We start from the raw sequence: 56,972 nt of genomic DNA on the forward strand, positions 1-56,972 counted from the left end.
GCTAATAAAAATAAAAGCAAGGTCGTATTCCATGGAATTATTTCTGCATACTTTTGACGCCAATAGTCATACCAACTCTGAAAGTCCGCATTTTTCAGGCATCAACACCGCATCTTTCAGTTATGAGACTGAAGCAGAACTACTGCAGATTTTAGACCGTGTCATTGCCGAGGAACCTGCACATACGCTCAGAGATACCTGGGTGCTGGTGTCACAGGACAAGCAGGCCATGCATCCAATGGAGGCCTTGCAGGCCACCATGCCATTCAATACCTTTTATGCTAGGCATAAATACCCGTGGCTGCTGTCTGAGCTGACGCCACATGTGCAAATGCATTATCAACCGATTGTCGACTTTGGCCAGAGCGGCAAAGTCTTTGGCTTTGAAGCCTTGTGCAGACTGAAAACACCAGAAGGCAAGTGGCTCAACGGCATGGAGGCTTTCGCCCTTGCCGCCGAGGTTAAACGCAGCCACGAGTTAGACCTGGCCTGCCAACAGTTGGCGCTGATGGGCAAGTCACAATCAATTTCTGTGGACAAGCCCCTCTTTATCAATGTGCTGCCACAAACAATCATGAGTCCAGGCTGGCTCAATTTTATTTTAAACCTCTTGAACCAGCAGCAGATTGATCGACGGGATATCGTCATCGAAATTGTTGAGAGTGAAAAAACCAATCCCGAAGTGCTGGCGCGCTACTGCGATGAAATCCGTATGCATGGTCTGCGCATCGCACTGGATGACATGGGTTCCGGCTTTAACGGTTTGCGCATCCTGGCTGAGGTACGGGCTGACTTTATCAAGATAGACCGTGCCATTGTGCATGAAGCACAAGGCAGCCGTGTGAGGACAGTGTTACTTGAGGCGATTATTTCGATGGCGCAACGACTGGGATGCACCATTATCGCTGAAGGGCTGGAGCGCGTAGAGGATATTACCTATTGCCAGGATCTAGGCCTGCATTATGCCCAGGGCCATTATTTTGCCCAGCCACAAAGCACGCCGAGCGACAAGGTGGCGGCACTGCCCGTACGGGATGAAGCCCACCGTTCGCATATTCCTGATGATTTTCATATTGGTGAATATATTAGCCACGGCTTGACAATTGATGTCAGCTGCACGTTGGCAGAAGCCAGACGCTTGTTTCACGCGCATGCCGATATTGCAACAGCCGTGGTGCTGGACGGGCAAAAACCGCTGGGGGTATTGCGGCGGGGCAAAGTATTCTCCAAGAAACCCACTGGCCTGGGCGCTTGTTGCGACCCCTTGCCCAAGGTCATCAACCATAAACTACCCTCTTCTGTGCTTGCGCGCATTTTTTATCTGGAGCGTGGCAATATCGACATCTGGATCACCGTCAATGACGAAGGTGGCTATGTCGGTATCTTGCAGCCGATGGAAATCATGGCCCAGTTGATCAGCCGCAAAACTGCGACCGGCAATCTGCACCCCTTAAGCCATCTGACGACAGGCCCCACACTCAGACAAACCCTGGATAACAGCTTGCGTAACAACCCCAATACGCAACTGATCTACATAGATCTGGATCATTTCAAGGCCTATAACGACCGCTACGGTTTTATCCGTGGCGATGCCATGATACGACTCCTCTCCGAAATCATCCGACAGGAGTTTCAGGATAAAGCGGGCGTGATGGTAGGCCATATTGGTGGCGATGACTTTGTGCTGATCTATGATCATAAAGCGCCTACCCTTAATGACACTTTATTGCATATCATTAGCCAGTTTCAGGCCCTGGCCGTGCATCTGTATGACGCGACAGATCTAGAACGAGGATTTTTTACCACCGAAGACGGTAAGGATCACCCGGTCGCCAGTGTCTCGATTGCGGTGGTGAATGGCAAACAAGGCGAGCTCGAAAACAGCGTCATTGCCGCGGAACGCGCAGCGCTGCTTAAAAAGATAGGCAAGGCCAATATCGGCAGCATTGTGGTTGTAGAAGATACGCCGCCACAAACCATCCTGCCGAAAAAAGAATTTTATTCAGACTGGCAGCAAAAAGCACTGTCCGCCTTACAGTCGCTGCTACACACGCAACGTTCGACAGGCGCCCATGATTTGGATAGCTGCTTTGCCGAATTTCCCTTCTTTGAGGTGATCTTTGAGTTAGAGCCAAACGGTATGCAGCGCTATGCCAACTGGATAAATCCCAACATGTATGGAAAAATCAAGGCTGGCGGTGCAGGCATAGACCGGAGCCAACAAGCCTACTATCGTCGCGTGGCAGAAACACAGGCACCTTATATTTCAAGCATTTATCTGTCTACCGCTACCGAAGACTTTTGCCTCACGGTCTCCCTGCCTATCTTGGGCGAGGACGGCCAGTTGGCCAGTATTTTAGTTGCAGATATTAATATTGCGGCAATGGCGGTACTCAGCAGCAAGCGCAATTAGCTGAGCGGCAAGCGCAATGATAAATTGGCGCGGAATCTGCTCAGTTATAAATACGCCAGCAAGTCCTGGGGCTGCTGAATATAGCCATCCGCACCCCATGCCTCAGGCCGATCAATGTCTGACAGGTAGCCAAACAAAGCCACCAGCGTTGTCATGCCCGCTGCATTACCGGCCTGCACATCTCGCTCGGCATCGCCAACATACACCACTTGTTCAGGATCAAGCTGCATACGCTCACAGGCCAATAACAGTGTTTGGGGCGACGGCTTGGGCTGGGGCGCATCATCTCCGCTGATGACCGCACCCGCGCGGCTATCCAGCGCCATGTGTGCGATCATCGGCAAGGTAAACCGTCGTGGTTTATTGGTGACAATCCCCCAGCGCAGCCCCCGCTGCTCAATGCCCTCTAATACCTCTGCCATGCCGTCAAACAATTGTGGCTGACGAGTCATGACTTGCGTGTATAACTCCAGATATTCAGTGCGCATCTGTTCAAACTCAGCATGATCCGGTAACAGACCAAATCCGATTTCCAGCAGCCCTCGAGACCCATGCGAGGCATAGGGGCGAATCGTCGCTTCTGGTAAAAAGGGCAATCCATGCCGTTCACGCTGCAAATTAAGTGCATATGCCAAATCTGGAGCGGTATCTACCAACGTCCCATCCAGATCAAATAATACGGCTTGCATGTGCTCAACCCTCTTTGATCGCATGCAGCATGTAGTTAACGCTGGTATCTGTTGTCAATTTATATTGTTTACTGAAAGGGTCATAAGTGACGCCAGTCTGATGCTGTAACTCCAGTCCAGATTGACGTAACCAGCTCGCTAACTCAGACGGCTTGATAAACTTGCTGTAATCATGTGTGCCTTTGGGAAGCAGATTGAGGACATACTCAGCCCCGACCACCGCCATCAGGTATGCCTTGGCATTGCGATTAAGCGTGGAAAAAAACAATTGCCCCCCCGGCTTGACCAGTGCAGCGCAAGCACGCACCACGCTGGATGGGTCGGGAACATGCTCCAGCATTTCCATGCAGGTCACCACATCAAACTGCTCCGGCATTTCTGCAGCCAGCGCTTCCACGGCAATACAGCGATAAGAAACCTGTGCCCCTGCTTCAAGCGCATGTAATTGCGCCACCTGCAGCGACTTGTCTGCCATATCAATCCCCATCACGTGGGCACCACGTTGTGCCATGGACTCACTCAGAATACCGCCACCACAGCCGACATCGAGGACCTGTTTGCCCTTAAGCAACGCGCGACTGTCAATATAATTTAAACGTATTGGGTTCAACTGATGTAAAGGTTTGAAGACACCTTGCTGATCCCACCACTGGTGTGCCAGTTCAGCAAATTTGTTTACTTCTGCAATTTCGACATTGGCCATGATGTTTTCCTAAACAAAATTAATCTGCGGGCTGTTGCATCTTGAGCTGCCACTGCAAAGCGATAGACCGTAATGCCTCGGTCTCAATACCTGCAAATTGTGGCTGGCCATCTGGCAAGCGCTGATAACGTAATTGTCCATTGACCCAGGTATGGGTAACCTGCTCGCGGCTAGCCACATACACCAGATGAGAAATCGGGTCAAAACAAGGCAAGGTATTCAGCTCATCCAGACGAACCGCAATCAGATCAGCCTGCTTACCGACGCTAATGCTGCCAATCTGTGCTTGCAACCCCAGTGCCGTGGCTCCATTAATGGTTGCCATCTGTAGCGCCTGATAAGCTGGCACAGCCTCTGCCTGTTGCGCTGCCACCTTGGCAAGCAAGGCTGCTGTGCGCATTTCCTGCCACAAATCGAGCCGGTTATTACTGGCGGCACCATCAGTGCCTAAACCGATATTGATCCCCGAACGCAACGCAGATGCCACCGGCGCAATCCCACTCGCCAATTTCAGATTAGAACTTGGACAATGCGCGATATGCGCGCCTAACGTTGCTAGGGTCTCCTGTTCATACTTTTCAAGGTGTACTCCATGCGCCAATACGGTGCTGGGACCAATTACCCCCAGCGCTTGCAAACGCTGCAACGGCCGTACACCAAATTGCTCCTGACTTTGAGCGATTTCCGCCTGGGTTTCATGCAAATGCGTATGAATCCCCAGATTCAACTGTTCGGCAAGTGTGACAACGTCGGTAAAGGTTTGATCACTCACCGTATAGGGGGCATGCGGCGCAAAAGAAAAACTGATAGAGGACTCGGATTTATACTGATCGCGCACTTCTGTGCCCAAGCGGATATATTCACTGGCAGTTGCCGCATAATTACTGGGAAACTCCATGATAGTTAAGCCAATATGTGCGCGCATTCCTGTGCGTTTAGCAGCCTCTATGGTCGCTTGCGGAAAAAAATACATATCGTTAAATGTGGTGATTCCGCCTGCCAGCATTTCCGCACAAGCCAGCAAGCTGCCATCCTGTACGAAAGCGGGTGAGACCCATCTCTTTTCTGCTGGCCAGATATGCTCATTCAACCACGGCATCAACGCATAATCATCAGCATACCCCTTTAACAGGTTCATACTGCTATGAGTATGCAAATTGATCAGCCCTGGCATCACGACATGTTGTGAACAATCAACGACGGGCCAGTCAACCGCCCAATCCGGGATATCGGATTTGGGTACAATCGCCTTGATTTTTCCAGCATCCACAAGAATTGCATGCTGCTCCCGCACGTGTGGCCCTTCATCCATAGTAACGAGCCAGCGTGGTTTGATGATAAATTGGGATTCACTCATGCTTGGATTATAACTGAGGCAGGCTGGCAAATTGAAAGTCCGCCTGCGTGCAGCAACAAAAAAGCCACGCAATTGCGTGGCTTTTTAAACTCACAAGTCAGTGCTTATTGGCAACCTTCTTGTTTCGTACCTTCTGCACGGATTTCAACGCGGCGGTTAGGTTGCAGGCAAGAGATCAATTTCTTGCTTACTTTTTTACCTTCGCACTGAACCACTGGCTCAGATTTACCTTTACCTTCAGCAGTGATCAAGCTGCTGTCTACACCTTGAGCAACCAAGTAGTCCGCCACTTGTTTTGCACGGCGCTCAGACAACTTCTGGTTGTAAGCTTCAGAACCGATACGGTCTGTGTGACCAGTGACGATCACAGCTTTGATTTCAGGGTTTTCTTTAATCTTCGCGGCAACCGCATCCAATGTAACGCGGCCTTTTTCTTTCAGGTTTGCCTTGTCAAAACCAAACAACTCTTCAGCAGATACAGTCACAGTCTCATTCACTGGCTTGCAAACAGGTGCTGGTGCTGGAGCTGGAGCTGGTGCCGGAGCTGGTTCAGCCGCAGCAACAGGTGCTGGTGCTGGCTCTGGTGTTGGCTCTTCAACCACTGGTGCTGGTGCACCAAAGCGGAAGATACCACCCAAATTAACCAAGGTGTTGTTGATTGTACCATCGGCATCCACTGTGCCAGCAGCGTTACGCGCATCAGCACGGCTCCACTGGTGACGTACATCTGCCTGAACACCAAATTTGTCGTTAAACAAATATTGAGCACCCAAACCAACGTTTGCCATCCAAGAAGTGTTTGATTTGTCAGTCAAACCAACATTGCTGTAGTCAACGTTGTTGCGTGCTGCGCCAATCCCAGCCAGCAGGAATGGGCGGAATTTTTCGCGGCTAAACATGTACAATGCGTCCAAACCCAAAGTGGTTTGTTTGTACTTGCCACCTGCGCCAGCAATGCCTGTATCTTCATCAGCACGGTTATAACCCAGACGACCTTGAATGTCCCAGTGCTCGCTCAGCTCTTTACCAATGGACAAGAAACCACCACGGGCATTGTCAGCTTCGAGATCACTGTCAGTGTGCATGTAGCTGGCACCTGGAACAACATACCAAGCACCGCGGTACATGTCTTCAGCTTGCGCAGCTTGCGATGCAAAAACAAATGCAGAAGCAATTGCCAAGCCTAAAAAACTTTTTTTCATTCATTGACTCCTTTGTTATTGGGCATTTTCGCCACATCTTTGAAAATACTTACAAACCCAACTATACGCAAACAGTGCAAGAGGCGCAAGCCTAGAGAGCTACAAGCCCAAGTATTTATTGGTTTAGGCGCTCATTTTGCAACAGTTTCCTGACAGCTGCCTGACAACGCTCACAATCGATTCAGCCAACAGGTTTGATTGCCTTAACCCTTTTTCACATAAACCACTACGAAAACCCAAAAAGTCCGCCTCTAACGAACACAATTGCGCCAAATACGCCGGTCTGAGTCCGCCGGCCACCCCGACCATTAACTGCAAGCGTCTGGCCATCTCGGTAAATTTCTGAATATGCAATATAGAAACGCAGTCCAAGACTGAGCTAGACTTGTCTATCGTGTCGACCATAACCCCAACATACCCTTGTGTGGCGAGCTTGTTCAAGCGCAACTCAAGCGTAGATGCTTGCAATAAACTATCTGGGCAAAACACCGCAACCATCCGCGTGCCTGCCGCAAGCACTTGGCTAATCGCCGCTGCAAACAAAGGATGATCCCAAATGGCTTCCGGCAGCTTAATAATGTCCACGCCAATCTCGAGACGGGATTGGATCAACTCCAGCAATGCAGCCACGGATTCAGCAGTATCGCCCACGGTGGCACTGACCAGAATATCCGTATGGGCATGTTGCTTTTTGTAACTATTCACTGCCTGCATTATGGCAACCGACTGCGCGAGACTTAATGCAGAGAGCGCACCATGACTGGTGTCTTTCAAATCAATTAAGCTAACTCCAGCGGCCAGTACCAACTGCGCCTCGGCAACCGAATTTACACTGACTAATACGCGCATGGATATCCTTATGCCTGCTGCATGCCTGTTTGCTGTGCCTGGTGGTTATTCACGCAATCCACCAGCCATTGCCAGGCTTCAAGCTCGTTGGGGCCGGCTGTTTTATCAATCGCAATTTGTAAATACTGCATTTCTTGCGTAATTTTCTCAGCAGGCAACAGATGCAGCCTGCTGACAAGTACGGCCAATTCAACCACTGCCGCTTGGGCACGGTTAAAGCCCATAAATGGCGCATGTGTCTGACTTTCGACCACTTGCATCCATAATTTTGGTCGATTTTCATCCGGCTCGACTGTATCGAGGCTTAATACATGATGCGCCAGACAGTCAGTTAGCCGCACGCTGTGGCCATGCCCAACTGACAAGGTGGAAAATATTTTTTTTCTGGCAATAGCGGCAGCAAAAACACGAACATCATCAGTCAGATTTAAGACGGCCGACCGGGTCTGTAAAATATTCTGCAAGGTAGTTGAGGGCTGGTAAGGCATGATGAGCACTCGCCCTGCCTGCCATTGGATCCCAAACGGCGCAATGTGCACCTCACCTTCAGGAGAGCACGTGGTGATGATGGTTTCGTAAATCACTCTTTGTTTTCCGGGCTGGTTGAATTACCAACGGGCTTTTCCGCTGATGCGTGAGCCGTGGCACCACTGGCTTGATCAGGTTTAGTCGCTTCCTGACGCTCTTTGATGGAAGCCTCACGATGTGCAACCTTGGCCTGCTTGTTTTGGGCGACTGAGGCAACGCCCCACTCCAGCATTTCATCCTGCACATAGCGTTTTTTCAGTTGCCAAGCAATTTGCGCGCGAGCCAGCTCTACCCCCAAATAAAACGCATGCGAGGCATCGTCTTGCACCTGCAGATCTGGATAAAAAACATAGGGATCCGTTGCCAGCTGCAGACCATCCCGATTGTAGACATGTACACCCGCTTCGCTCACCATGATGCGAAAACTGGGGTCCTTGATTTGCCTGGCCATCTCAGCAATTTCCGCCGCACTGTAAGGAAACGGCTTGCGATCATGCAGGCCAAGCAAGCCCGCATCATAACCACGGGGCAACCGTTTGTCCTGTTTGGCACGGTACATGACACGGCGGGCAATATCTGCCTCAGCCACAGCCTCGCAGGCATGCGCGCTGACCGAGGTCGCCAGCACAGCGTTGATATTCAGCTCACTGATCATCCCGAACAGCATGGCGTTAATCCCGGTGGTGTCGGCATCTGTCAATTCGGTCAGATTGCCCACGCCCATCATGATCGCGATATCCGGATATTTTTTGCGTAGCTTGTGATACCGTACAATCGATTCGGTGAAACCAAAATGGATGGGATCCAAAATAGGATCGGCAATAAACGCAAGCTCCCGTTTAAGGCAGTGCTCGATGGCCCGTTGCAAGCTGGGCATGCTGCCGGGCTTGGCTGGAATCAACACCGGGGTAGAAGCGACTTCTTCTGCAATCCAGAGACTGTTTTCATGCAGACTTAAGAGGTAATCGGCACCGGCTTTACCCGCTGCCAGCAGATCGTCTTCACGCATGGAATCTACACTTACCTGAAAACCTGCTGACTTGAGCGCACGTACGCTCTCTGTCATATGCGCAAATGCTTTTCCCGGCAGGCAGCCGAGGTCGATGACATCCGCCCCCTGCTGTTTGAAATGCTGCGCTTTGGCGATAATTTGCTCAACCGTCAGATCTGGTGCATCGACGATTTCAGCAAAAATCAGCACACTATGCTGGCTTAAATCGGGCACTTTTCCTTGCTGACCAAAATATTGTGGTAAATCCTTCAAGTCTTTAGGTCCTCGCTCTACCGGCACACCCCACTGCGACTCCAGCAGGCCGAGATCGCCCTGACAGAGCCCAGGTAAAATGACTTTATCAATATTCTCGACTTTGGGTAAGCGGCGGGCGATCAGGGGCGGCGTCATCAATGCCGCAACAGACACCCCGATCTGTTTCACTTCATATTCAAACGGAGACTGCTTACTGTCGGCCTGTATCGCTTGTAATACCTGATGCAGACTGTGTTCTGCCAGTTTTCCGGTAAGGAACAGCAGTCGATTCATGGTGTTAGTCGTGAGTGTGCTCTACCTGTACGCCCTGGTGCAAATGCAAATCATGCACGGCTGCCAGACGCGCCATGATCGCATGCTGCAAACCAGCCATGTCTTCAACGACCGTGGTGTCCGCAAAGCGTTTTAACTGGGCCACATTATCCAGGTCGATCTGGCGTGGATAGACTTTGACCACATTGTCTCTAGGTGCTTCCGACTCCAACTCTGGCGCCGTATCACATGCAAACACAATGCTTTGGATCCGCGTTTTACCTGCTTGCGCAAAAAGGTTTGTGACCAGGCTATCCGAAAAGCCATATGCCATTTTGGCGATAGTATTAGACGTCGCAGGTGAAATCACCAGCGTGTGATATACGCCCTCATAAAAACGCTCGACCGGGACGCTGCTGGCTGTTTTGTCCTGATAGACCTTGTGGCCAGTGGCTTCCAGTGCAGCCTGAAAGCCATATTGCTGGATAATTTCGGCCGCTGCACGGCTCAGGTAAATATCGACCTCCTGCAAGGTTTGCAGAATGGTCAACGACTCCCGCAGATAATGGCCGGAACCGGTAATAGCCCATGCCAATCGTTGTGCACGCATGTCAAGTCACCTTACTCAGGCGAAAGGATGTTGCAACACGATGGTTTCATCCCGCTCCGGGCCAGTCGAGACAATGGCAATTGGCACGCCACAGACCGCTTCCAGTCGTTTGAGGTAATGCTGGGCATTTTTGGGTAATGCATCCCAGGTTTTGACACCGAAGGTGGTTTCGCTCCAGCCTGGCACGGTTTCATAAATCGGCTCGCAACGGGCGACGTCATCCGCACCGACCGGCAGCATATCAACCACTTTGCCATCCAGCTTGTAACCCGTGCAAATATCCAGTGACTCTATGCCATCCAGCACATCCAGCTTGGTGATGCACAAACCAGTCAAGCCATTGATTCGCGCAGAACGACGCAAGGCGGCAGCATCAAACCAGCCACAGCGGCGTTTACGTTTGGTCACAGTCCCGATTTCCTGTCCCTTGTGAGACATCTGGTAACCTGGTGCGCCTTCTGTTTCAATATCCAGTTCACTTGGGAAGGGGCCGCCACCCACACGCGTCGTGTAGGCTTTGGTAATACCAAGCACATAGTGCAGCATGTTGGCACCAACACCGGTCCCTGCTGAGGCTTGGCCAGCGATACAGTTGCTGGAAGTCACATAGGGGTAAGTCCCATGGTCCACATCCAGCAAGGTGCCTTGTGCGCCTTCAAACAGCAAGTGTTCGCCACGGGCATTGGCTTCATATAACGCCGCAGAAATATCAGCCACCATCGGCTTCAACGTCACAGCGTGCTGCATGCTGGCATCGTATTGCTGCTGGAAATCTACCGCAGCAGCCCCCAGGTAATTGGTTAATACAAAATTGTGATAATCCATGACTTCGCGCAGCTTTTCGGCGAAGCGCTCAGGGTGGAACAAATCATAGACACGCAAGGCGCGGCGTGCGACCTTGTCTTCATAGGCAGGGCCAATGCCCTTGCCTGTAGTGCCAATTTTTTTCTCGGTGCTGCGCTTGGCTTCACGTGCCAAATCAACCGCAACGTGATGAGACAAAATCAATGGACAGCCAGGACTGACTTTGAGACGGTTTTTAACATCCAGCCCGCCTTGTTCCAGCGTGGAAATCTCATGCAGCAAATGGGTGGTATCCAGCACCACGCCATTGCCGATATAGCAATTGACGCCATCGCGCACAATACCAGAAGGCACCAGGTTTAACTTGTAGACTTTTTGCGCATCCCCTTGGCCGACGACCAGGGTGTGACCCGCATTGTGACCACCCTGAAAACGCACCACGCCTTGCGCATGGTCGGTCAGCCAGTCAACAATTTTACCTTTACCTTCGTCGCCCCATTGGGTGCCTATCACAACGACGTTCTTTGCTTGCTTAAATTGTGTCATGTTCAATCAATATCTTGTCTATACAAATTAAAGAGGCGGCGTATTACACAGCCACCACTTGCCAGCGACCATCCACCTTTTGCAACAGACGGTCACAGGCCAATTCAGAATAATCCACCTGCGCATCAGGCAAGGCTTCAACCACCACCTGACCTTGCGCGCGTAAGGTCTCTATCAGGGCTAACAAGTCAGCATCCTGCGTTGCAGGCGCCAAAATCCCTTTGTCCATGCTCGCAGGGCCCAAGGCGAGTAAGGCACCACGCAGATCCAGGCTAAAGCCTGTCGCCGGACGTGCCCGGCCAAAGGCAGCCCCCACCTCATCATAGCGGCCACCCAGTGCAATGGGGCCAGCATAGCCTTTGGCATAGGCCGCGAAGACGATGCCACTATGGTAGTGATATCCACGCAACTCACTTAAATCAATGGTCACCGTCACATTACGATCACCCAGCGCTTTCGCGACTGCCTCCAACTCAAGCAAAGCCTGTTCGATCTCTTCCGAATCAGGCAATACTTCACGCGCCTGATCCAAAACCTCAATGCCGCCATTGAGTTGGGCCAGGGCAATAAAAGCTTGCCTGGATTTTTCGGGCAAATTCACCACCAGTTGCTCTACCAATGAAATGTCTTTGGCTTGCAAAGCCGCTTGCAGGGCTTGTTCTTGCGGCAGGCCTAATTGCGCGGTATGCGACAGGCTGGCGAAAATCGCTGCATGACTCAGGTCCACAAACAAGGTTTGCATGCCTAACAACTGCAAGGCTTTGACCATCAGCCGCTGCACTTCAATATCGCTGGCAATGCCGGCATGACCATACAATTCTGCCCCGAGTTGCAAAGGCTCACGGGTGCGCGCCAGGCCATCCGGCTTGGTTCTCAAAACGGTCCCGGCATAACACAAGCGCGAGACACCGGCATGATTGAGCATATGCGCATCAATGCGCGCCGCCTGTGGCGTCGTATCAGCACGCAAGCCCATCAAGCGCCCGGTCAGTTGATCCACCACTTTAAAGGTAGCGATATCCAGATCGTGACCGGTCCCGGTGAGCAGGGATTCAACATATTCCATCATGGGCGGCATCACATACTGGTAGCCATGGACACGGAACAAATCCAGCAGTTGCCGACGGTAGGACTCAAGCCGTGCTGCTTCAGCAGGCAGCACATCTTCAATATATTCAGGGAGTAACCAATTATGCATCCCGCCATTATACCTGCAAACCCCTGCCTAAAGCACGGCTTTAGCAACCTGCCAGCAAGTCGCGTCAGCCTTGCACTCCGTTAAAATCCAAACAAAAAAGCACACCCAAGGTGTGCTTTTTTTAAAACGCTTAACCATATCAGCTTGGTGGCATTCACTCGTTAACGATTTAACCAGAGAATGAACAAACCAAACAGCATGGAAATAAAACCAATAAAGCGAATTTGACCATCCCGCAGTTGCAGCATTCGTTCAAAAGTATTGCGCCAGGCTTTGGTCAATAACAGCGGCATCAAGCCTTCAATCAGCAACACACCACCCAGCACACTCCACCACCAGTTCATGGTGCAAGCATTACTTTTTACCGCTGCTACGCATGTATTTAAAGAAGTCTGAACTCTGGTCAATCACCATCACGTCAGACTTGCTCTTGAAGCTGTTTTTGTAAGCTTCCTGGCTGCGGTAGAAGGCATAAAACTCAGGGTTTTTACCAAACGCCTGTGCATAAACTTCTGAGGCCTTGGCATCGCCCTCGCCTTTAATTTTCTGCGCATCGCGATAGGCTTCGGCAATAATCACTTCACGCTGCTTGTCAGCATCGGCACGAATTTTTTCTGCCGCCGCTGCACCTTGTGAGCGCAACTCATTGGCCACCGATTTACGCTCGGCCTCCATGCGTTGATACACGGATTCGCTGACTTCTTTCGGCAGATCTACACGACGCAACCGCACATCCATAATCTGGATGCCCATTTGGCGGCTTTCCTTGTCTGCACGCTGACGCAGGATTTCCATGATCTGCGAACGCTCGCCAGAGACGACATCGTGGATGGTGTGTTTACCAAATTCGGCACGCAAGCCGTCATTGACCATCTGCGACAAACGACGCTCGGCCTGCACTTCATCGCCACGCACAGAAACGTAGTATTTGGCTGGGTCGATAATGCGCCATTTCACAAACGAATCCACCAATACGTTTTTCTTTTCACTGGTGATAAAGCGGTCTGGTTCTTCCCAGTTCAGCGTCAAAATACGCTTGTCGTAATAGCGGATGTTCTCCACCATAGGCATCTTGAAGTAAAGACCAGGGTCTTTTTTCACCGAGACAATTTCGCCCAGACGGAAGACCAGCGCATATTCACGCTGATCAACCGTATATGCTGATGATGTCACCAAGACCAGCAAGACAAACACCCCAATTAACAAACTTCCAATATTTCTCATCATGTATTTTCCTTGAGGGGCAGACTAGCGATATTCGCGATCACGACTACGCATGGCATCCCTGGAGCGGTCTAGCACACTCGCGTCAGCCGGTGGCTCGATGGCTGGCTTATCCGCCGGGACGGCAGAGCCAGCTGCGGCATTACTGCCTGCACCACTCATGCTCATGAGTTTATCCAGTGGCAAATACAGCATGCTGTTGCCATTTTTCTGATCAACCAGCACTTTGCTGGTATTGGCCAAAATATGTTCCTGCGTATCGAGATACAAACGCTGGCGGGTCACTTCAGGCGCTTTGTTGTACTGCGCCAGAATCTGCTCGAAACGGTCTGCATTACCCTTGGCTTCGTTCTCCACCCGCAGCTTGTAACCCGCGGCCTCTTCGGCCAACCGCGACGCTGTACCACGTGCTTTAGGAATCACATCATTGGCATAGGCCTGACCTTCATTTTTCTGGCGTTCCAGATCCTGCTTGGCCTTGACTGCATCATCAAATGCCGCCTGTACCTGTTCTGGGGGCTGTGCATTCTGCATGGTGACGTTAACAATATTGACGCCGGATTGATATCTGTCCAGCATGTCCTGCATGAGTTTTTTCGCTTTGGCAGCCACATCATCCCGGCCTTCATACAGCACGAAGTCCATCTTGCTCTTGCCTACCACTTCGCGGATGGCTGTTTCTGCCACACCACGCACGCTTTCTTCGGTGGAGCGGTTGCTAAACTGATAATCTTCCACCGACTTCAGGTTGTATTGCACAGCCACCTGCAAATCAATAATGTTTTCATCATCGGTCAACATTAAAGACTCTTTCAGCTCTTTGCTACGGCCAGATTCGCCCTCATAAGAACGGTAGCCCATTTCAATGGTACGCACCTGCTCGAGGTTAACGTTTTCCACGGTCTCAATCGGAAATGGCAAATGCCAGCGCGGGCCAGGCATGGTGGTTTCCACATGCTTGCCAAAACGTAACACTACACCGCGAGAGCCCTGGTCAACAATATAAAAGCCAGAGCCCAGCCAGATCAGCGCTACCAACCCTAAAATCGGGGCCACTGGCAAGGATTGCGGCGCAGGTGCTGATCCACGCGGACTACCCTGCCCACCTTTATTGTTGCCAAATAACCGGTTCAGCTTTTGATTCAAATCCTTGAACACCTCGTCCAGATCGGGCGGGCCTTCATTGTTTTTATTCCAAAAGCCTGGAAATTTTTTCATGCGTGTACTCCGTATGTTTTGATCTTTTTAAACGTAAGCACTTTCTTCGGTGCTGAGTTTTTTCAGGTATTGCTGATGCTCTAACAGCGCCTGGCGTAAATCCTCTATGCCTATGCCATCTCTGGCTGACACACGAACAGTTCGGATATTACCATACTCGTCGCGGTCGACTCCGGGCGGCATGCCCATGCGGTCAATCTGGTTAAGCACCAGAATCTGTGGGACCCTGGCAGCACCAATCTCGTTCAATACGATATTGACTTGTTCGATTTGTGCATCGCGGTTCGGGCTGGCCACATCAACCACATGCAGTAATAAATCGGCCTGCGCGGCCTCTTCAAGCGTAGCACCAAAGGCTTCAATCAAAGTCGTAGGCAAATGCTTGATAAAGCCGACCGTATCTGACAACACCACCGGATAACCTTCCGGCAGGTGCATTTTACGAGAGGTGGTATCCAGTGTGGCAAACAGCTGGTCCGCCGCATAGACACCCGAGTGTGTCAGGCGATTAAACAAGGTAGATTTACCCGCGTTGGTATAGCCGACCAAAGACACGGTCATCAGGTTGGAGCGTTTGCGCGCACGGCGTTGCATGCCACGTTGCTGCTTGAGTTTATCCAGTTTTTCACGCAACTGCTTGACGCGCACGCGCAGCATGCGTCGGTCCAGCTCGAGCTGGGTTTCACCAGGGCCGCCTCGCACGCCAATCCCGCCCTTTTGTCGTTCAAGGTGGGTCCAGCCACGCACCAACCGCGTAGACAAATGCTCCAGTTGGGCAAGCTCGACTTGCAGCTTACCTTCGTGCGATTGCGCACGTTGGGCAAAGATATCCAGAATCAGGCCGGTGCGGTCTACCACACGTGCTTCAAGCAACTTTTCAAGGTTGCGCTGTTGCGAGGGGCTCAAGTCGTGATTGAAAGCCGCGACTTTGCTGTCATAGGCGGCCATCAAGGCCTTTAACTCATCTGCCTTGCCAGAGCCGATAAAGTATTTGGGATCAGGCGCATGACGCTTGCCTTCCAGCGTCGCTGAGATATTGAGGCCAGCAGTCCCGGCCAGGTGGCGGAGTTCTTGCAAACTTTCTGCGTAGTCAGCGTCACCAAAGTTGACGCTGACCAGAACGACGGCATCTCCGCCGCTTGGTCTATCAAACATGCATTAAGATTCTTGAGCGGCGTCGTGCGATCCGAGGCTGACTGGACGTGCAGGAACGATGGTGGAAATGGCGTGCTTGTACACCATTTGTGTCACGGTGTTTTTTAACAAAATGACATATTGATCAAAAGAATCGACCTGCCCTTGCAATTTAATGCCGTTTACCAGGTAAATGGATACTTGAACGTGCTCTTTTCTGAGTGCATTCAAAAACGGATCTTGCAGCATTTGGCCTTTATTATTCATGGAATTGCTCCTTGTTTGTTTTAATCGTATTGGAGTTTTATTATCTTGAACACCAATCCCTCATAGTGACTATGATTGTACTAATTTGTTCCTTTTTCAATCCCCGCGCTTTACTTTTTTGGAAATAAAGCGCGGATGCGCTGCAGACAAGCCTCTTTACCCAGAATTGACATCACCTGATCAATGCTAGGCGACTGTGCTATGCCGATCAAAGCCACCCGCAAAGGCATCGCCAGCTTGGGGAACTTGATCTGCTGCTCAGTGACCACCTGATTTAGCGCATCGTGAAGCATATCGGCAGTCCAGTCAGAATCTTGAGTTTTTTCTAAAAAAAGTTCGATATAGCCGGCGGTTTCCGGTAACACATGTTTGGTTTTATCCGCCTCATTGACCTCAGGCATCTGGTAGAAGAAGGCAATTTCCCTGGCCAGTTGATTGAGGTTATTGGCACGCTCACGGTATAAATTCAATACCGCCAGCAAATCTGGCGACTGTGTTTCTGTGACGCCTAATGCAGCCAAACGGGGTTTGACTTCATCGGCAATCCGCTCCAAGGGCAAGGTTTTAATGTAATGCGCATTGAGCCAGTTGAGCTTTTCAGTATTGAACTGTGCGGCGGACGGCGTGATATGGTCCAGATCAAACCACTCGCAGAACTGCGCCATACTGAACACTTCATCATCGCCATGCGACCAGCCCAGGCGCGCCAGATAGTTGAGTACCGCCTCACGCAAATAACCGTCTTCATGGTATTGCATGACGCTCACGGCACCATGGCGTTTGGACAGTTTCTGACCATCATCGCCCAAAATCATGGACAAGTGCGCATACTGCGGCACCTGTGCACCCAGTGCCTGGAGCATATTGATCTGGCGCGGAGTGTTGTTGACATGGTCATCGCCTCGAATCACCTGCGTGACGCCCATTTCCCAGTCATCCACCACCACACAGAAGTTATAGGTTGGCGTACCGTCAGCCCGCGCAATAATCAGGTCATCCAGCTCGGCATTGGCAATCTCAATGCGACCCTTGACCATATCCTCCCAGGCCACCACGCCTTCGGTCGGGTTTTTGAAACGCACGACCGGTGGCACATCCTTAGGCGGCTCAGGCAACACTTTACCGTGCTCAGGCCGCCAGCGGCCATCGTAGCGCGGCTTCAATCCCTGCTGCATCTGGCTTTCACGCAAGGCATCCAGCTCTTCTTTGCTGCAATAGCAATAATAAGCATGGCCAGCATCCAGCATCTGCTGGATCATTTTTTTGTAAGTCTCCATGCGCTGCATTTGGTAAAACGGGCCTTCGTCATGATCCAGCTGCAACCAGGCCATGCCATCCAGAATGGCCTGCACGGCTTCCGGCGTGGAGCGTGCAACATCCGTATCTTCAATACGCAAAATAAACTTGCCGCCATGGCGCTTGGCATACGCCCATGAGAACAAGGCGGTACGCGCACCGCCAATATGCAGATAACCGGTAGGACTGGGGGCAAAACGGGTTTTAACAGCTTGCATGATGACTCTTGAAATTAAAACAGGCGTGCATTTTAACATGCCGCCTGTCAACACCGTGTTTAGTCTGGTTAAGATTGAAGCCGTGGGCGCAGAGGACGCATTGAAGCTGGTTTAAAATCACGCTAAGATGCGCGTATGCAAACTGCGCCATTAGATACAAACTTGGAAATTCATGTAGGCGAGCTCTATGGCAAGCCAGACGCCGATGGCCACATTGCCGTCTTGTATCACGTGCTGGCTGTTCACAAACAGGGCATCACCTTGCAAAATATGGACAATCCACTCAGTCAGTTTGAGACCACAGCCGGCAAGCTGCTGCAATCCGGCTACATCCGCCTGAGTCAAACACCTTACGTCAACTTGCAACAGGCCAACAAACGCAAAAAAAATGCGGCCACCAAGCTCACACGCTGTCCGTTTACCACGGATATTTTTGCTGAACGCGCGGATAGCGAACGGCCACAGCTCGCCATTTAAAAAGACGATAGGCTAGGCCGTTGCCTGCCCAAGCTGAAACGCGTCAACCTTTTTCTCTCAACGCTGATTGACCACCATTAAAGCGATGCACTTAAAAACCTGTCTGATTTAAAGTGGCCTGAATTAACGCCTTGGCCTAGCAGCCCTAAAACTCCGGTGGCGCCCCGATCAAATCATGGCCTTGCGCATCGATAATCTGTACATCCACAAAATCACCCGGGTTCAAGCCATCTGCATCTTGTAGATAAACAATGCCATCAATTTCGGGCGCATCTGCCTTGGTACGGGCAATACCGATGATGTTTCCATCGTCATCTTCAGTGAGTTCATCCACTAGCACGGTTTGCAGGCTGCCGATTTTAGCCGCCACCTTGGCGGCACTAATGCGTTCCTGCACTTCCATAAAGCGGCTAAGGCGCTCTTGTTTGATTTCTTCAGCCACCGGATTAGGCAAATGGTTGGCCGTAGCCCCATCCACGGCCGAATAGGCAAAGCAGCCGACGCGGTCCAGCTGCGCTTCTTCCATAAAGTCGAGCAGCATTTTAAAGTCATCTTCAGTCTCGCCGGGGAAGCCGACAATAAAGGTGCTTCGGATAGCGATTTCCGGGCAAATCTCACGCCAGGCCTTGATCCGGGCCAGGTTGTTTTCACTGCTGGCCGGACGCTTCATGGCTTTGAGCACCGCCGGGCTGGCATGTTGGAACGGCACATCCAGGTACGGCAAAATCGCCCCTTCGGCCATCAATGGGATCACGTCATCAACATGTGGATAGGGATACACATAGTGCAAGCGCACCCAAACGCCCAGCTCGCCCAAGGCTTTACTGAGTTCGGTCATGTGCGTTCTAACTGGCCTGCCGTTCCAGAAGCCTTTGCGGAATTTCATGTCCACGCCATAGGCAGAGGTATCCTGCGAAATGACCAAAATTTCGGAGACACCAGCATTCACCAAGCTCTCAGCCTCATTGAGCACGTCACCAATCGGACGGCTGACCAAATCGCCGCGCATGCTGGGGATAATGCAGAAGCTGCAACGGTGGTTACAACCTTCTGAAATTTTAAGGTAAGCATAGTGCTTGGGCGTGAGACGGATGCCTTGCGGCGGCACTAGGTCGGTGTAGGGATCGTGCGGTTTGGGCAGGTGTGTATGTACATGCCCCATCACCTCTTCCAGGGCATGCGGGCCAGTCACGGCCAACACGTTGGGATGTGCGTCCGTGACCACGTCTTTTTTCGCGCCCAGGCAACCGGTCACAATCACCTTGCCATTTTTGTTGAGCGCCTCGCCAATCGCATCCAGTGACTCTTGCACCGCAGAGTCAATAAAACCACAGGTATTCACCACCACCAGGTCAGACTGCTCGTAACTGTTGCTGATTTCATAGCCTTCGGCCCGCAATTGGGTCAGGATACGCTCGGAATCGGAGCCTGCTTTGGGGCAACCCAATGAGACGAAACCAACTTTAGGTGAACTTTGCATGATGCTTCCCTCTTAACCTTCTACCAACCATTTGGTCAGGGCAACTGAAGCCACCCCCAACACAATTAACAATAACTGATTCATGGTATCGCGCAATGCAGTACGCTTGTGCAAGCCTGGAATCAGATCCGCCACCGCCACATAGAGCATGCTGGCTGCGGCAAGACTCAAGATATAGGGCACCCAGTGCTGCACCGCATGCAGCGCAAAATACGCAATGATACCGCCAAGCACGGTGGCCAGGCTGGAGCCAATATTGAACAAAAAGGCTTTTTGTTTACTGTAGCCGGAATGTAACAAAATCAGAAAGTCGCCGACTTCCTGCGGAATCTCATGGGCGATAATCGCCAGTGCAGTCACCACGCCCACCTGCATATCCACCATAAATGCCGCGCAGATCAGGATGCCATCAACAAAATTGTGAAAGGTATCGCCTACCATGATCATCAAACCACTGCGGCCACCATCATGGCCGTGCGCGTGACCATGTAAATGAGGATGCCCTATCATCTGGCTAGGCTGCGCCGCTGGCAATCTGAACTTGATTGCGCCTTGCGGCTTTTTGGTAACAGGCTGGCCTGGATGCAACTCGGGGCAATGGGCCTCGTCATGCATGGCATGTATTTCACAGTGCTCGCCATGACAATGCCGCCACAGCACCAGTTTTTCCAGCGTAAAAAACAGTAGCACACCAAACAGCATGGTACCGGTCATCGCCTCGATATTGGGGCTGCTTTCAATCGCGTGCGGCAAAATCTCAAGAAACACCGCGGCCAGCAAGGCGCCAATCGCATAACTCACCAGCAAAGGCACCCAATGCTTTTGAGCATTGAGCGCAAACAGGGCTGCGACACACACACTGAGCACGCCCCCTAGCAAACAGGCCAGCATCATGCCGGTAAAAGGCGAAATATCAGTCAACAAAGGGGTCAAAGCAAGCATGCCGAGTGATTAAAGGAAGCCGCGCATTATACGTGAGTTATCAAAAAAACAAAGCATAAACAATTAGTTAACGCGTGCAGATGCCAGGTCACCTGGCTCAAATAAACTGCGCAATAATGTAGCCAATCACAATGCCGATCAGCAAGGCCATGGTCAATCCGCGGTAGGTCAACACATCCCGTGAGTAACCACGTCGAATGGCAATGTAAGACATCAGGTAACCTACGGCATTGAGCAGCCAGATAAAGCCAAAGCTGAGCACCTTGACAATGATTGGGCCAATCAATGGCACCAGGCCGATCACGCCGATCAGCCACACCAGCAACCCTGACAACAGGCCGAACAACAGCGTGACCGCCGCCAGTACCCGCGTATCCCAATGGAAATGCTGCCCCAGTAAAAACAAGCAAAGCAAAGCCACCGCGAACAATACCATTTGTGGCCAGGCGCGCAATGTACTACGCGTAGCGCTCACCTCCCCTGGTGTATTTGCCGGGTGCCGTCTGGCGCGCAATCTTTTCATCATAAGACACTGTCCGCACATAGCCCGGCCACCAGGGCAGGCAAGTCAGGCACAGCGTCGCAGCACTGCCAATGCGGTTGACGCAAGGCCACATCGCCGGCATAGCCCCAGGTCACCAGCACGAAGTCCATCAGGTTGGCCTCGGCCGACTGGCCATCTTCAAGACGGTCACCGATATACAGGCAATCCTGGATTTTTAAATCATGCTCGGCGACCACGCGCCCTATCATCTGCGCTTTAGACTTCAATGCCGGGCTGAAATAATCCAGTGCATAGACGCCCGCAAAAAAGTCCTGCCAGCCCAGATAGGCCATGATTTTTTCAGTCGGATCAAAGCGTTTATTGGTCGCAATATACAGCCTATAGCCCTCTGCCTTGAGTTGCTGCAGCATGGCAGTAACACCATCAAACACCACCGACTGCTGATAACCCGTGCTGTCATAATGCTGCTTGAAAGCTGCGGCCAAGGCGTTCAACACAGCCGCATCTTCGCTGCCAGACAGCCGTTTAAGCGTTTCCATGAGCGGCGGGCCAATCACCTCATTGCCCAACGCCATCCTGAGTGGCGTATTGGTCGAACGGAAAGCCAACTCAAAACAATTCAGAATACTGGGTGCGGAATCGATGAGCGTGCCATCGAGGTCAAAAATCAGATGTTTTTTCATTATTTAAATAATATATTGGGTTGAGCCACAGAGCACTCAGAGATCAATCTCTATCAACCAGCTTGCAATAGCGCAATATTGACATACTCAAGCGTAGAATCCTCGTGAGGATCAAATACGTTCGTGCCTGACGCTGCATCCACTATGGCGAAATACACTACTCCAGCCAAATCAAGCTGGCCATACGCCCGGTATCGCCATCACGCCTAAAGCTGAAAAACGTCTCTGGCTCACGATAAGTACAGCGTCCACCGCCATAGACCTGCGTCACTCCTAGCCTGGAAAGCCGTTGTCGCGCAATCGTATACAAGTCTCCCAGCCATTTTTCACCATGCGCCTGAAATGCATGTTCTGCCTGCGCATCTTGCGCCATAAATTGCGCGCGCACTTCACTCCCCACTTCAAACGCTTGCGGGCCAATGGCCGGACCTAACCAGGCCATGAGCGTGGCGGGCTCAACCGGCATGGCTTTTACCGTCGCTTCTATCACCCCGTCACACAAACTGCGCCAACCAGCATGCACAGCCGCCACCATGCTCCCCGCCTGATCACAGAGTAATACTGGCAGGCAATCGGCGGTCATGGTGACGCAGACCACCTGTTTGCGGGTGCTAAAACTGGCATCTGCGCTTTCCAGACATGAAGATAACGCAGCATCAATTACGCGCACCCCATGCACCTGGTTAAGCCACACCGGCTCACTCGGCAAATAAGGACTCAGTAATTGTCTGTTGGCCGCCACATGCTGAGGCAAATCCTTCACATGATCCCCCAAGTTCAGACTGGCATAGCTGCCCTGACTAACACCGCCAAGACGTGTGGTTTGCAAGGCCTTCACGCAAGCAGGCGCGGGCCAATCAGGCAAAATAACAGGCAAATCAGCCATTATGCCTCATCCTCTTCGCCTTCTTCATCCCAGGCATCCTCATCCAGCTCAGCATCGAGATCTTCGTCAAAATCTTCATCGCCCCAATCTTCGTCATCTTCACCAATGAACAAGCCGTTTTCATCCACATTGAAATCGACAGGCGCCAGCGGCTCATCGGGCAAGTCGGTCGTGCGCATAGCGTCTAATAGTTCACGCATGTCATCAGCAAGCTCAATCTGCCATTCCATGGGCGCATTCGTCACCGGATGAATCAAGCCGAGCTTGATCGCATGCAAGGCCTGACGCTTGAAATTGCCGATGACCTCACGCAATTCCGGCGTCATCATCTTGTGCGGAATAATATTGCCTATGCCATACAGCGGATCACCGACCATAGGCGCTTTCAGATGCTGCAAATGCACGCGGATCTGGTGGGTACGGCCGGTTTCCAGGTTGCAGCGCAAATAGGTATTGGTGCCAAACCGCTCAAGGATCTCGTAGTGCGTGATGGCGGGTTTACCTCGTCGCACCACCGCCATTTTGGTTCTGTGGTGCGGATGGCGGCCTATCGGCTGATCCACCTTACCATTACGCCACAACTGGCCCCAGACGATGGCCCGGTACTCACGTTTAACCGTGCGCGCCTGCAACTGACGCACCAGGCTGGTCTGTGCTTCCAGCGTTTTGGCAACCACCAGCAAACCGCTGGTATCCTTGTCCAGCCGGTGCACAATACCGGCACGTGGCACCTCTTTGAGCGCTGGCCAGTGAAACAGCAAGGCATTGAGCAAGGTGCCGCTCCAGTTGCCGGCCGCCGGATGCACTACCAGACCAGCAGGCTTGTTAATAATGATCAGTGCATCGTCTTCGTATACAACATCCAGTGCAATGTCTTCTGGCTCAAACGCATTGTCCTGCGCATTTTTAGGGGGAGTCACCACCAGTCGCTCGCCCCCCCACACCTTGGTTTTGGCCGTGGGCGCCTTACCATCGAGCAAGACCAGACCTTCTTTTATCCAGGCCTGCAGGCGGCTGCGAGAATGGTCTGGCAACATCTGCTGCAAGGCCAGGTCCAGGCGCTGCCCGCCAAGGTTGCTGGGGACGACCAGCTGTAAGGAGGTGCTTTCTTTCATATTTTCAAACAGCATCAGTTATAATGCTTTGAGTTCCCTTGATAAAACAACATAAATCAACATGCTTCGCATTTTACCGCTTAACACCCTGTTCACGCGTGCTTTTATTTTGATTGGCGCGCTGGCCTTGAGTGCCTGTGCCATTTTCGGCAATCCGAATCCTCCTGACGAAACCAAAGGCTGGAGCGAACAACGCCTTTATGCCACGGGCCAGGAAAAAATGGTTGACCGTAACTATGACAAGGCGATTGAGTACTTCCAGAAGCTGGAGGCACGTTATCCACATGGTGCGTATGCGACACAGTCCCAACTCGAAGTTGCTTATGCCTACTACAAAAAATCAGAACCGATTCTTTGCCTGTCTGCGATAGACCGCTTTATCAAGCTCCACCCTAATCACCCCAACCTCGATTACGCTTACTATCTCAAGGGCTTGGCCACCTTTAACGAGCGTGGCGTTATTGAAAAATATACCAAGCAAGAAATTAACGACCGCGACCCCAAAACTCTGCGTATTTCGTTTAACGCCTTTAAAGAACTGGTTGAGCGTTTCCCTACCAGCCGCTATAAAAACGATGCCACCCAGCGCATGATTTACCTGGTCAATACACTGGCACTGCACGAAATGCATGTCGCGCGTTATTACATGCAACGCAAAGCCTATGTGGCCGCACTCAACCGTGCTCGCTATGTGCTTGAGACCTATCCCAATTCCAGCTCCATCGAAGATGCGCTGGTCATGGAGATCAGTGCTTACGATGCCATGGACATGACAGACCTGAAAAATGAAGCGCTGCGTGTTTTAAAAACCAACTATCCTGATAACCCTATGATTGCCGGTAAGGTTCAGGAAGAAGAAAAAGTCTGGTGGAAATTCTGGGAAAGCTTATATTAAGCGCCTTCCATCCAATAAAAAACGCCAGTCTGCTGGCGTTTTTTTATTGCCCATTCGTGATGACTGTCTGCTGCAAGCGCTTTAAGTGGCGGCATTCAGCGTCCACGGCAGCCTTTTCAAACGGATGATCGTGATAGACATGGCGTCCGCGTAACAGCTGCCAAAAACCAGCCAGCAAATAGGCCGGAATAAAAAACAGGCCCCAGCATTCAGCTTGCCGCACATGCGTATGCTCATGTACGCGCAACTGCTGCAAAGCATGTGCGGAATAGCCAAGCACCACGTGACCGAATGTTATCGCAGCAAAGCCGCTATACCGGGCCAAGCGGCTGGCCAGCCAACCGCCAGAGACTTCCAGCACGCCCGCCACTTGTCGCATTCGCGCGCCCGTCAGCATGAGCAGGCTGGCAAAGAGCAATCCAAGTATGGTATTAGGTGCGGCGCACAGATAGCGCAAACAATCCACGATAAATTTAGGCATAGGGCAGGAGATTGCGCAAAGAATGAAAATATACCGGGTTAAGGGAGCCGATTTAAGCGCGATTGCCGCCAGTACAGCAGCATGCCAACCAGCATATTCAGCGTACCCTGCCAAACGGGCAAAAACAGGAAAATCAGACCGCCCTGCGCATCGGGATACATGACCACGGTCTGGAAATATAGCCAGGCGACGACAGCCACTTCAATTACGCTAAAGCTCAACCATTGTTTTTGTATGCGCGGATGCTCAAAAAAATAATAGCCTGCATGCAGCGTCAGATAAGGGATTATCGTCCATAAAGTGATCAGCAAACCGCTCGCGCTTTCCAGAAAAGCAAATCCGCGCGCAGCATATAGCTCAAAGCCAAGTGCCAACAGGGCACCTATCATGGCCGTAATCATGAGCGCTGATTTGAACATGCGCTCACCTCACCATCCACTGCATAGCACCCACAATGTTTATAGCTCGTCACCGCTATCATTTTCGCCCCTCCTGGTTTCCCTGGTCCGTGCTATTTGGACTCAGGCGGCTCCTGCTCGGAAATCAGTAATTGATTGTGGTCGGTTTTAAGATAAAACGTCCCATTCTGGTCAATTTGGATGGCACGAATCCGGTATCCACTTAACACAGGTTCGGCATACACCAGGGTCGTGCCCTCTTTGCGCACGCGATACAGCGTAGTATTACCCATGCCAGCCACAAACAAATCATGGTCCCAAAAATCATTGCGGCCAGTGGCCGGATACTTCACTAGCGGGCCGATGCCGATGGAAGGCACAAACGTCATGGCCGGTTTTTCGTAGCCTTCGTGGCTATTAAACTTGTTGCCATAATAGCCACTCATACCGTCGCGCTCGTAAATAGTGCCATAACTGACAATCGGCCAGCCATAATTTTTGCCGCGTTTGATCAGGTTGATCTCGTCGCCGCCCCTGGGGCCGTGATCCGTCAACCATAACTCGTTACTGTCGCGGTCAAAATATAAGCCGCCAGAGGGGGAGCGGAAACCACTGGCATACACCTCTGCATTCAAGCGCTGCAAGTCTATACGAATCACTTTGCCAACCGAGGTGGTCTTGTCCTGCACACGGTCGGGTTTGGAAAAATCGCCTATGCTCAGGTACAAGGTCCGCTCGTTTTCGCCCAGCGCCAGTTTGCCACCCACCTGATGCCCGAGTATCGGCTCTTTCATCGCCGGCCGGCTAATATAAATTTCGCGGTTAAAACTGACTTCGCTGTTCTCTACGTCGACCTCAAATTCGCTGACAGCCAGCCGCACGCCGTTATTGGCCTGATCCCAGGCGGTATAAGCCACATACAGTGTCTTACCCACCAGCAATGAATCCTTAACACCTGACAGTTCACGGCAATACACCAGCGATTTACTGCTACTTTCATCGGCAGAAGTTTCTTCACCCGGAATAAACTTCGCCAGCGGCTTGCCCGGCTTCACCAGCTCCATGGTTTCATTCTGGCGAACAAAATAAACCTCGCCACACTTGCTGATAAACAGGAATAGTTTTTTATCCAGGCGCTCAAACGGGCCCGTCGGGTACTGATCCTCAAATGGTAATTTATACTCTTTGAGGGCTTGCGTTCCAAACACGGACACAATCTTTGGTGTCTCCGGCTCCTGCTTTGCCTCTTTGTCGGCTTGGGCAGCATCACTGCCAGAGAGCAATAACTTGGGCACTGTCGCATCGTCTGCCTGCACCTGGCCCAACCACCCGGACAACAGCAAAACAAAGACAACATGAATCAAAGATACGCGCGAGGCACGGCACGCGCTTGTGAGTGAATAATGCAATGAAGGCTCCCTATTAGTTTATTTTTTCGAGTAGCCTTTGCTAAAAAAGTTTAAAAATAAAATTAAAAGTTATTTTTAAACAATATATTATTTATTTTTATTAAAGTAATTTGTGATATAAATTTTAAGCAATAGTCCGGCGATCAGTACGCCCCAAGCGATCAAGGTGAGCTGAATAAAGGCGGCAAATGCGTCCTGCTGGCAAACCCCTTGCAAGGCGGCAAAAGACGCATCGCACCCAAATGCAACCACGGCAAAGGCAAAGCCTGGACCTAAATGCAAAATGGTTAACCCGTAAATTAAACCTCGCAACACAGCGTCACCCAATCCCAAATACTTAAAGCCAGCATTGTAAAGTGGACTACACGGATAGACTACTGCATGCCTTTAAAAATCTGGTAACTGCCGCCCGTATAATTGCCCTGAAACGAAGTCGCCCGCATGCCTGCCACTAACTCCATTTCCAGTGGGACATGTTCGTAGGAATAAAGCGCGTGCCCTTTTTGAATGCAGCGCGGGCAAGCAATATTGTCATAGCTGTATACGTCCACCTGCGCCTCATCCAGCCCGACGATACGTTGCGTGTGATAAGCCCCCAGGATGACTTTCTGAATCACCACGCCCGGCGCCAGCTGAATATGCCAGGTGACAGGCTCATAAGCCATCAGGCCCAGAATCATGGGTTTGCTATCGTCAGTGATATTTACAGTGACTGTGCGCTGATCACGACCCGCCAGTAAAAACGCATCGCATTCACCTGGCACAAGTGGCCCCAACTTGCCCGCTGCCGCCCTGGCTGCCTGACATTGCGCCCACCAGGGTCGCTGGTCTGCCTCTGGTGGCAATGTGCCTTGGTAAACGCCAATGACATGCAAAGCCACGCTAGATTCCGCGGCAGATTTGAGGGGGATAGGCTGGGTAATGCTGGTCGGCTTTGGCGTACAACATCCAGCCAGCCACAAGGCCAGGGTGACGGCAAAAGCACGGTAAAAGGACAGTGAAGATGGCATGCTGAATACTTTCAACGCTGGTTTGTTGGCTAGGCATCACGTCATCAAGCATAAAAAAGCTTCATTCGCCGTGATCACCGCATGCATTTATCAATAAATTCACAGCGCAAGCAATAGCCATTTGGGGCTATCAGCCCTGGGTAAAACTAACGCTTCAAGGCCAGCAGCAACACGCCTGCGGCAACCAGTGCCAAGCCCAACCACTCGCGCAAAGACAAGCGCTCACCCAAAAACAGACAGGCAAATAATGCAACCAGCACCAGACTGAATTTATCCACCGGTGCCACTTTCGACGCATCACCCAATTGCAGGGCACGGAAGTAACACAGCCAGGAAGCGCCCGTCGCCAGCGCTGACAAGCTCAAAAACAGCCAGGCACGTCCCGGCAAACTCAAGGGATTACTCCACTTACCTGCCAGCCAGACAAAGGGCGCCAGCACCAGCGTAATCAGCACGGTACGAATCAATGTTGCAAAGTCTGAGTCTATGCCCTGAATACCGACCTTGGCAAAAATCGCCGTTAAGGCGGCAAAACAGGCCGACAGCGCCGCCCAGAAAAACCAATCGCCCGTCATTTACACCCTCCCCGTCCTATATAAACTTAAAGCGACCTAATCCACATTCTGGCCGATGCGCCACAACACGCCGGAAGGATCTGTCAGACAAAAATCGCGCATCCCCCATGGCTGCAACTGAATCGGCCAGAGCTTGATGCCATATTTTTGTACGATGCCCGTTTGCTCAATCTGCTGCCACCAGGCATCCACATCCGGGACCAGCAAATGCATCATAAAGTTTTCTGCCAAGTTTTCTGCACAAAAATCCTGCAACAAAAAACTCACATGCTCAAAGTGAAAATAAGCAACCCCGCCACCCTCTGAGGCCATCTTGAAGCCTAAATCAAGATAAAACTGCTTGGATAACGCAAAGTCTTTGCTCGGCACAAACGCCTTAATTTCAGTGACCTGCAGAGTTGACATTTCAGCCCCTTTCGCTATCTAACCAGTAAATAGATCATCGCGATCGTTGTTGTCGCAGATAACCCCAACGACAAAAACAACATGGTCTTGTATGTCGCCACCTGTGTTCTAGCCTCCTCAGCGGCGTCTTCCAGAGCGAGGATCGCCTGCTGCATTTTTTCTGCCAGCAAATGGATAGACTCGGCATTCTGCACAGTCGCTGTCTGTAATTCCTCAATCTGCTTGGTCAATACAGGATCAACCTTTTCCGCCTCAGGCTTGGCGGTAAACGCCGGAATGGCCGCCGTTGCCACCTGTGCCAGATAAGGAGCGACGGCTTTAAGAATGGGTAAAAACTGAATGGCCACGTGTATCCTTTCTGCCTTAACGCAATACATTGATGCTCATGGTAAAGGCTATACTTGCACGCGTCCAGCAGGGATTTTGCGAACTCACGATCAAACCCGCGTAAGTTTCAAACTAAGGTTGCGGTTTAAATAACCAACCTTTGCGCATTAACAGCGCAATCACAAATGGCCAAAAGAGCGTATTGATCACATCATGCAAACTGGCATCCCAGCGCCAATATCCCAAGCTATGCAGGTCATCCCGCATATCTAACACCTCACCGCAGCAGGCGACGATAAACACAGCGAGCAAGGGCATAAAACGATGCCCCTGCCTGCGAAAAATGCGCATCGCAGCAAAAAATACCATCAACCCAACGTAAATATGCAATGCGTCTTTTGAAAGGCCCGTGACACTCACAATCGCCAACTTGATCGCTTGAACCGTTGAAATCGCCATAGGCCCCTTACTCAGATATTGCGACAAGATCAAACTGACTTGCAATTGCTTTTATGACCTCTACCGGCCCCCCAATGCGCCATTCATCACAGGGATCCCACTCGCATTTAAGCTTTATGCCAGCCCGTTTTAAGCGGATGCAGTCGTAATCAATGCCAGCATCAAAGCCACCGTAACGCGCATAAATTTTCCAGCCCATCTGCTCAAGCTGGGGCAAAACACAGTCAAACTCTTGAGGCCCGATATTGGCAATGGCTGAAAAATCTCTCCTCCGAAACGGCCACATTACCAACCGGCGCATCAAATTAACGAACAGCTTCATAGCGTTTTGGAAAGAAAGTCTGGACTCTAACGTGTACCCACGGCGCCCTTAGACAGGACCTAACCGGAGCGCTGCGACAAGCCAGCTATTTTTGATTAGAGCGCTCTTTTTCATACTCTTCATAGGTTTTCTTGTTCAAATTCTCTAAACAACGGTCAACCTCACTCGGGGGTTGATTGCGGCAATTGTTCTCAGCGCCACGCTTGACACCCTCATACCAAGACTGGGAAGTGCAGCCTGAAATTGCCATGATCCAAAAAGAAAATGAGACAAAGGCAATATATTGTTTTGTTTTTACGGGCAGATTCATATTTAGGTGCTCAATAATTGTTGTGTTGGTTTCACAAGTGATTGTAAGGGACTTTACTAATTTTTAATTAATAGAGCAAACGGGTAGCTGTTCAGAATCGCAGCTGAACTGCCAGGCCTTGATGTGTAGCGGGTTGAGCCCGCGCCGGGGAGCCTGATTAATTCTAGGGGAGCATGATAATTCCCGACTAACGAATGAGGCCCCGACGCGCGTCTTTCATCAGGGTTCGGGCCAATATTGCCCAATAAGACCGTGTAGTACGGCAGTCCTTCAGCCTCTCGCTTAACACTGGTTACAGCAAATGATATTTATGGGCTGAAAAATTCAAATACACAAAAATCTTGCAGATGACTATTGATAAAAATGGGGAAGCCCTTGTAGTTTGAATTAACGGGCGCGCTTTAGCGCGTCCCTGTTGAATGATGGGGTAGAGCTACGACGATCAATAACCCAACCGACGAAATATAAGAACAAGAATGTAGGAAGCCCCAAAAGAACATAAGCCCCAACCCATGAAAGGTTTTGTAATTGTGGCGATAGGCCAATTGCGTTAATGCCCGCCATTTGAAGTGCTAAGGGTAACTGTAAAGAACGTACTGTCCTTTGAAGTCACCGTCAGCTGAGTAAGCAACTGCAAAGCACCCAATAATTATTAATGCATAAATTAAGCAGAGAATTTTTCCGATGCGGCTCATGTTGGTTTAGCTCTAACGCCCGCGGTAAGCCGCGCCGGAGTGCGAAGCACGGAGGGCACCCACAAGCGGAGCTGGTGGGCGCCGGCTTGACCGACTGGTTAGGCTGATGACAGGTGCAAGACCACTCATGCGGACAAATCCTTTTCTGTATCGTCCAGACCCATGTTCTTCGTGCTTTGACTCTCCACGGCGCCTCGAGCGAACCGGGCAAGGAGACTCGTTCCTTCGTCAGTTAGAAGTTTTAAACATTCCATTAGTTCATCCTCTAGGTAGAAGAAGTCTCGAGCCTTTTCGTGAAGCGTATCCGTATTGAGATTGTTGCCAATGGTTACGAGCAGCGCCTGATGCGCAACATAGTTTCTCTCGGACTTAAGCTTGTTTAGGCGCTTTTGAAGCTCTTGATTTCCATTAAGTTTTCCAAAAACGCTGAGGAGTCGCTCCAATGGATAGTTTTCAACATCAGTAATGGAAAAATCATAATGGACGCGCCCTTCGACAAGATAGTTGATAAATTCGTAAGACTTGCCAATATAGATTTTTAGCGCCAACTCTAAGAGTTGAAAGTTCGCTAAGATCCTTAAGACTCTATCTTTGTAGATGCTTCTTGCATGCTCCATCTCTGCTCCTAGAGGCCTAACGCCCAAGGTAAGCGGCACCGCAGGTGCGTAGGGCACAAACAAAGGCCATGAAAATGCCGAAGGCATGGCCTTTGTTGGCGTCCGCTTGACCGACCAGTTAGGCGCGGCACGTTATTACTAGTATTTCTCGCAATAGGCTGCTGCATAGCCGTTCTCCCATTCGCATTTAGGGCAAAGCTCTGTATCCTCGTACTCAACATTCGAGTAGAAGTAGCCTGACTTGCATGATTTGCATTGCAGCACAGGCTCGCTGTGGCCGCACAGTACGCAAACCTCTGCCTCCATGTCGAATGTTTCATTGCCGCACATCGGGCATTCCATCGTAGGAATGCCGCTGCCGTTTAGCGCATCTAAAACGCGAGACTTTTCGATTTCATAGAACTCAGCATACTCATTGAGACGCTTCCACGCTGGATCTTCAATCCTGCGTCCGGCCCAATCGAGCCCTACTTCATCTGTGGCGAAGCGAAAGATAAACGCGAGCACGCTTCCAATGACGACTTTTGCCTCAGTTGCGTCGATCGAGAACTCGTAATGCTCAATTTCGTTTCTTTTCTCTCTGATGGTTTTTAATGCGCTTTGGTCTGCGTCAGTAAATTCAACCTCTCCAATCCTTTGGAGGCGGCGCAATGCATCCGCCGCAGTCACAGTGTGAGCCGTGGCCGCGGGGTACTTATCAACGTCAGACAGAATAAATGCGGGGTGAATCTGGCGTAGACGTTCTTTGAACAGAAGTTCAGCCACGTGCGAGAGGTCCAGGATGATACGCTTGAATGTTCCAGCTGTTGGTGCCTTAGGCATCGCGTTGAGATGCGAAATCGCATGCTCAAGGCTGTCGAGCGCGTTTTCTACCAGTGTGAGCTTCTGTGTTGCCATGGTTCTGAATTCAAGCGCCTAACGCTAATTAGACCCCAAAAACGAACATAATTTTTTATTTAGAACAGGGGCTATAAATTTAATAAAATGATTTATCATAATTAAATAAATACTTAGTTTCTTTTTATTACACCTTGAAAAAAGGATGCAGTATGGAAAACACATCTGAGGTAAAACCGGCCCCAAAGTTGTTTCCTTTAATTGTAGAGCGATTACGTTCACAAAATTACAGCAAGCGCACTGAAGAAGCTTATATACAGTGGATTAAACGCTTTATTTTGTTTCATGACAAGCGCCACCCCAGAGACATGGGCACGGCTGAAATTGAGGCGTTTTTGAACCATCTGGCGGTAGAGAAAAAGGTGGCGGCTAGCACTCAAAGTCAGGCGAAAAGCGCCCTGCTGTTTTTGTATGATGAGGTGTTGGAGCGGAATCTCCCAAAACTTGAAAACTTGACCAAGCTACCGGCAAAGAAAGACTTGCCTGTGGTATTGAGCAAGCAGGAGATACAGGCAGTGCTTTCTGGATTAGAGGGGACGATGTGGTTGATGGTGAGCTTGTTATACGGTAGCGGCTTGCGGGTGATGGAGTGCTTGCGCTTGCGGGTGGCGGATATTGATTTTGATCGGCAGGAAATTTTGGTTCGCGACCCGCAAGGTTATAAAAACCGTACGACATTATTACCAGGAACGTTGGTACATCCTTTAAAAACACATTTGGCGTCTATTGAGGCATTACATGCCGAGGACTTAAGTAAAGGTTTAGGGGAAGTCTGGATGCCTGAGGGATTGGCTAAACGCTACCCCAATACTGGTAAGGATTGGCAGTGGCAATATGTGTTCCCCTCCAGCCGCTTATCGGTTGCGCAGCAATCAGGCGGAGTTTACCGCCACCATGCGGATGAAAAACCAATACAGCGGGCGGTGAAAAATGTGGCCAAGCAATTAGGCATTAAAAAAGCCGTGACGCCGAATACACTGAGGCACAGCTTTGCCACACACTTGCTGGAAGGTGGCCATGACTTGCAGACCGTGCAGCGCTTGTTGGGTCATGCCAATGAGGCAAACACTAAAGTCTATGCGCAACTGGTCAACACTGGCGGACGGAGCGTGACCAGTCCACTTGATGTGATCAAACCAATTGTGTAATCAAGTCTCGCTAAGGTGTTTGCTTTATCATCGAGAGATTTTCACAGCCGATTAATTGGGAAAATTTATCAGCAGGCATGGGTTTGCCAAACAAATACCCCTGCCCTTCTTCGCATTGTTTGCTTTTAAGGTATTGATATTGCTCTGCCGTTTCTATGCCTTCGGCAATCGACTGTAAATCAAAGCCATGGGCGATATCGAGGGTAGCGCACACCACGGAGTCGTCTTCTTTGTGTTGCAGCATACCATTGACAAAGGTGCGGTCGATTTTAATGCGTGTGAGGGGATAAGTCTTGAGCAGGCTGAGCGAGGCGTAACCGGTCCCAAAATCGTCAAAGGCAATACCGACGCCGTGCTGCTTGAGTTTGCGTAGCGTGGCTAACACAATCTCATCTTGATCCAGCGCGATATTTTCGGTGATTTCGAGTTCCAGCGCTTGCGCGGGTAGGCCATGTTTTGCCAACACCAGCATCACCTCATCGACCAACTCGCCGGTATGAAACTGCGCGCTAAATAAATTCACCCCTACCCGCAAATGCCCGGCACCTTGGCGACGCCAAAAAGCCAACTGGCTAAAGGCTTCATCAAGTACCCAGCTGCCCACCGTGGCGGCCAGTGGTCCGCTCTCTAGTGCGGATAAAAAAGTAATAGGCGGCAGAAGGCCGCGTAGTGGATGGTTCCAGCGGATCAAGGCCTCGGCGCCAGTGATGAGGCCAGTTTGCAGGTTCACTTGAGGCTGGTAATACAACAAAAACTCGCCTTCATCGACAGCACGATGCAATTCAAGTGCATGTTGGCGGCGCGATACCGCGGCCTGGCGCAACTCAGGCACAAACAAACAAGCGCGGCCACGTCCTTGTGCCTTGGCCTTGAATAAAGCAAGGTCGGCATTGCTGACTAACTCTAAGGCTTCAAGCGTATGCAAGGGCGAAAGCGCAATCCCGCAACTGGCAATCACCCTCACAGACTGGCCTTGCATTTGCATCGGTTGCTCAATACCATCAATCAGTTGCTGCGCAAGCTGAGTGGCGTCAGTTGGCACTTGCAGGCCGGGCACGACGACCGCAAACTCATCCCCACCCATACGCGCCACCAGACCATGCGCAGGGACAATCCGTAATAACCGTTGCGCGATTTCTCTCAATACAGCATCGCCAACGGTCCCCCCCATGGTGTCATTGATATCTTTAAAACCATCCAGATCTATCATAAACACCGCGGCAGCATGTGGCTGGCTGAGTGTTTCTTCAACAAAGCGGTAAAAGCGGACCCGGTTATACAGGCCAGTGAGTGTATCGAGCAACGACTGCTTGCTTTCCGCTTGCAGCGCGACTGCAGTGGCTGGCACGGGCTTGAGCACGGCTTCGAATTGCAGCTGGCCTTCAGCTTGCCAGGAAAATAGCGATAGATTGACCAGAAAGCTCGTTCCCTCTTTATGAAGCCCAGTGAGCTCACACGAACTCGCCACACGGTCTAGTGACCGAGACTGCAAAATGGTGTCTATTTTCTCTTGTAAAAGCGCAGCATCCGAGCTGGAAAACAATGTTTGCAGTGGGTGGCCCTCACCCTCGATGAGACGGTAACCAAACATCTCGGCCGCGGCCTGATTCCAGGCAATGATCTGCTTGGCGGCATTAAACCAGACGATAGGAGTCGCAGCATGCGCCGCATATTCTTCAAAGTGTGGCCGGGTACGGCTGGCTGAAATTTCAATGCGGCGTAATTCAAGCCGGTCAGATACCATTTGCGCCAGCGCCCGCAATCTGGCCTGGTCTTCTAAAGAAAAGTCAAAATGAGGTTGGTGGTCGACAATACACAGGGCGCCTAAGGGGAGGCCTTCTGGTGAAAGCAACCTGACCCCGGCATAAAAACGAATATTCGCCTCACCCGTGACCAGTGGATTGTCATGAAAGCGCTCATCCAGCAAGGCATCTGGGACGACCATGACCTGGTTTTCGTTGATGGCATGGGCACAAAAAGAAACATCACGGCGCATATCCATTTCGCCAGCACCGACGGCGGCGGCGAAAAACACATGGTCGCTACCTATCATATTGACGGCCGCAATCGGCATGCGAAACATGCGTGCCGCAATGTCTACTACCGGCTCCAGATTGGCAATGACTTCTGGCTGATGCAGGCCATGGTCAAATAGCGCTTGCAACCTTTGCGGTTCATTAGCAAGTATTACTGGGCATTTCATCACACCCCCCTAGGCAAAGAGCATAGATGAATGACATGTCAATTTGCTTTTATGTCAATTCATAAAATTAAATTTTTTGTAACACTACTAAGTTTATGCCATCAGTGCAAGCGCGCTGATCAAAGGGTTATTGACTGTCGCCGATGTGATTTTGGCCGCGCAATCTGGCCAGCTTCACCTGCTTTTGACGCTCACGCAAAGACTCTTTCTTTTCTGCGGTCAATTTTTCGTAGCAATAAGGGCAAGAAATACCGGCTTCATATTGCTCACTTTGCATTTCTTCTGCGGTGAGTGGCATGCGGCAGGCATAACACTGGTCATGATCCCCTACTTCCAGGCCGTGCTTGACCGCTACGCGCTGGTCAAAGACAAAACACTCGCCTTCCCACAGGCTTTGCTCTTTGGGCACGGTTTCCAGATATTTAAGGATGCCGCCTTGCAGGTGATACACCTCTTCAAACCCTTGTTGCTTCATGAAAGAAGAGGCTTTTTCGCAGCGAATGCCACCGGTACAGAACATGGCGACTTTTTTGTGCTTGGTTTTATCCAGGTTTTCGGCAACATATTTGGGAAACTCGCGGAAGGTGGTGGTCTTCGGGTCCACCGCGCCTTTAAAGGTGCCAATATGTACTTCATAGTCATTGCGCGTATCCAGCACAATGACGTCCGGGTCTGAAATAATGGCGTTCCAGTCTTCGGGCTTAACATAGGTGCCCACGACCAGATTGGGATCCACCTCTGGCACGCCCATGGTGACGATTTCTTTTTTAAGTTTGACCTTCATGCGGTAAAACGGGTGAGAATCGGCCCAGGATTCTTTGTGCTCGAGATCGGCCAGTCGCGGATCTTGGCGCAAGTAGGTGAGCACGGCGCGGATATCTTCCGGCTTGCCGGCAATGGTGCCATTAATGCCTTCATGCGCCAACAGCAAGGTGCCTTTAATCTGGTGTTGCTGGCAGGTCTCTAAAATCGGTTGTTGCAGGTCTTTGTAATTATCCAGCGTGACAAATTTATAGAGGGCAGCGGTGAGATATTGGCTCATGAGAAATCTGGCTTGATTGCAAAAGCGCGATTTTACCACTCTAACCTACTGATGCAAAAAGAAAAACGGGCACGCGGCCCGTTTTCATACGCACACTGATTGGCTTTAAGGCTGAATCACCAGTATCTCAGCTTTACCGAGGCCACCCATATCCCCCATCCAGCGTTGTACGCGCTGACTGCTGATTAGCGCAAAGCGGCTATCCAGCAACTTAAATGATTTATACAGAATATTGAGGAAAGGCAGCTTGTGCAAACCACAGTCTATCCAGGTCGCCTGCGGCGCTGGCGATTGTGCCAATAATAAAGTCCCGCGTTTCATACCGTAACCAAGATAGACACCTGTGCTGCCCAGTACGCCCAGCGTCCCCGCCATCATGTCCGAGCCGCAATAGTCACCGGCATTGCCTTCAATCAACAGCATGCCGCGACGCATCCGGTCACCGGCACGTGCGCCAGCGTTGCCTTTACAAATCAGAATACCGTTTTGCAGTTGCGCCCCTAAAAAGTCACCCGCATCCCCCTCAACCAATAGCTGGCCAGCCGTCATGCCGAAGCCGATGTATTGGTGCGAAGAAGTTGTGTTTTTAAAAGTCAGCTTAGTTGCCTCTGTGGCTGCGTCCACGCTCACCTCAAACGCGTCGGCAACAGACAAATTGGCCGCCAGTTTGATGGCGCCGATCTCGGTCTCGGTTTTGCCTTGCAAAGCCAGCGGCAATAAGGCACGGCAATCGACCGTGCGCGAGATTGGCTTGGCGGTTAATACGATATGGCTCATGCGGTCACCTCCCCGCTTAAAATTGGACGCAGTTTAAAGTGATGCTGGCCCAGCTTGCCGCCGTAGTTACCGGCAGAAATACGCAAGATGCCATTGTCTTTACCCAGGCTACAGGCCGCTTCAATCCCAGCTTTCATCGAAACAGCAATATCTTCAAAAGTCAGGCCATTGACCACAATTTCCATCACGCTTTCCACCCGTGGATCGAGCTCGCTCTTAACCACGCCTTTAAGGGTTGGGCAGAATGCATCGTTGGTACTGGCAAACATTTTGGGGTACTTGCTGCCCACCTTGGAACCAGAGCGCACCACCCCGCCCGGGAAAGGCATAATGACATTGGGCAGTTTGCGCATGGCATCAATGGCAGCTTCACAGGCCGTCAGCACTTGTGCCTGGCTGGCCCCCAAGACCAGAAAGTTACCGCCACCAATGGCACGTACCATACCCGTGGTTTCTTCGGTTAAAAACTCGCCATCCATCACCGGAATACGCCAGTAGCGCTTAAGCTTGCCCGTGGCATCGGGGATTTGTTTGGACACCTGATAACCATCGCCAAAAAAGCGCAAATGTTTACCGAGACTAATCATGTCTTCTGACTCAATCCCGGCAAAGGCGGCCGCGGTTGGGCAAGTGAGAATACATTGGCCCATGCGCGTTTCGAGTTGTTGCATAAGCACTTTGCTGCCCATGGCAAACATGAGCACACTAACGCCCGGACGACCGTCCGGGGTTTCATCCTCGGACAACTCCCGCTCTATGCCCGCCTCGACGCCACAGCCAATCACACTGGTGGCAAAACCCGTCATGGCATTGGCGGCGTTATATGCCCAGCGCAAATTTTGCGCCGTAATCAGGATACGCGTGCCGCGCATATTAAATGCTTCAGCAAAGGTATCGTCTATGTCTACGCCATTTAACTGCATATTCACCCCTGGCTATGGTTAATGACATGGTTGCGGCCATCTTCCGCAATCTGGTCATCCGAAATTTTAAAGTTATGCATTTGCATGGTGTGGTAGCGGTCAAAATACTGCTTGATGTCTTTTTCCACACCCAGATCAAAGGCTGGTTTGGCGGTATGTGTTGCGCCCCACACCACCTTGACCACTTTGCCCTCTTTCACTACCAGCTCACCGTCTTTAAACACCAGGTCTGGCTTGGCGAACATGGCCTCCTTGTCAGCCTGATCGGTATAGACAGTAATATCAGCCGCAGCGCCCACACCCAAATGGCCACGGTCTTGCAGGCCAATCAACTTGGCCGGGGCTGAGCGGGTCATGGTGGCGATTTCATACAAGCTATATTCGCGTTCCAATGATTTCAGGTTACTCATGGCTTGCGCATCGAGGTTGAGCTTGTCAAACGCATCATTACGGAAGGTTTTATCCATGAGCAAACGGATCAAATGCGGATAGCTGGTGAACGGCGCACCGTTCGGGTGATCTGTAGTCAGGAAAATGCGCCAGGGGTCATCCACACTGAGGAATACCTCGAGGCCAATCGCCCATTGCAAGGCGTTGACATAGTTCTGGTCGCGGTATTTGAACGGCACCACGCCACAACCTGCGTCGCATTCAATGTCCATGATCACCGATTTTTTCGGATTGGCCACTTTGGCGTTTAAGTGCTGCATCATGTTGTCGCCAGACGCGGTCACGGTCTGGCCAAACAGGATCTGGCCAACATCGGCAGTGATATGCTTGTTGTTGTTGATCGCTTCGGCGATATTGGCGGCGGCAGAAGAAAATTTCTTGTCGCCCTCAGTGCCATAACTGTGAAACTGGATATGGGTCAAATGCATGGGGATGCCATCGCTGGCGCCCATGGTATCCAGCGTGGTCTGAAAGTTACCAGCCACGCCCAGGTTATTACAGTGCACATGCAAAGGTTTGGCAATACCTATCTCATTTACGGCACGGCTTAAGGCCTGCAAAATGCGGCGCGGCGTGATGTTGTAATAACTGTGCAGTTGATCCAGGTCCTGGCGGCGCTCATTGAATTTAAACGCGGAAATGCCGCCCGGATTGACCACTTTGATGCCTATGGTTTGCGTCGCATGCAGAGTCCACGCCACATAGTCATTAATGGTTTTCTGGTCAGCATTCTGGCTCAGCAAACGCAGCAGGTAATCATCGTTACCCAGCATGGCGTAGCCGCCTTTATCAATCATCGGCGTGTCACCCATTTCCATATGCGCCTGACGCGCATTCACGGCGAGCACGGCCGGCTCAAAGGCAGCGGTATAGCCCATCTCGATATAGCGCATGCCGGTATCGGTGGTATTCGGTGTCGCATGGTGGCTGCAGTTGGCGCCGCAGATGTGAGCTTCAGGCTCCTCCAGCTTGCGCATGGCTTGGTATTCAGGCAACAGCATGCGCGCAATATTGACCTTGCCGCCACCGATATGGCTATGCATATCAATCGCCCCGGCCATCACGATCTTGCCATTCAGGTCGTACACCTGCGCAATTTTTTCACTGTCGGCCGGTTTGGCAATAATGCGGCCATCACGGATATAAATATCCTGCACCACGCCATCCTTGCCGTGCGCGGGGTCAATCACTTTAGCGTTCTTGAGTACGGTAATCATGCCGCCACTCCTTTAAGTTCTGTTTCTATCATGGCGATCACTTGTGACAAGGTGGGCAGGTCAGAAGGCTTGGCTGCGCTGAGCGGCAAGGTAACCGAGCCATCCACACGGAATTGCTGGCCATTGCAGTCCAGCCCTGGCGTCGCAACGGGGATAAACACTGCTGGCGTCTCGTCAAATTGGCTGTCAGCAGCACCGAGCACAATCACAGGGTGAGTGCCTGCAGGCGGCATCGCATCCGGACTGTAACTATTCACCCATACCACCGCGTCATGGCTTTCCCAGTCTGGTGTATCAATAATCACGCCATTGAGCCAGGTATGTGCGTAGTTGACGCTGGTATCGCCATCACTGCCGCCAAGCGACAAACCCATGGCGCGGCTCTTCTGGTTCAAGGCGACCACGGTTTCAGTGATATTTTCAATGGTTAATTCGGCATGCGCATAATGCAGGTCTTTGGACACCCACACCAAAGTGGCGTACTTGGCTGCCTTCAGGGTCTCAGCCACGTTTCTCAAACGGCTCACATCGACGCCGGCCACCTTGTCCACCGTCACAGGCTTATCCATGACCAACGCACGCAGCGTGGCAACCACTTCCGGCAATTGTTCGCTTGCACAAGGGATCACTTCAGGTGCGCGTCCATCGGGAGAGACGCCAGGCTTGGTATTCAGGTCATCGCCGCCCAGGTAGATGATCTTGCGGGCGGCAGGCGCGGTAAACATGGCCTCAGGCACCCACACCACGCGCTCGAAAAAACGGGTATTGTGGCTCACCACATCAGTGCCTATCATCAGGATGACATCTGCGCGGTTGCGTACTTCGGTCAAGGTGGTGGTCTGCCAGCCGCGATGCTGTAATACCTGCATGTTGCGCAGCGTGCTGCTGGCATTGAGATGCGTCATCGACGCATGCGTATGATGCGAAAGGCTGACCAGAGCACGCGCACCGTGGACATCGGTACTGCTGCCGGCGATCAATGGCGTTTTGGCTTGCTTGAGCAGTTCGACGGCGGTATGTACGGCCTGGGTCAGCGACACGGGTTGCCCCGCCACCCGAGGTTGCGCACCATTACTCGTTCGAGCATAGAACTTTGCGGCTTTGCCACACGAAAACTGCTGTTTGGCAATGGCCTCCCCCGAAATGTCGTCACATAGCAAGCCACAAGCCGGGCATGCATGCATACTGTTTTGTTGATTTGTCATGGCTTTATAGTCTCTCGTTTTGATCTTTATGTATTCAATCCTGAATATCCACCTGACCGTGGGAAACCATCACATCATAAAACATCTGCTGACAATAGATAAAAAAAATAAAGCAATGAATGCCTGCTATTTAACGCAATAAAAGCCTGTCATCCGTATCTAAGGTTTATCAATCACAGTAAAAATAGTAGAATAGTCGTTTGTTTTTCTTGTTCATTACTTTATTTGGAGTTCTCATGGCTTTAGAGCGTACACTCAGCATCATCAAACCAGACGCCGTTGCAAAAAACGTGATTGGTCAAATCTACACCCGTTTTGAAAACGCCGGTTTGAAAGTTGTTGCAGCTAAAATGACCCACCTGACTCAAGCTGAAGCTGAAGGCTTCTACGCTGTACACAAAGAGCGTCCTTTCTTCAACGACCTGGTTAAATTCATGATCTCCGGTCCAGTGATGATCCAGGCTTTGGAAGGCGAAAACGCGGTATTGAAAAACCGTGAACTGATGGGTGCAACTAACCCTAAAGACGCAGCCCCTGGCACCATTCGTGCTGACTTCGCTGAAAGCATTGATGCTAACGCCGTGCACGGTTCCGACTCTTTGGAAAATGCGGCCATCGAAATCAAATACTTCTTCGGTTAATCTAACCCTTCGTCACTTAAAGACGATCACATTGATACCGAACTAGGAATACACTTGGTTAACTTACTGAATTTTAACCAATCGCAACTCGCCGAGTACTTCACCAGTCTCGGCGAGAAGCCTTTTCGCGCCAAACAATTGATGCGCTGGATGCATCATTTCGGGGTGCTTGACCTCGACCAGATGACCGATATTGCCAAAACCCTGCGCGAAAAACTGCGTCAGGAAACCGAATTTGCGCTGCCAGACGTGCAGTTGGAACAAGTGTCAGATGATGGCACCCGCAAATGGCTGATCGGCACTAATAACTTAAGAGACGGCACGTCTAACAGTGTGGAAACCGTCTTTATCCCTGAAGATGACCGCGGCACGCTGTGTATCTCCAGCCAGGTAGGCTGTGCACTTGAATGCACATTCTGCAGCACCGGTCGCCAGGGCTTCAACCGCAATCTCAACGTCTCCGAAATTATCGGCCAACTATGGATTGCCAATCACGCCCTGCGCCAGGCGCCAGGCTATGACTTGCTGCCACCCGGTGAGCGCATTATCTCCAACGTGGTGATGATGGGCATGGGTGAGCCACTGGCCAACTATGACAACGTCGTCACGGCCATGCAAATCATGCTGGATGACAGCGCTTATGGCTTAAGCCGTCGCCGCGTCACCCTGTCGACCAGCGGCATGGTGCCAGCGATGGACAGACTCAAGGAAGACTGCCCCGTCGCCTTGGCGGTGTCGTTGCATGCGCCGAATGATGCGCTACGTGATGAGATCGTCCCAATTAATAAAAAATATCCAATTAAAGATCTGATGGCCGCTTGCGAGCGCTACCTAGTCAAAGCACCACGTGATTTCGTGACGTTTGAATATGTCATGCTGGACGGCGTCAATGACACCCTGGAACACGCCAAGCAACTGATGAATATCGTGCGCGATGTTCCGTGCAAATTTAACCTGATCCCATTCAACCCGTTCCCTAACAGTGGTTACGGAACGTCCAAGCCCATGCAGGTGCGTGCGTTTCGTGATATGTTAATGCAGGCAGGCTTTGTGGTCACCGTGCGTAAAACCCGCGGAGACGACATTGATGCGGCCTGCGGACAACTGGCAGGCAAAGTGCTCGATAAAACCCGCCGCACCGAGAAAACCATAGCGATACACCCGGAACAGTAAGTGATGACAGCCCCCTTGTATAAGCCTTTCGTGGTCATCTCTGCAGTGACCTTGTTACTGTGGCTGTCAGGGTGTGCGCAAAACCCTTCTTCCAACGCTCAAGCTCAACCTTATGACCAGCAGCCTATCGGACGCGAAAGCGGCGATATGGAATCTGCCCGCGTGCATACTGAACTTGGCGCGGAATATTTCCGTCTCAAACGCTACGATGTGGCGCTTGAAGAGTTTAATACCGCGCTTGAACGCAGCGCGACCTATGCCCTGGCCTACAACGGTTTAGGCCTGGTCTATGCGGCCCTCGGTGAAAAAGCACGGGCAGAAGCCGCATTCAAGCGGGCGATTCAACTGCAACCAGCTAACTCGGAGTCACACAACAACTATGGCCGTTTTTTGTGCGACCAAGGCCAATACGATGCCTCACAAAAAGAATTTTTGCTGGCGGTGAAGAATCCGTTGTATAAAACACCGCAAATTGCGCTGTATAACGCCGGCGTCTGTGCCTTGCGTGCCCAGCAAAAAACACAGGCTGAGCAGTACTTTTATCAGGCACTGCAAGTGGACCCATTGGCCCACGCCAGTGCTTATCAATTGGCCAACCTGCAATTTGCACGCGGCGAGGCACAACTGGCACTCAACACCGTGCAAAATAGTGTGAACGTTGCCCCGACACCAGAGTCCCTCTTTTTGGCAGTCCGAATTTGCCGGTCCTTACAATTGGCCGATGATGCAAATTATTACAGTGTGCAACTGCACAAACTGTTCCCGAATGCCAATGAAACCAAACAATTGCTGAAAACGGAGTAAATGCACGTGACGTCAGAAGATACCACCAACGTCAATCCTGCACCGGCAGAAAAACCCAGACGTGGCCGTCGGCCCAAGAATGCTGCCACCACGCAGACGGCAGCCAGCCAGGCGCCCACAACAGACACTGCGGTGAGCCTGGAGCAAACGCCTGCAGCAGTTTCGGTTGCGCAAGCAGCGGCCGCAGAAGCTTCGCTAATGGATACCACACCTGACGATACTAGCAGTCTCAATCCAATACCTACCGATGCGCCTGAAGAGTACGGTGCCGCCATGGGCTTGGAAAGCATCCCGCAGCAAGCAGTGAACCCGTCGATCGCTTATGGTTCTGGCTGCGGCAATGTCCTCAAAGCGGCACGAGAGGCACAGGGCTTGAGTATCCATGAAGTGTCTGGCCAATTGCGCCTGGGCGTCAAGCAAATCCAGGCCATTGAGCAGGATGACTTTGATAAGTTGCCACAACCAAGCATTGTGCGCGGCTTTATCCGTAACTACGCACGGTTGCTCAATATTGATGTGGCGCCCATCATCGAGGCCTATCAACGCATCGTGCCTAACAAGACCCCGCTGCCCTTGAGTGTCCGCTCGAATGCCAGCCGTTCGGTGATTGATAAACCGGTGCGCGTCTTGCGTCCGCAACGCTTGCTCACCTTGCTGATCTTTTTGATATTAGCCGCGATTGCCGCCTATTTTTATATCAACCATATCAAGCCGCACACACTCAAAGATGCTTCACTGGCATTGGATGTGGAAGAAATCAGTGAAACAACGGGGCAGCAAATCGAAATTCCAGCGCCTCCGGCAACTGCGACCGCCCCCGAAGCAAGCAATAGCGCGACCGTAGAAACCGGTAATACTGCGAGTACAGCCTCGGCAGAGGCGCCCGCAGAAGCCAGTCTAGCCATGCAACCGGCCGCAGGCATGCCGCCAGCGAGCCCGGCTGATACGGTTGCCAGCACGCCTACCATCGTTAGCACCCCGACACCGGCGGCTGGTCAGTCGCTTGAAACGACCACGCTCAAAGCCGTGGATCCGCAAAAGGCAAATCTGAGCTTTAAAGTGACTGAAGACTCCTGGGTGCGCATTGAAGATATGCAAGGCAAAAAATTATTTAGTGAGGTACTGCCGGCCGGCTCAGAACGTCAGGTAGTGACAGACAAACCGGTCAATATCACGGTCGGGCATGCCGCAGGCACCCAACTGACCATTGATAACCAGCCTTACGATTTAACCCAAGCCACACGTGGTCGTGTTGCGCGTATTCAATTGAAATAATCATGATATCCCGTAGACATACCCGTCAGGTCATGGTCGGACACGTTGCGGTCGGCGGTGGCTTATATGGTACACAGGTGTCGCCTGTGGTCGTGCAAAGCATGACCAATACCGACACCGCCGATGCGGCTGCCACCATCGCGCAGGTCTATGCCTTATGGCAGGCCGGCTCTGAAGTGGTCAGGATTACCGTCAACAGCGCCGAAGCTGCCGCGCAAGTCGCCACCATCCGCAAAGGCCTGGATGCGATGGGGTGTTCTGTGCCGCTGGTGGGCGACTTTCACTTTAACGGCCACAAGCTGTTGCAAGCTTACCCGGATTGCGCCGAAGCACTGGCCAAGTATCGGATCAACCCTGGTAATGTCGGCAAAGGCAGCAAGCGTGACGAACAGTTTGCGGCGATGATAGAAGCCGCCATCCAATACAAAAAAGCCGTCCGCATCGGCGTGAACTGGGGCAGCCTGGATCAAGCCAAAATGGCACAAATGATGGATGAGAATGGCAAGTCTGCCAACCCGCTCTCGGCCGATGCCTTGATGCGCGAAGCCCTGATTCAATCCGCGCTCGAAAGTGCCCAGCAAGCCGTCGATTTAGGCTTAAACCCCGATCAGATCATCATCTCTTGCAAGGTCAGCAACGTGCAGGATCTGGTACTGGTCTATCAGGCGCTGGCGCAACGCTGTGATTATCCCCTGCATTTGGGACTGACTGAAGCGGGCATGGGCTCCAAAGGCATTGTTGCCTCCACTGCCGCATTGGCGATTCTGTTACAGCAAGGCATAGGCGACACCATCCGCGTCTCACTGACCCCCGAGCCGAATGAGTCCCGCACCAAAGAAGTGGTGGTCGCCCAAGAAATTCTGCAAACCATGGGTATCCGCTCATTTACGCCCTTGGTGACCGCCTGCCCTGGCTGCGGCCGGACCACCAGCACCTATTTTCAGGAGCTGGCCATGCAAATCCAGAGCTGGTTACGCAATCAGATGCCAATCTGGCGTAGCCAATACCCCGGCGTGGAAACCCTCAATGTGGCAGTCATGGGCTGCGTGGTCAATGGCCCTGGCGAATCCAAATTAGCCAATATCGGCATTAGCCTGCCGGGCACAGGCGAAACGCCGGTGGCGCCGGTGTTTGTTGATGGTGAAAAAACCGTCACCCTTAAAGGCGACCATATTGCTGAAGAGTTTCAACAGATCGTGGATGAGTATGTGCGCACGCATTATGCCGAAGGTGGCAAACTGCGCACAAACAAAGTGCCCGTGATCCCGATTGTGGCCGTATAAGCCATCCACCTCCCCCATTCGTACAAGATGAGTCAAACATTTCAATCCATTAAAGGTTTTTACGACATCCTGCCAGAAGCCACGCCCTTGTGGTTCAAGCTTGAAGATACGGCACGCCAGATCTTGAGCCAGTATGGTTACAATAATATCCGCATGCCATTGGTCGAGCCGACCGAGTTGTTTGTGCGCAGCGTAGGCGAGCATACAGATATTGTGGAAAAGGAAATGTACGCCTGGGAAGACAAGCTCAATGGCGACAAACTGACATTGCGCCCTGAAGGCACGGCCGGTTGCGTACGTGCCGTGGTGGAACACAATCTCACTTACAATGGCCCGCAACGCCTGTGGTATATGGGCCCCATGTTCCGTCATGAAAACGTACAAAAAGGCCGTCAGCGCCAGTTTCACCAAATCGGCGTAGAAGCCTTTGGCTTTGAAGGGCCCGATGTGGATGCCGAGCAAATCGTATTGCTGGCCAGACTGTGGCAAGCGCTGGGCATTGCGGACGTTGAATTACAGTTAAATAGCATTGGTGATGCCGAGGAGCGCGCGCAATATCGCCAAACCTTGATTGCCTATTTTGAGCAACACATGGACTTGCTGGATGAAGACGCAAAACGTCGTCTGCATAGCAATCCCCTGCGCATTCTGGATACGAAAAACCCACGCATGCAGGCCATGTGTGAGGCGGCCCCCAAGCTGATGGATTGCCTGGGGGAAACATCCAAGCAGCATTTTGCCCAATTGTGCACCCTGCTTGATCAGGCTGGCATTGCTTATACCATTAACCACAGACTGGTGCGTGGTCTGGACTATTACAACCGCACGGTCTTTGAATGGGTGACCACCAAACTTGGCGCGCAAGGCACCATTGCCGGCGGCGGACGCTACGACACGCTGGTAGAACGTATTGGTGGTAGCGAAACGCCAGCTTGCGGCTTTGGCATTGGTCTGGAACGTGTATTCCTGTTGATGCAGGAATATGGTCTCACCGCCCAGAACCAACCCGATATTTACCTGGTCAATGTGGGCGAGTTAGCGTCACAAAAAGCCTTTACGCTGGCCGAAAGACTGCGTAGCATGGGACTCAAGGTGGTCTTGCACGCCGGTGGCGGTAGCTTCAAATCACAAATGAAAAAGGCAGACCGCAGTGGTGCGCGCTTTGCCGGCATTTTTGGGGATGATGAAGCAGCCGTTGACGAACTGACCTTAAAACCCATGCTCGGTCAAGGCGAGCAAGCACGTGTCAGCTTTGATCAAGTCGCCTCCATCGTTAATGCGGGCTGATTGGTGGCAGTGTTCTGTTTGAACGATGACTGGTCTAAATAGCAAGGCTGGTAAATATCAACAACGGTCGCTGGCATGGCGATAAATCCGTAATTTTGTGAATCTGGTGATTGATCTATCAACATGAGCGAAATCTTAAATATCCAGGACCTCAATATTTACCCGGCCAATGCGCCAGTGCGCTATTTGGTCAAACAGGCCTCGCTCAGCCTCGCCCGTGGCAAGACTACTTGTATCGTGGGTGAGTCTGGAAGTGGCAAAAGTCTCACTGCGCTCAGCATCATGAAACTGCTTTCCCCGCAATTGCGCATGCAAGGCCGCGTGGTGTTTCAAGGCCAGGATCTCAGCCAATTAAGCGAGCGCGAAATGCAAGCCATCCGTGGCCGAAAAATCGGCATGATTTTTCAGGAGCCCATGACCTCGTTAAACCCGGTACTCACCATCGGCTTTCAGATCGGTGAGCCATTGCAAACGCATTTAGCGCTTAAAGGTACCGCACTTAAACAAAAAGTCGCTGAATTACTAACGCAAGTGGGCATTGATCCCACGCGCGCCAACAGTTATCCCGATGAACTTTCAGGCGGGCAGCGTCAGCGTGTCATGATAGCCATGAGCATTGCCTGTCAACCTGCCCTACTGATTGCCGATGAGCCGACAACTGCACTAGATGTCACCGTGCAAGCACAGGTGCTACGCTTGCTCGACGAACTCAAGCAACGGTTGAATATGGCGATGCTGTTTATTACCCATGACTTCGGTGTGGTCGCGGATATTGCCGACGATGTCATCGTCATGTTCAGAGGTGAAATCGTAGAAGCTGGCCCGGTCAGCCAGGTATTGGATGCGCCACAGCATCCATATACCCGTGCCTTGCTCGCTTGCGTGCCCGATGCTGAGGGCAAAAAAGTGTTGCAGCCCATGCGCTATGACTGGCTGACGCCTGCGTGAGGTCGATATGACGGATTTCCTGTTACAAGCCCATCATCTAAGCAAAAGTTATCGCCAGCGGACCGGCACGCTCGGGCTGAATACCCAGACCATACATGCCCTCGACGATGTCAGCCTGCAACTCAAACGAGGCAGTACGCTGGCCGTGGTCGGCGAATCTGGCAGCGGAAAATCCACACTGGCTCGCGGCATTTTGCGCCTGCTGCCGCTAGACCAAGGCCAGGTGCTGTTCGATGGTCAAGACTTTCTCGCGCTAGACCAGAGCAGCCTGCGGCATGCACGCCGCCATATGCAAATGGTGTTTCAAGACCCATTTGCTTCACTCAACCCTAGAATGCGTGTGGGTGAAATCATTGCCGAGGGCCTGGTGATCCATGGCATCGGCGATAAAAAACAACAACAAAACAGCGTCTTTGAGATGCTGGAAAAAGTCGGGCTAAAAGCTGAAGATGCCAGCAAATATCCGCACCAGTTTTCAGGCGGCCAACGCCAGCGTATCGGCATCGCGCGTGCCCTGATTCTGCAGCCCAAGCTGGTCATCTGCGATGAGCCGGTGTCGGCGCTAGATGTATCAGTGCAGGCGCAAATCCTGTTATTACTCAAGCAACTGCAACAAGAAATGGGGCTCAGTTATCTGTTTATCACGCATGATTTACGCGTGGTCAGGCATATTGCCGATGAGGTTCTGGTCATGCAAAAAGGCAAAGTAATTGAGCAAGGAAGCGTAGAAACCATTTATAATGCTCCCCAACAAAAATATACCCAACAGCTGCTCAGCGCAATTCCTGGTCAAGGCATGCGCGGGGCTGCCGCATAATTAAGATCCTAATACAAGAATACGCAGGAAATTCAATGGCATACGATTTGGAAGAACAGGAACAACTAGACGAGTTTAAAGCCTGGTGGAACAAAAACGGTAAACTGGTCACCCGCCTGGTGATTGCAGCGGTCGTCGTCTATGGCGGCTGGCAAGGATACCAGTCTTACATGAATAGCAAGGCCACTGCCGCCTCTACCGCCTATCAGACCTTGATCAGCAGCTCATTGCTGGATGTTGATAGCAAAAAAGCCGAGCAAATTAGCAAAGAAGCGCAAGCCATTGAGCAAGACTACAGCATGACCCCTTATGCAGGCCGTGCCGCCCTGTTTGCAGCGCGCGCATTGCATGAAGCCAAGCAGTCAGAAGCCGCTGAAAAGCAATTGCGCTGGGCGATGGCTGAAGCAAAAGAACCCGCCATTAAACAGATGGCCGCCATTGAAATTGCCGGCTTGCAAATTGAGCGCAATGCACTCGACGATGCCAAGAAAACCCTGGAAGGCATCAATGACCCAGGCTTTGATGGCATTAAAAACAGTTTGCTTGGCGATATCCTGATGGCGAAAAAACAGGAAAAAGAAGCGAAACAAGCCTATACCAAAGCATTGCAAGCGCTTGATCCTGAAGGAAAATTGTTTTACCTGACCCAGCAGAAGCTGGATGCTTTAGGATAATTGCTAATGAAGTTGAATGTTGCCGCCATGCCTGTCCCGTCTCACCGTCTCAAACAATGGACACTGGTTGCCCTGTGTGTCATCGGGAGCAGTTTGACTGCGTGTACGGCATTCAACGACGTTAAAACAAATTTAAGTGAAAGTATTTTTGGTGCCGAGCCTGCCAACCCGCCTGTAGAGCTTGAGGATATCAAATCCTCTTACGAGACACGCGTACAGTGGTCCACCGATGTGGGCGAGGCAGGCCGTTTCAGCTACGTGCCTGTCCTGGCTGACAACATGGTATATGCCGTCAATGCTGAAGGCAGCGTGATGCAGCTTTCTGCAGAAAATGGCAAAACGCTGTGGCAAACAGAATTAGGCGAGCCCATCAGCAGTGGTGCAGGACTGGGCGGTGGCCTGGTGTTGGTCGGGACCAGCAAAGGCCACGTCTATGCACTCAACCTGAATGGCAGAAAGCTCTGGAGCGCCGTGCTCTCCAGTGAAATACAAGGCTCCCCGCGCTATTATGATGGTACGGTAATTGTGCGTACCACCGATCACCACATTTACGGTATTGATGCGGCGGATGGCCGACGCAAATGGTCTTATGAACGTGCCACCCCTTCCCTCTCGCTCAAAACGCATGCCGGCATCGTCGTAGATGGCGGCGCGATTTATGCAGGCTTTCCAGGTGGAAAACTGGTGGCGATTCGTGCCGACAATGGCAAACTAATTTGGGAAGCAACGGTTGCCCAACCCAAAGGCGTGACCGAAATCGAACGCATTGCAGACATCACCAGCTTGCCGTTTGTCGATGGCCCGCTGGTGTATGTGGTAGCTTATCAGGGCAAAGTCGCCGCCGTTGACCGTCAGCGTGGACAAGTGGTGTGGAGCCGCGATATTTCAAGCTATGTCGGCCTGACCGCAGAAAATAACAAAGTGTACCTGAGCCACACCATCGGCTCAGTCTACTCACTGGATGCCAGCAATGGCAAAACTTTTTGGCGCCAGGGCAACCTGGGCTACCGCAACCTGACTGTGCCTCTACCACTCAGCAATATTGTGGCTGTTGGTGACCTGGAAGGCTATGTCCATTTACTGAGCCAGGATGACGGCAGCTTTGTTGGTCGTCTGCAATTAGGTTCCAAACCCCTTATGGCATTGATCGCAGGCACCAATGCCAACCAGTTTCTTGCACAATCGCGTGACGGTCACCTTTACGCAGTGACATATAAATAATGCTACCTACCATCGTGCTTGTTGGCCGACCCAATGTCGGCAAATCTACATTATTCAATCGTTTGACCAAATCGCGAGATGCGCTGGTCGCCGACTTGCCTGGTCTCACGCGTGACCGGCATTACGGCCGAGGCCTGGGCGCCAGCCAGCCCTATCTGGTCATTGATACTGGCGGCTTTGAGCCCACCGCAGATACGGGTATCTTGAAAGAAATGGCCAAGCAAACCTTGCTTGCCATTGATGAAGCCGATGTCATTATTTTCCTGGTCGACGCCCGTGCTGGCCTGACACCGCAAGAATTTACCATTGCGCAAACCTTGCGCAAGGCCCAGCGGCCGGTACTGCTGGCAGTGAACAAAACCGAAGGCATGCGCAAAGCCATCGTCAGCGCTGACTTTCATGAACTGGGCATGGGTGAACCCCTGTCCATCTCTTCCGCGCATGGCGAAGGGGTCAGAGACTTGATTGAACTGGCGCTGGAAACCATCGCCGATAAGGAAATCGAAGCTGCCGAGCCTGTGAATCCGGACAATCCCCGCATTGCAATTGTTGGCCGCCCTAACGTAGGCAAATCGACACTGGTGAATGCGCTGCTGGGAGAAGACCGCGTGATTGCCTTTGACCAGCCAGGCACGACTCGCGACTCGATTGAAATCGCGCTCGAAAAGAACGGCAAGCACTATACGATTATTGACACTGCGGGCGTACGCAAACGCGGCAAGGTCTTTGAAGCGGTTGAAAAATTCTCCGTGATCAAAACCATGCAAGCGATTGAAGACGCCAACGTGGCTATTTTGGTGGTGGATGCCCAAGAGGGCATTACCGAGCAGGATGCACACGTTGCGGCCTATATTGTCGATGCCGGACGTGCTCTGGTCGTCGCCATTAACAAATGGGATGGCTTGCAGGATGATGAGCGCGAATGGATCAAACGCGAAATCGACCGCAAACTGCAATTCCTCGACTTTGCAAAATTCCACTACATCTCGGCGCTGCGTAAAAAAGGCCTGAATGAGTTACTGGACTCAGTTGATGTTGCCTTTAAGGCAGCCATGGCCAAGTTAGCCACGCCACAACTGACGCGCGTGCTTGGCGAGGCCACCACCCAGCATCAACCACCCATCAGCCGTGGTATTCGCCCCAAACTGCGCTATGCACACCAGGGTGGCAGCAACCCGCCAATTGTGGTGGTACACGGTAACCACATTGATGGCGTCAAAGCGAGCTATACGCGTTTTCTCGAAGGGGTGTTCCGAAAAGCCTTTCAATTGGTAGGCACACCGCTGCGCGTGCAATACCATCAGGGTGAAAACCCGTTTGATAAAGAAGAAGAGCGCAAAAAAGGCGAAGGCCTGGTCACCATGCGTAGACGTAAAAATGAAATGCGCGCCAAGCTGAAAGCGCGCAACGAGCAAAATAAAACCAAAAAATAATTGCTTGGGCGCTCAGGATGGGCTTTTGCTTTATTCCATCCTGCGCAGTCAAGCTCACACGCACTGGCAGCACGCCTCTTGAGTGCTCAACTTGAAATCAGACTTATTTCAAGCTGATTTCATAGGTTTGCCAGCCTGTATGCCTTGCCAGCTTATCATCGCAGGCACATGCCAGCTGGTTATCCTCAGCACTCACCCAACGGATCACCGACCATCCCTGCAGTTGTCCAATCTGCACCACTGCCTTGATCAAAGCGGTGCCAACACCCTGCCCTCTGACCGCGGATGCTACAAACAAATCATCGAGATAACCGCCCATGCTCGCCGCCAAGGGTCTAACAAAAGCACGATAATGTGCAAATCCAATCAGGCGCCCCTGCGCATCCACTGCCACCAAAGCAAATATGGCGGGAGACGGCTGGTGTAACCACTGCCAGACCTGTTCCCGCATGGCGACAGACTGATTCACAGCATAAAACCTGGCGTAGTCAGCATACAAGGCTGACCACTCGGCATGATCTTCACCAGCGATTGGACGAATATGGAAACGGGATGGTTGTGTCATGAGAGTCCTTCAGTCATACGGCAAACAAAAAAAGGGACCTTACGGTCCCTTTGTATCCCTTTAAAAGGTTATCGCAAGGTGGGCAGCAGATTTTTTGCGCTCACGCCCAGCTCTTGTGCCATGCTGGCCCCCAACTTCTTGGCAAAGCGATCCACAACCGTCTCCTGGTAGGTGAAATCAACAATTTCAGACTGCTTGATCACTTCACGGGCGACGTATTCTGCGCTGCCTTGCGCATCCGCAAGACCCAGCTTGATACTTTCTTCGCCGTTCCAGAACAGGCCACTAAAGGTGTCTGCATCTTCCTTGAGGCGGCTACCGCGGCCTTCACGCACCACGGTGATAAATTGCTGGTGGATTTGATTGAGCATGCTTTGCGCAAATGCCTGCTGCTTTGGATTGACCGGTGAGAATGGATCCAGCATACCTTTGTTTTCGCCAGCGGTCATCAAACGGCGCTCTACCCCCACCTTTTTCATGGCTTCAGTAAAACCGTAGCCATCCATCAGCACGCCGATGGAGCCAACGATACTGGCCTTATCAACAAATATTTTGTCGGCGGCGACGGCAATGTAATAGCCTCCCGAAGCGCAGATATCTTCAACCACGGCATAGACAGGAATTTCCGGGTGTAATTTGCGCTGACGGTGAATTTCATCATTGATGATGCCTGCTTGTACCGGACTGCCACCTGGACTGTTGATACGCAAGATAATGCCCTTGGTGCCCTTGTTGTCGTAAGCATCATTGAGGCTGCTGATCACCGCATCGGCATTGACTTGGCCACCGGCCTCAATCACGCCGGAAATGTCGATCAGGGCGGTGTGGGCAATAGAGGTGCTTTTGCTTTGCCCGACCCAGCCCAACAACATCATGAGCAGGAAGAACAGATAGATAAACGTCAGCGACTTGAACAACACAGACCAGCGTCTGGCTGTTTTTTGCTCCTGCAATCCGGCCAGTGCAATTTTTTCTACCGTGCGCAAAGCCCAATCCTGCGAGACAGGGCTCGGTTGTGTGTCTGAGGATGGCGTATGGTTTTCTTGCATCATTCAACTTTCGTCTATTAATTTTTAGCTATTCTAGCAATATTTGTGTGCTCGCCGTTGGCTATTTAAGCAATGAGGCAGAGGCTGTCACACGGACGAATCCTCATCACTAAAACTGATCGAGATGGACCGTGATCATGCCATCGGCTTCAGTAACAGGGATGGATGACAGGCGCTTGCCCTGGCATGGCCCCACCACACAATAGCCGGTTTCTGGCGCGTACATGGCTCCATGCGTCGCACAGATCAACCACTCTTGTGTCATGTTAAAAAATTTACCATGCTCCCAGTCCAGCTCCACCGGCACATGCGCACAGCGATTAACATACGCATAGGGCTTGCCCTCAAAGCGGACAACAAAGCCGGTCGCATGCGGGCCGAGCGCCGGGATGTCAAAGCGTAACCCATCGCCTTTATCAGGCAAGGCGGCACTGTCAAAAGTGACGGCGTTCAGGCTCATGTCTGCTCCAATAACCAGGCGCTTAATGTTGCCACATCATGAAACAGGTAATCCGGGGAATACTGCTGTAAATGCTCAGCTGTTTGCGACCCATAACTGACCGCAGCCGTGATCACCCCTGCGTTTTTGCCCATTTGCATATCATATTGTGAGTCGCCTATCATCAAGGTACGCTCTGGCATCACCACCAGTTCGTCCATGAGCGCATCCAGCATTTGCGGATGCGGTTTCGAAAAACACTCATCCACGGTTTTAGTGGCATTAAAGCACCTGGCCAAGCCCGATTGTTGCAAAGCAGTATTTAAGCCACGCCGCCCTTTGCCTGTCGCGACCGCCTGCTTGCAACCTTTGCGGTCGATGGCAATAATCGTTTCGGCGATGCCTTCAAACAATACAATATTGTTTTCATTGTTGTAATAGTTACGGTTGTAATTGGCGACCAGGGCCTGTGCCTGAAACTCTGGAATATCTCCAAACAGTACTTCTATGGATTCGCGCAGTCCCAGGCCGATGATGCTGCGCGCACGAGCTTCGGTCAGGCCGGGTAGGCCTGCCTGTTCTGCGGCCTTGATCAGCGCCTGAGAAATCAAACCGGTAGAATCTGCAATGGTGCCATCCCAATCCCAGACAATTAAATCAAACTGTTTCACTAAATCAGACTTCTTCACTCAGCAAACTTTCTTTAAAACTCAACATTGATGCGGCCAGAACACACGACCAACTTTATTTTACGGCCTGAAGTTGACGTTGTTGTTGCAAAAAGCTTTCTAATTCTGCCGGCAACGGTGCCACCAAATGCAAGGGCTCTCCCGTCAGCGGATGGGCAATCCGTGTCTCGCTGGAATGCAAAAACATGCGTTTCAAGCCCTGCTTGCTTAATTGCTTGTTCAAGGCAAAGTCACCATATTTATCGTCGCCCAGAATCGGGAAGCCCAAATGAGACAACTGCACCCGCAACTGGTGCGTACGTCCGGTGATTAATTTGGCTTGTAAAAAACTGTACGGTCCCAACACGGATTGCAGATAAAACCAGGTTTCAGAGATTTGCGTTTCCACCTCAAACTTGCCTTTGGCCGCGTGTCGCTTGGCGGTGAAGCCACTTGCCTTGAGTGACTTTCTGCCGCCCGCCTCGTGATTGAGCAAAGGTTCATCCACGACTTGCACCCTGCGCTCACCACTTTCTGTCACGTATTTCTGCAAATCCAGGGTGACTTTCTTTCTCGGCTCTGTCCACTGTCCCTGCACCAGGATTAAATAGCGTTTATCCATATGATGATGGCGCATGGCTTCGTGCAAGGCAGTCAAGGCCGAGCGTTTTTTGGCAATCATCAATACGCCGGAGGTTTCACGGTCCAGACGATGTACCAGCTCGAGAAATTTGGCTTGGGGCCGCTCAAGGCGCAATTGCTCAATCACGCCCAGACTGATACCACTGCCACCATGCACCGCCATCCCGGCCGGTTTATTCAGCGCCAACATGGCATCATCTTCATAAATCACTTGCTCGGCCAACTTGGCCTTGACCGTGGGAGCGGCTGGCTTGGCTGCGGCCTCCGCAAGGCGAATGGGCGGCACGCGCACTTCATCGCCCAGTTGCAATCGGTATTCCGCATCAACGCGCTTCTTATTGACGCGGACTTCGCCACTGCGCAAAATCCGGTAAATATGGCTTTTAGGCACGCCTTTGAGCACCTTGGTCAGAAAGTTATCTACC

Annotated in this window: 61 protein-coding genes (1 of these 61 running past the window's edge); 15 read left to right on the forward strand and 46 right to left on the reverse strand. The window is 51.6% G+C overall.

Features of this window, described 5'->3' with window-relative positions; translation table 11 throughout:
• The first annotated feature begins 31 nt into the window (after positions 1-31).
• A complete protein-coding gene (locus GOC95_RS02035; protein ID WP_275355403.1) occupies positions 32-2,413 on the forward strand; it encodes an EAL domain-containing protein in 2,382 nt (793 codons plus the stop codon).
• A gap of 44 nt (positions 2,414-2,457) precedes the next feature.
• Here the strand turns inward: GOC95_RS02035 and GOC95_RS02040 are convergent, their stop codons facing one another.
• The 16 genes from GOC95_RS02040 to gltX all read right to left on the reverse strand — a co-directional run bounded on the left by GOC95_RS02040 (position 2,458) and on the right by gltX (position 17,775).
• Positions 2,458-3,102, reverse strand: a complete 645-nt coding sequence (locus GOC95_RS02040) for an HAD-IA family hydrolase (protein ID WP_275355404.1) — start codon at positions 3,100-3,102, stop codon at positions 2,458-2,460.
• A 4-nt stretch (positions 3,103-3,106) separates the two neighbouring features.
• The gene (ubiG, locus tag GOC95_RS02045; protein ID WP_275355406.1) at positions 3,107-3,805 is read right to left on the reverse strand and encodes a bifunctional 2-polyprenyl-6-hydroxyphenol methylase/3-demethylubiquinol 3-O-methyltransferase UbiG; all 699 of its coding nucleotides are present in this window, start codon (positions 3,803-3,805) and stop codon (positions 3,107-3,109) included.
• Between the two features lie 19 nt (positions 3,806-3,824).
• Positions 3,825-5,162: a TRZ/ATZ family hydrolase gene (locus GOC95_RS02050; protein ID WP_275355408.1), complete on the reverse strand. Its 1,338-nt coding sequence runs from the start codon at positions 5,160-5,162 to the stop codon at positions 3,825-3,827.
• A 104-nt stretch (positions 5,163-5,266) separates the two neighbouring features.
• Entirely contained in the window at positions 5,267-6,364 is a 1,098-nt protein-coding gene (locus GOC95_RS02055) for an OmpA family protein (RefSeq protein WP_194747734.1), read from the reverse strand.
• A gap of 123 nt (positions 6,365-6,487) precedes the next feature.
• Positions 6,488-7,213 carry a (5-formylfuran-3-yl)methyl phosphate synthase gene (locus GOC95_RS02060; RefSeq protein WP_275355412.1) on the reverse strand — a complete coding sequence of 242 codons (726 nt, stop codon included), beginning with the start codon at positions 7,211-7,213 and terminating at the stop codon, positions 6,488-6,490.
• 8 nt (positions 7,214-7,221) lie between these two features.
• Complete coding sequence (locus tag GOC95_RS02065) at positions 7,222-7,797, reverse strand: DUF447 domain-containing protein (protein WP_275355414.1); 576 nt, start codon at positions 7,795-7,797, stop codon at positions 7,222-7,224.
• Positions 7,794-9,281 (reverse strand): DUF6513 domain-containing protein, encoded by a 1,488-nt coding sequence (locus GOC95_RS02070; protein ID WP_275355416.1) that lies wholly within the window; start codon positions 9,279-9,281, stop codon positions 7,794-7,796. The genes GOC95_RS02065 and GOC95_RS02070 overlap by 4 nt, the downstream gene beginning before the upstream one ends.
• A 4-nt stretch (positions 9,282-9,285) precedes the next feature.
• Positions 9,286-9,870, reverse strand: coding sequence for a flavoprotein (locus GOC95_RS02075; protein WP_275355418.1), 585 nt, complete (start codon positions 9,868-9,870; stop codon positions 9,286-9,288).
• Between the two features lie 15 nt (positions 9,871-9,885).
• Complete coding sequence (locus tag GOC95_RS02080; protein WP_275355419.1) at positions 9,886-11,220, reverse strand: adenylosuccinate synthase; 1,335 nt, start codon at positions 11,218-11,220, stop codon at positions 9,886-9,888.
• 43 nt (positions 11,221-11,263) lie between these two features.
• Positions 11,264-12,418, reverse strand: coding sequence for an ATP phosphoribosyltransferase regulatory subunit (locus tag GOC95_RS02085; protein ID WP_275355421.1), 1,155 nt, complete (start codon positions 12,416-12,418; stop codon positions 11,264-11,266).
• Positions 12,419-12,579: 161 nt separating this feature from the next.
• Positions 12,580-12,762 carry a DUF2065 domain-containing protein gene (locus GOC95_RS02090; RefSeq protein WP_194747741.1) on the reverse strand — a complete coding sequence of 61 codons (183 nt, stop codon included), beginning with the start codon at positions 12,760-12,762 and terminating at the stop codon, positions 12,580-12,582.
• Positions 12,763-12,772: 10 nt separating this feature from the next.
• Positions 12,773-13,642, reverse strand: coding sequence for a protease modulator HflC (hflC, locus tag GOC95_RS02095; RefSeq protein WP_194748434.1), 870 nt, complete (start codon positions 13,640-13,642; stop codon positions 12,773-12,775).
• Between the two features lie 24 nt (positions 13,643-13,666).
• A complete protein-coding gene (gene hflK / locus GOC95_RS02100; RefSeq protein WP_275355424.1) occupies positions 13,667-14,860 on the reverse strand; it encodes an FtsH protease activity modulator HflK in 1,194 nt (397 codons plus the stop codon).
• Between the two features lie 27 nt (positions 14,861-14,887).
• Positions 14,888-16,015, reverse strand: coding sequence for a GTPase HflX (gene hflX / locus GOC95_RS02105; RefSeq protein ID WP_194747745.1), 1,128 nt, complete (start codon positions 16,013-16,015; stop codon positions 14,888-14,890).
• Positions 16,016-16,018: 3 nt separating this feature from the next.
• Positions 16,019-16,261, reverse strand: a complete 243-nt coding sequence (gene hfq, locus GOC95_RS02110) for an RNA chaperone Hfq (protein ID WP_194747747.1) — start codon at positions 16,259-16,261, stop codon at positions 16,019-16,021.
• Between the two features lie 110 nt (positions 16,262-16,371).
• Positions 16,372-17,775 (reverse strand): glutamate--tRNA ligase, encoded by a 1,404-nt coding sequence (gene gltX, locus GOC95_RS02115; RefSeq protein WP_275355428.1) that lies wholly within the window; start codon positions 17,773-17,775, stop codon positions 16,372-16,374.
• A gap of 135 nt (positions 17,776-17,910) precedes the next feature.
• Here gltX and GOC95_RS02120 point away from each other — a divergent pair, with 135 nt between their 5' ends.
• A complete protein-coding gene (locus tag GOC95_RS02120) occupies positions 17,911-18,252 on the forward strand; it encodes a hypothetical protein (protein ID WP_275355430.1) in 342 nt (113 codons plus the stop codon).
• A 145-nt stretch (positions 18,253-18,397) separates the two neighbouring features.
• Here GOC95_RS02120 and rimO read toward each other — a convergent pair whose 3' ends face one another.
• From rimO to rluD, 6 genes are all read right to left on the reverse strand, one after another.
• Entirely contained in the window at positions 18,398-19,732 is a 1,335-nt protein-coding gene (gene rimO / locus GOC95_RS02125) for a 30S ribosomal protein S12 methylthiotransferase RimO (RefSeq protein WP_275355431.1), read from the reverse strand.
• A 12-nt stretch (positions 19,733-19,744) separates the two neighbouring features.
• Positions 19,745-20,674, reverse strand: a complete 930-nt coding sequence (locus GOC95_RS02130) for a ZIP family metal transporter (RefSeq protein ID WP_275355432.1) — start codon at positions 20,672-20,674, stop codon at positions 19,745-19,747.
• Between the two features lie 97 nt (positions 20,675-20,771).
• Positions 20,772-21,200, reverse strand: coding sequence for a hypothetical protein (locus GOC95_RS02135; RefSeq protein WP_194747757.1), 429 nt, complete (start codon positions 21,198-21,200; stop codon positions 20,772-20,774).
• The gene (locus GOC95_RS02140) at positions 21,197-21,862 is read right to left on the reverse strand and encodes an HAD hydrolase-like protein (protein ID WP_275355434.1); all 666 of its coding nucleotides are present in this window, start codon (positions 21,860-21,862) and stop codon (positions 21,197-21,199) included. Before GOC95_RS02140 ends, GOC95_RS02135 begins: the two co-directional genes overlap by 4 nt.
• A 157-nt stretch (positions 21,863-22,019) precedes the next feature.
• Positions 22,020-22,748 carry a peptidoglycan editing factor PgeF gene (pgeF, locus tag GOC95_RS02145; RefSeq protein ID WP_275355436.1) on the reverse strand — a complete coding sequence of 243 codons (729 nt, stop codon included), beginning with the start codon at positions 22,746-22,748 and terminating at the stop codon, positions 22,020-22,022.
• Positions 22,748-23,878 carry a 23S rRNA pseudouridine(1911/1915/1917) synthase RluD gene (rluD, locus tag GOC95_RS02150; protein ID WP_275355438.1) on the reverse strand — a complete coding sequence of 377 codons (1,131 nt, stop codon included), beginning with the start codon at positions 23,876-23,878 and terminating at the stop codon, positions 22,748-22,750. The genes pgeF and rluD overlap by 1 nt, the downstream gene beginning before the upstream one ends.
• Positions 23,879-23,924: 46 nt before the next feature.
• Here rluD and GOC95_RS02155 point away from each other — a divergent pair, with 46 nt between their 5' ends.
• Positions 23,925-24,758, forward strand: coding sequence for an outer membrane protein assembly factor BamD (locus GOC95_RS02155; protein ID WP_194747762.1), 834 nt, complete (start codon positions 23,925-23,927; stop codon positions 24,756-24,758).
• Positions 24,759-24,801: 43 nt separating this feature from the next.
• On the opposite strand, the gene GOC95_RS02160 is transcribed toward GOC95_RS02155, so the two are convergent.
• The 13 genes from GOC95_RS02160 to GOC95_RS02220 all read right to left on the reverse strand — a co-directional run bounded on the left by GOC95_RS02160 (position 24,802) and on the right by GOC95_RS02220 (position 32,663).
• Complete coding sequence (locus tag GOC95_RS02160; protein ID WP_275355440.1) at positions 24,802-25,239, reverse strand: hypothetical protein; 438 nt, start codon at positions 25,237-25,239, stop codon at positions 24,802-24,804.
• Between the two features lie 38 nt (positions 25,240-25,277).
• Positions 25,278-25,658 carry a hypothetical protein gene (locus tag GOC95_RS02165; protein WP_275355442.1) on the reverse strand — a complete coding sequence of 127 codons (381 nt, stop codon included), beginning with the start codon at positions 25,656-25,658 and terminating at the stop codon, positions 25,278-25,280.
• 92 nt (positions 25,659-25,750) lie between these two features.
• Positions 25,751-26,974, reverse strand: a complete 1,224-nt coding sequence (locus GOC95_RS02170; RefSeq protein ID WP_275355443.1) for a PQQ-dependent sugar dehydrogenase — start codon at positions 26,972-26,974, stop codon at positions 25,751-25,753.
• Positions 26,975-27,133: 159 nt separating this feature from the next.
• Positions 27,134-27,361, reverse strand: a complete 228-nt coding sequence (locus GOC95_RS02175) for a hypothetical protein (protein ID WP_275355444.1) — start codon at positions 27,359-27,361, stop codon at positions 27,134-27,136.
• Between the two features lie 59 nt (positions 27,362-27,420).
• Entirely contained in the window at positions 27,421-28,056 is a 636-nt protein-coding gene (locus tag GOC95_RS02180; protein ID WP_275355445.1) for a hypothetical protein, read from the reverse strand.
• Positions 28,057-28,202: 146 nt separating this feature from the next.
• Positions 28,203-28,631: an EamA family transporter gene (locus GOC95_RS02185; RefSeq protein ID WP_194747765.1), complete on the reverse strand. Its 429-nt coding sequence runs from the start codon at positions 28,629-28,631 to the stop codon at positions 28,203-28,205.
• Positions 28,632-28,667: 36 nt separating this feature from the next.
• A complete protein-coding gene (locus GOC95_RS02190) occupies positions 28,668-29,036 on the reverse strand; it encodes a VOC family protein (protein ID WP_194747767.1) in 369 nt (122 codons plus the stop codon).
• 14 nt (positions 29,037-29,050) lie between these two features.
• Positions 29,051-29,413, reverse strand: coding sequence for a hypothetical protein (locus GOC95_RS02195; protein WP_275355447.1), 363 nt, complete (start codon positions 29,411-29,413; stop codon positions 29,051-29,053).
• Between the two features lie 82 nt (positions 29,414-29,495).
• Entirely contained in the window at positions 29,496-29,822 is a 327-nt protein-coding gene (locus GOC95_RS02200; protein WP_275355448.1) for a hypothetical protein, read from the reverse strand.
• A gap of 7 nt (positions 29,823-29,829) precedes the next feature.
• A complete protein-coding gene (locus tag GOC95_RS02205) occupies positions 29,830-30,144 on the reverse strand; it encodes a hypothetical protein (protein WP_275355450.1) in 315 nt (104 codons plus the stop codon).
• An 85-nt stretch (positions 30,145-30,229) separates the two neighbouring features.
• Entirely contained in the window at positions 30,230-30,454 is a 225-nt protein-coding gene (locus tag GOC95_RS02210) for a hypothetical protein (protein WP_275355452.1), read from the reverse strand.
• Positions 30,455-31,274: 820 nt separating this feature from the next.
• Complete coding sequence (locus GOC95_RS02215) at positions 31,275-31,853, reverse strand: hypothetical protein (RefSeq protein WP_275355454.1); 579 nt, start codon at positions 31,851-31,853, stop codon at positions 31,275-31,277.
• 51 nt (positions 31,854-31,904) lie between these two features.
• Positions 31,905-32,663 (reverse strand): hypothetical protein, encoded by a 759-nt coding sequence (locus GOC95_RS02220; protein WP_275355456.1) that lies wholly within the window; start codon positions 32,661-32,663, stop codon positions 31,905-31,907.
• Between the two features lie 152 nt (positions 32,664-32,815).
• On the opposite strand from GOC95_RS02220, the gene GOC95_RS02225 reads away from it, so the two are divergent.
• Positions 32,816-33,811 (forward strand): integron integrase, encoded by a 996-nt coding sequence (locus tag GOC95_RS02225; protein ID WP_275355458.1) that lies wholly within the window; start codon positions 32,816-32,818, stop codon positions 33,809-33,811.
• 10 nt (positions 33,812-33,821) lie between these two features.
• On the opposite strand, the gene GOC95_RS02230 is transcribed toward GOC95_RS02225, so the two are convergent.
• The 6 genes from GOC95_RS02230 to GOC95_RS02255 form a co-directional block, all read right to left on the reverse strand.
• Positions 33,822-36,014 (reverse strand): EAL domain-containing protein, encoded by a 2,193-nt coding sequence (locus GOC95_RS02230; RefSeq protein WP_275355459.1) that lies wholly within the window; start codon positions 36,012-36,014, stop codon positions 33,822-33,824.
• Between the two features lie 127 nt (positions 36,015-36,141).
• Complete coding sequence (locus GOC95_RS02235) at positions 36,142-37,056, reverse strand: rhodanese-related sulfurtransferase (RefSeq protein ID WP_275355461.1); 915 nt, start codon at positions 37,054-37,056, stop codon at positions 36,142-36,144.
• Positions 37,057-37,161: 105 nt separating this feature from the next.
• Positions 37,162-37,833, reverse strand: coding sequence for a formylmethanofuran dehydrogenase subunit C (locus tag GOC95_RS02240; protein ID WP_275355463.1), 672 nt, complete (start codon positions 37,831-37,833; stop codon positions 37,162-37,164).
• Positions 37,830-38,756, reverse strand: a complete 927-nt coding sequence (fhcD, locus tag GOC95_RS02245) for a formylmethanofuran--tetrahydromethanopterin N-formyltransferase (RefSeq protein ID WP_194747781.1) — start codon at positions 38,754-38,756, stop codon at positions 37,830-37,832. The genes GOC95_RS02240 and fhcD overlap by 4 nt, the downstream gene beginning before the upstream one ends.
• A 2-nt stretch (positions 38,757-38,758) precedes the next feature.
• Positions 38,759-40,423 carry a formylmethanofuran dehydrogenase subunit A gene (locus tag GOC95_RS02250; RefSeq protein WP_275355466.1) on the reverse strand — a complete coding sequence of 555 codons (1,665 nt, stop codon included), beginning with the start codon at positions 40,421-40,423 and terminating at the stop codon, positions 38,759-38,761.
• Positions 40,420-41,628 carry a formylmethanofuran dehydrogenase gene (locus tag GOC95_RS02255; RefSeq protein ID WP_275355468.1) on the reverse strand — a complete coding sequence of 403 codons (1,209 nt, stop codon included), beginning with the start codon at positions 41,626-41,628 and terminating at the stop codon, positions 40,420-40,422. The genes GOC95_RS02250 and GOC95_RS02255 overlap by 4 nt, the downstream gene beginning before the upstream one ends.
• Positions 41,629-41,864: 236 nt before the next feature.
• Between GOC95_RS02255 and ndk the strand changes: the two genes are divergently transcribed.
• The 11 genes from ndk to der all read left to right on the forward strand — a co-directional run bounded on the left by ndk (position 41,865) and on the right by der (position 53,184).
• Positions 41,865-42,269, forward strand: coding sequence for a nucleoside-diphosphate kinase (gene ndk, locus GOC95_RS02260; protein WP_275356378.1), 405 nt, complete (start codon positions 41,865-41,867; stop codon positions 42,267-42,269).
• A gap of 54 nt (positions 42,270-42,323) precedes the next feature.
• Complete coding sequence (rlmN, locus tag GOC95_RS02265; RefSeq protein ID WP_194747785.1) at positions 42,324-43,442, forward strand: 23S rRNA (adenine(2503)-C(2))-methyltransferase RlmN; 1,119 nt, start codon at positions 42,324-42,326, stop codon at positions 43,440-43,442.
• Between the two features lie 3 nt (positions 43,443-43,445).
• On the forward strand, positions 43,446-44,246 hold the full coding sequence (gene pilW / locus GOC95_RS02270; protein WP_275356379.1) for a type IV pilus biogenesis/stability protein PilW: 801 nt from the start codon (positions 43,446-43,448) through the stop codon (positions 44,244-44,246).
• The gene (locus GOC95_RS02275; RefSeq protein ID WP_275355470.1) at positions 44,247-45,521 is read left to right on the forward strand and encodes a helix-turn-helix domain-containing protein; all 1,275 of its coding nucleotides are present in this window, start codon (positions 44,247-44,249) and stop codon (positions 45,519-45,521) included.
• Between the two features lie 2 nt (positions 45,522-45,523).
• Entirely contained in the window at positions 45,524-46,804 is a 1,281-nt protein-coding gene (gene ispG / locus GOC95_RS02280) for a flavodoxin-dependent (E)-4-hydroxy-3-methylbut-2-enyl-diphosphate synthase (protein ID WP_275355472.1), read from the forward strand.
• A 27-nt stretch (positions 46,805-46,831) separates the two neighbouring features.
• Positions 46,832-48,091: a histidine--tRNA ligase gene (hisS, locus tag GOC95_RS02285; protein ID WP_275355474.1), complete on the forward strand. Its 1,260-nt coding sequence runs from the start codon at positions 46,832-46,834 to the stop codon at positions 48,089-48,091.
• 123 nt (positions 48,092-48,214) lie between these two features.
• A complete protein-coding gene (locus GOC95_RS02290; protein WP_275355476.1) occupies positions 48,215-49,039 on the forward strand; it encodes an ABC transporter ATP-binding protein in 825 nt (274 codons plus the stop codon).
• 7 nt (positions 49,040-49,046) lie between these two features.
• A complete protein-coding gene (locus tag GOC95_RS02295) occupies positions 49,047-49,856 on the forward strand; it encodes an ATP-binding cassette domain-containing protein (protein ID WP_275355477.1) in 810 nt (269 codons plus the stop codon).
• Positions 49,857-49,891: 35 nt separating this feature from the next.
• The gene (locus GOC95_RS02300; protein ID WP_194747799.1) at positions 49,892-50,530 is read left to right on the forward strand and encodes a tetratricopeptide repeat protein; all 639 of its coding nucleotides are present in this window, start codon (positions 49,892-49,894) and stop codon (positions 50,528-50,530) included.
• 6 nt (positions 50,531-50,536) lie between these two features.
• Positions 50,537-51,751: an outer membrane protein assembly factor BamB gene (bamB, locus tag GOC95_RS02305; protein WP_228518736.1), complete on the forward strand. Its 1,215-nt coding sequence runs from the start codon at positions 50,537-50,539 to the stop codon at positions 51,749-51,751.
• Entirely contained in the window at positions 51,751-53,184 is a 1,434-nt protein-coding gene (gene der, locus GOC95_RS02310; RefSeq protein WP_275355481.1) for a ribosome biogenesis GTPase Der, read from the forward strand. The genes bamB and der overlap by 1 nt, the downstream gene beginning before the upstream one ends.
• Positions 53,185-53,287: 103 nt before the next feature.
• Here the strand turns inward: der and GOC95_RS02315 are convergent, their stop codons facing one another.
• From GOC95_RS02315 to GOC95_RS02335, 5 genes are all read right to left on the reverse strand, one after another.
• Positions 53,288-53,749, reverse strand: a complete 462-nt coding sequence (locus GOC95_RS02315; protein WP_275355482.1) for a GNAT family N-acetyltransferase — start codon at positions 53,747-53,749, stop codon at positions 53,288-53,290.
• Between the two features lie 68 nt (positions 53,750-53,817).
• On the reverse strand, positions 53,818-54,798 hold the full coding sequence (locus GOC95_RS02320) for a S49 family peptidase (RefSeq protein ID WP_275356380.1): 981 nt from the start codon (positions 54,796-54,798) through the stop codon (positions 53,818-53,820).
• Positions 54,799-54,907: 109 nt separating this feature from the next.
• Complete coding sequence (locus tag GOC95_RS02325) at positions 54,908-55,258, reverse strand: Rieske 2Fe-2S domain-containing protein (RefSeq protein WP_275355484.1); 351 nt, start codon at positions 55,256-55,258, stop codon at positions 54,908-54,910.
• Complete coding sequence (locus tag GOC95_RS02330) at positions 55,255-55,908, reverse strand: HAD-IA family hydrolase (RefSeq protein ID WP_275355485.1); 654 nt, start codon at positions 55,906-55,908, stop codon at positions 55,255-55,257. The genes GOC95_RS02325 and GOC95_RS02330 overlap by 4 nt, the downstream gene beginning before the upstream one ends.
• A gap of 73 nt (positions 55,909-55,981) precedes the next feature.
• Positions 55,982-56,972: the 3' portion of a pseudouridine synthase gene (locus tag GOC95_RS02335; RefSeq protein WP_275355487.1), read on the reverse strand. Its footprint extends 128 nt past the window's final position; only the last 991 of its 1,119 coding nucleotides appear in the window; its start codon lies off the right edge, out of view; the stop codon is at positions 55,982-55,984.

Source organism: Methylophilus sp. YYY-1 (assembly GCF_029132825.1).
Taxonomy (GTDB): Bacteria; Pseudomonadota; Gammaproteobacteria; order Burkholderiales; family Methylophilaceae; genus Methylophilus; species Methylophilus glucosoxydans.

What these genes read in the sequence shown, in the direction of transcription:
- GOC95_RS02035 (WP_275355403.1), top strand. Translation starts at nt 32, where the DNA reads ATGGAATTATTTCTGCATACTTTTGACGCCAATAGTCATACCAACTCT.
- GOC95_RS02040 (WP_275355404.1), bottom strand. Translation starts at nt 3,102, where the DNA reads ATGCAAGCCGTATTATTTGATCTGGATGGGACGTTGGTAGATACCGCT.
- ubiG (WP_275355406.1), bottom strand. Translation starts at nt 3,805, where the DNA reads ATGGCCAATGTCGAAATTGCAGAAGTAAACAAATTTGCTGAACTGGCA.
- GOC95_RS02050 (WP_275355408.1), bottom strand. Translation starts at nt 5,162, where the DNA reads ATGAGTGAATCCCAATTTATCATCAAACCACGCTGGCTCGTTACTATG.
- GOC95_RS02055 (WP_194747734.1), bottom strand. Translation starts at nt 6,364, where the DNA reads ATGAAAAAAAGTTTTTTAGGCTTGGCAATTGCTTCTGCATTTGTTTTT.
- GOC95_RS02060 (WP_275355412.1), bottom strand. Translation starts at nt 7,213, where the DNA reads ATGCGCGTATTAGTCAGTGTAAATTCGGTTGCCGAGGCGCAGTTGGTA.
- GOC95_RS02070 (WP_275355416.1), bottom strand. Translation starts at nt 9,281, where the DNA reads ATGAATCGACTGCTGTTCCTTACCGGAAAACTGGCAGAACACAGTCTG.
- GOC95_RS02075 (WP_275355418.1), bottom strand. Translation starts at nt 9,870, where the DNA reads ATGCGTGCACAACGATTGGCATGGGCTATTACCGGTTCCGGCCATTAT.
- GOC95_RS02080 (WP_275355419.1), bottom strand. Translation starts at nt 11,220, where the DNA reads ATGACACAATTTAAGCAAGCAAAGAACGTCGTTGTGATAGGCACCCAA.
- GOC95_RS02085 (WP_275355421.1), bottom strand. Translation starts at nt 12,418, where the DNA reads ATGCATAATTGGTTACTCCCTGAATATATTGAAGATGTGCTGCCTGCT.
- GOC95_RS02090 (WP_194747741.1), bottom strand. Translation starts at nt 12,762, where the DNA reads ATGAACTGGTGGTGGAGTGTGCTGGGTGGTGTGTTGCTGATTGAAGGC.
- hflC (WP_194748434.1), bottom strand. Translation starts at nt 13,642, where the DNA reads ATGAGAAATATTGGAAGTTTGTTAATTGGGGTGTTTGTCTTGCTGGTC.
- hflK (WP_275355424.1), bottom strand. Translation starts at nt 14,860, where the DNA reads ATGAAAAAATTTCCAGGCTTTTGGAATAAAAACAATGAAGGCCCGCCC.
- hflX (WP_194747745.1), bottom strand. Translation starts at nt 16,015, where the DNA reads ATGTTTGATAGACCAAGCGGCGGAGATGCCGTCGTTCTGGTCAGCGTC.
- hfq (WP_194747747.1), bottom strand. Translation starts at nt 16,261, where the DNA reads ATGAATAATAAAGGCCAAATGCTGCAAGATCCGTTTTTGAATGCACTC.
- gltX (WP_275355428.1), bottom strand. Translation starts at nt 17,775, where the DNA reads ATGCAAGCTGTTAAAACCCGTTTTGCCCCCAGTCCTACCGGTTATCTG.
- GOC95_RS02120 (WP_275355430.1), top strand. Translation starts at nt 17,911, where the DNA reads ATGCAAACTGCGCCATTAGATACAAACTTGGAAATTCATGTAGGCGAG.
- rimO (WP_275355431.1), bottom strand. Translation starts at nt 19,732, where the DNA reads ATGCAAAGTTCACCTAAAGTTGGTTTCGTCTCATTGGGTTGCCCCAAA.
- GOC95_RS02130 (WP_275355432.1), bottom strand. Translation starts at nt 20,674, where the DNA reads ATGCTTGCTTTGACCCCTTTGTTGACTGATATTTCGCCTTTTACCGGC.
- GOC95_RS02135 (WP_194747757.1), bottom strand. Translation starts at nt 21,200, where the DNA reads ATGATGAAAAGATTGCGCGCCAGACGGCACCCGGCAAATACACCAGGG.
- GOC95_RS02140 (WP_275355434.1), bottom strand. Translation starts at nt 21,862, where the DNA reads ATGAAAAAACATCTGATTTTTGACCTCGATGGCACGCTCATCGATTCC.
- pgeF (WP_275355436.1), bottom strand. Translation starts at nt 22,748, where the DNA reads ATGGCTGATTTGCCTGTTATTTTGCCTGATTGGCCCGCGCCTGCTTGC.
- rluD (WP_275355438.1), bottom strand. Translation starts at nt 23,878, where the DNA reads ATGCTGTTTGAAAATATGAAAGAAAGCACCTCCTTACAGCTGGTCGTC.
- GOC95_RS02155 (WP_194747762.1), top strand. Translation starts at nt 23,925, where the DNA reads ATGCTTCGCATTTTACCGCTTAACACCCTGTTCACGCGTGCTTTTATT.
- GOC95_RS02160 (WP_275355440.1), bottom strand. Translation starts at nt 25,239, where the DNA reads ATGCCTAAATTTATCGTGGATTGTTTGCGCTATCTGTGCGCCGCACCT.
- GOC95_RS02165 (WP_275355442.1), bottom strand. Translation starts at nt 25,658, where the DNA reads ATGTTCAAATCAGCGCTCATGATTACGGCCATGATAGGTGCCCTGTTG.
- GOC95_RS02180 (WP_275355445.1), bottom strand. Translation starts at nt 28,056, where the DNA reads ATGCCATCTTCACTGTCCTTTTACCGTGCTTTTGCCGTCACCCTGGCC.
- GOC95_RS02185 (WP_194747765.1), bottom strand. Translation starts at nt 28,631, where the DNA reads ATGACGGGCGATTGGTTTTTCTGGGCGGCGCTGTCGGCCTGTTTTGCC.
- GOC95_RS02190 (WP_194747767.1), bottom strand. Translation starts at nt 29,036, where the DNA reads ATGTCAACTCTGCAGGTCACTGAAATTAAGGCGTTTGTGCCGAGCAAA.
- GOC95_RS02195 (WP_275355447.1), bottom strand. Translation starts at nt 29,413, where the DNA reads ATGTATTGCGTTAAGGCAGAAAGGATACACGTGGCCATTCAGTTTTTA.
- GOC95_RS02200 (WP_275355448.1), bottom strand. Translation starts at nt 29,822, where the DNA reads ATGGCGATTTCAACGGTTCAAGCGATCAAGTTGGCGATTGTGAGTGTC.
- GOC95_RS02205 (WP_275355450.1), bottom strand. Translation starts at nt 30,144, where the DNA reads ATGAAGCTGTTCGTTAATTTGATGCGCCGGTTGGTAATGTGGCCGTTT.
- GOC95_RS02210 (WP_275355452.1), bottom strand. Translation starts at nt 30,454, where the DNA reads ATGAATCTGCCCGTAAAAACAAAACAATATATTGCCTTTGTCTCATTT.
- GOC95_RS02215 (WP_275355454.1), bottom strand. Translation starts at nt 31,853, where the DNA reads ATGCCTTCGGCATTTTCATGGCCTTTGTTTGTGCCCTACGCACCTGCG.
- GOC95_RS02220 (WP_275355456.1), bottom strand. Translation starts at nt 32,663, where the DNA reads ATGGCAACACAGAAGCTCACACTGGTAGAAAACGCGCTCGACAGCCTT.
- GOC95_RS02225 (WP_275355458.1), top strand. Translation starts at nt 32,816, where the DNA reads ATGGAAAACACATCTGAGGTAAAACCGGCCCCAAAGTTGTTTCCTTTA.
- GOC95_RS02230 (WP_275355459.1), bottom strand. Translation starts at nt 36,014, where the DNA reads ATGAAATGCCCAGTAATACTTGCTAATGAACCGCAAAGGTTGCAAGCG.
- GOC95_RS02235 (WP_275355461.1), bottom strand. Translation starts at nt 37,056, where the DNA reads ATGAGCCAATATCTCACCGCTGCCCTCTATAAATTTGTCACGCTGGAT.
- GOC95_RS02240 (WP_275355463.1), bottom strand. Translation starts at nt 37,833, where the DNA reads ATGAGCCATATCGTATTAACCGCCAAGCCAATCTCGCGCACGGTCGAT.
- fhcD (WP_194747781.1), bottom strand. Translation starts at nt 38,756, where the DNA reads ATGCAGTTAAATGGCGTAGACATAGACGATACCTTTGCTGAAGCATTT.
- GOC95_RS02250 (WP_275355466.1), bottom strand. Translation starts at nt 40,423, where the DNA reads ATGATTACCGTACTCAAGAACGCTAAAGTGATTGACCCCGCGCACGGC.
- GOC95_RS02255 (WP_275355468.1), bottom strand. Translation starts at nt 41,628, where the DNA reads ATGACAAATCAACAAAACAGTATGCATGCATGCCCGGCTTGTGGCTTG.
- ndk (WP_275356378.1), top strand. Translation starts at nt 41,865, where the DNA reads ATGGCTTTAGAGCGTACACTCAGCATCATCAAACCAGACGCCGTTGCA.
- pilW (WP_275356379.1), top strand. Translation starts at nt 43,446, where the DNA reads ATGACAGCCCCCTTGTATAAGCCTTTCGTGGTCATCTCTGCAGTGACC.
- GOC95_RS02275 (WP_275355470.1), top strand. Translation starts at nt 44,247, where the DNA reads ATGCACGTGACGTCAGAAGATACCACCAACGTCAATCCTGCACCGGCA.
- ispG (WP_275355472.1), top strand. Translation starts at nt 45,524, where the DNA reads ATGATATCCCGTAGACATACCCGTCAGGTCATGGTCGGACACGTTGCG.
- hisS (WP_275355474.1), top strand. Translation starts at nt 46,832, where the DNA reads ATGAGTCAAACATTTCAATCCATTAAAGGTTTTTACGACATCCTGCCA.
- GOC95_RS02290 (WP_275355476.1), top strand. Translation starts at nt 48,215, where the DNA reads ATGAGCGAAATCTTAAATATCCAGGACCTCAATATTTACCCGGCCAAT.
- GOC95_RS02295 (WP_275355477.1), top strand. Translation starts at nt 49,047, where the DNA reads ATGACGGATTTCCTGTTACAAGCCCATCATCTAAGCAAAAGTTATCGC.
- GOC95_RS02300 (WP_194747799.1), top strand. Translation starts at nt 49,892, where the DNA reads ATGGCATACGATTTGGAAGAACAGGAACAACTAGACGAGTTTAAAGCC.
- bamB (WP_228518736.1), top strand. Translation starts at nt 50,537, where the DNA reads ATGAAGTTGAATGTTGCCGCCATGCCTGTCCCGTCTCACCGTCTCAAA.
- der (WP_275355481.1), top strand. Translation starts at nt 51,751, where the DNA reads ATGCTACCTACCATCGTGCTTGTTGGCCGACCCAATGTCGGCAAATCT.
- GOC95_RS02315 (WP_275355482.1), bottom strand. Translation starts at nt 53,749, where the DNA reads ATGACACAACCATCCCGTTTCCATATTCGTCCAATCGCTGGTGAAGAT.
- GOC95_RS02320 (WP_275356380.1), bottom strand. Translation starts at nt 54,798, where the DNA reads ATGCAAGAAAACCATACGCCATCCTCAGACACACAACCGAGCCCTGTC.
- GOC95_RS02325 (WP_275355484.1), bottom strand. Translation starts at nt 55,258, where the DNA reads ATGAGCCTGAACGCCGTCACTTTTGACAGTGCCGCCTTGCCTGATAAA.